This window comes from Devosia sp. A369 (assembly GCF_054489345.1).
This window is the reverse complement of record NZ_JBTMWV010000004.1, coordinates 56,027-112,013: the sequence shown is the minus strand read 5'-3', so window position 1 is coordinate 112,013 and position 55,987 is coordinate 56,027. Positions and strand designations below refer to the sequence as shown.

The 55,987-nt window shown below is 64.0% G+C and carries 52 protein-coding genes (2 of these 52 cut by a window edge); 21 read left to right on the top strand and 31 right to left on the bottom strand.

The window, feature by feature from the left end; genetic code table 11:
- On the top strand, positions 1-258 hold the 3' portion of the coding sequence (locus ACX3OZ_RS07190; RefSeq protein ID WP_459096349.1) for a DUF6958 family protein. It extends 42 nt beyond the left edge of the window; only the last 258 of its 300 coding nucleotides appear in the window; its start codon lies off the left edge, out of view; its stop codon occupies positions 256-258.
- 67 nt (positions 259-325) lie between these two features.
- Here the strand turns inward: ACX3OZ_RS07190 and ACX3OZ_RS07185 are convergent, their stop codons facing one another.
- Positions 326-892: an LOG family protein gene (locus ACX3OZ_RS07185; protein WP_459096348.1), complete on the bottom strand. Its 567-nt coding sequence runs from the start codon at positions 890-892 to the stop codon at positions 326-328.
- Entirely contained in the window at positions 889-2,385 is a 1,497-nt protein-coding gene (locus ACX3OZ_RS07180; protein ID WP_459096347.1) for a helicase HerA-like domain-containing protein, read from the bottom strand. The genes ACX3OZ_RS07185 and ACX3OZ_RS07180 overlap by 4 nt, the downstream gene beginning before the upstream one ends.
- A gap of 131 nt (positions 2,386-2,516) precedes the next feature.
- Between ACX3OZ_RS07180 and ACX3OZ_RS07175 the strand changes: the two genes are divergently transcribed.
- Positions 2,517-3,791, top strand: a complete 1,275-nt coding sequence (locus ACX3OZ_RS07175; RefSeq protein WP_459096346.1) for a TIGR03808 family TAT-translocated repetitive protein — start codon at positions 2,517-2,519, stop codon at positions 3,789-3,791.
- A 137-nt stretch (positions 3,792-3,928) separates the two neighbouring features.
- On the opposite strand, the gene ACX3OZ_RS07170 is transcribed toward ACX3OZ_RS07175, so the two are convergent.
- From ACX3OZ_RS07170 to ACX3OZ_RS07160, 3 genes are all read right to left on the bottom strand, one after another.
- Positions 3,929-4,969: a GSU2403 family nucleotidyltransferase fold protein gene (locus tag ACX3OZ_RS07170; RefSeq protein WP_459104173.1), complete on the bottom strand. Its 1,041-nt coding sequence runs from the start codon at positions 4,967-4,969 to the stop codon at positions 3,929-3,931.
- A gap of 112 nt (positions 4,970-5,081) precedes the next feature.
- Entirely contained in the window at positions 5,082-6,080 is a 999-nt protein-coding gene (locus ACX3OZ_RS07165; RefSeq protein ID WP_459104172.1) for an asparaginase, read from the bottom strand.
- A gap of 205 nt (positions 6,081-6,285) precedes the next feature.
- Positions 6,286-6,624, bottom strand: a complete 339-nt coding sequence (locus tag ACX3OZ_RS07160) for an SH3 domain-containing protein (RefSeq protein WP_459096343.1) — start codon at positions 6,622-6,624, stop codon at positions 6,286-6,288.
- A 143-nt stretch (positions 6,625-6,767) separates the two neighbouring features.
- Between ACX3OZ_RS07160 and ACX3OZ_RS07155 the strand changes: the two genes are divergently transcribed.
- On the top strand, positions 6,768-7,625 hold the full coding sequence (locus tag ACX3OZ_RS07155; protein ID WP_459096342.1) for an NAD-dependent epimerase/dehydratase family protein: 858 nt from the start codon (positions 6,768-6,770) through the stop codon (positions 7,623-7,625).
- 226 nt (positions 7,626-7,851) lie between these two features.
- On the opposite strand, the gene ACX3OZ_RS07150 is transcribed toward ACX3OZ_RS07155, so the two are convergent.
- From ACX3OZ_RS07150 to ACX3OZ_RS07110, 9 genes are all read right to left on the bottom strand, one after another.
- Positions 7,852-9,513: a urocanate hydratase gene (locus ACX3OZ_RS07150; RefSeq protein WP_459104171.1), complete on the bottom strand. Its 1,662-nt coding sequence runs from the start codon at positions 9,511-9,513 to the stop codon at positions 7,852-7,854.
- A gap of 76 nt (positions 9,514-9,589) precedes the next feature.
- Positions 9,590-10,690, bottom strand: coding sequence for a DUF917 domain-containing protein (locus tag ACX3OZ_RS07145; protein WP_459096340.1), 1,101 nt, complete (start codon positions 10,688-10,690; stop codon positions 9,590-9,592).
- The gene (locus ACX3OZ_RS07140) at positions 10,690-11,943 is read right to left on the bottom strand and encodes a Zn-dependent hydrolase (protein ID WP_459104170.1); all 1,254 of its coding nucleotides are present in this window, start codon (positions 11,941-11,943) and stop codon (positions 10,690-10,692) included. Before ACX3OZ_RS07140 ends, ACX3OZ_RS07145 begins: the two co-directional genes overlap by 1 nt.
- Before the next feature lie 160 nt (positions 11,944-12,103).
- Positions 12,104-13,462, bottom strand: a complete 1,359-nt coding sequence (locus ACX3OZ_RS07135; protein ID WP_459104169.1) for a dihydroorotase — start codon at positions 13,460-13,462, stop codon at positions 12,104-12,106.
- 174 nt (positions 13,463-13,636) lie between these two features.
- On the bottom strand, positions 13,637-14,389 hold the full coding sequence (locus ACX3OZ_RS07130) for an ABC transporter permease (RefSeq protein ID WP_459104168.1): 753 nt from the start codon (positions 14,387-14,389) through the stop codon (positions 13,637-13,639).
- Positions 14,386-15,321, bottom strand: a complete 936-nt coding sequence (locus ACX3OZ_RS07125; RefSeq protein WP_459104167.1) for an ABC transporter ATP-binding protein — start codon at positions 15,319-15,321, stop codon at positions 14,386-14,388. Before ACX3OZ_RS07125 ends, ACX3OZ_RS07130 begins: the two co-directional genes overlap by 4 nt.
- Positions 15,318-16,511 carry an ABC transporter permease gene (locus ACX3OZ_RS07120; protein WP_459104166.1) on the bottom strand — a complete coding sequence of 398 codons (1,194 nt, stop codon included), beginning with the start codon at positions 16,509-16,511 and terminating at the stop codon, positions 15,318-15,320. The genes ACX3OZ_RS07125 and ACX3OZ_RS07120 overlap by 4 nt, the downstream gene beginning before the upstream one ends.
- 247 nt (positions 16,512-16,758) lie before the next feature.
- Complete coding sequence (gene osmF, locus ACX3OZ_RS07115) at positions 16,759-17,670, bottom strand: glycine betaine ABC transporter substrate-binding protein OsmF (RefSeq protein ID WP_459096334.1); 912 nt, start codon at positions 17,668-17,670, stop codon at positions 16,759-16,761.
- A 95-nt stretch (positions 17,671-17,765) separates the two neighbouring features.
- Positions 17,766-19,325 carry an aromatic amino acid lyase gene (locus ACX3OZ_RS07110; RefSeq protein ID WP_459096333.1) on the bottom strand — a complete coding sequence of 520 codons (1,560 nt, stop codon included), beginning with the start codon at positions 19,323-19,325 and terminating at the stop codon, positions 17,766-17,768.
- Between the two features lie 104 nt (positions 19,326-19,429).
- On the opposite strand from ACX3OZ_RS07110, the gene ACX3OZ_RS07105 reads away from it, so the two are divergent.
- Positions 19,430-20,563, top strand: coding sequence for a LysR family transcriptional regulator (locus ACX3OZ_RS07105; protein ID WP_459104165.1), 1,134 nt, complete (start codon positions 19,430-19,432; stop codon positions 20,561-20,563).
- 73 nt (positions 20,564-20,636) lie between these two features.
- Complete coding sequence (locus ACX3OZ_RS07100; RefSeq protein ID WP_459096331.1) at positions 20,637-21,902, top strand: DUF3422 family protein; 1,266 nt, start codon at positions 20,637-20,639, stop codon at positions 21,900-21,902.
- A 3-nt stretch (positions 21,903-21,905) separates the two neighbouring features.
- On the opposite strand, the gene rhaM is transcribed toward ACX3OZ_RS07100, so the two are convergent.
- The 7 genes from rhaM to ACX3OZ_RS07065 all read right to left on the bottom strand — a co-directional run bounded on the left by rhaM (position 21,906) and on the right by ACX3OZ_RS07065 (position 28,216).
- Positions 21,906-22,238, bottom strand: a complete 333-nt coding sequence (gene rhaM, locus ACX3OZ_RS07095) for an L-rhamnose mutarotase (RefSeq protein WP_459096330.1) — start codon at positions 22,236-22,238, stop codon at positions 21,906-21,908.
- Positions 22,235-23,227 (bottom strand): ABC transporter permease, encoded by a 993-nt coding sequence (locus ACX3OZ_RS07090; protein ID WP_459104164.1) that lies wholly within the window; start codon positions 23,225-23,227, stop codon positions 22,235-22,237. The genes rhaM and ACX3OZ_RS07090 overlap by 4 nt, the downstream gene beginning before the upstream one ends.
- Positions 23,224-23,628 (bottom strand): endonuclease domain-containing protein, encoded by a 405-nt coding sequence (locus tag ACX3OZ_RS07085; protein WP_459096328.1) that lies wholly within the window; start codon positions 23,626-23,628, stop codon positions 23,224-23,226. The genes ACX3OZ_RS07090 and ACX3OZ_RS07085 overlap by 4 nt, the downstream gene beginning before the upstream one ends.
- Positions 23,629-23,741: 113 nt before the next feature.
- On the bottom strand, positions 23,742-24,716 hold the full coding sequence (locus tag ACX3OZ_RS07080; RefSeq protein ID WP_459096327.1) for an ABC transporter permease: 975 nt from the start codon (positions 24,714-24,716) through the stop codon (positions 23,742-23,744).
- Positions 24,713-26,218 carry a sugar ABC transporter ATP-binding protein gene (locus ACX3OZ_RS07075; RefSeq protein ID WP_459096326.1) on the bottom strand — a complete coding sequence of 502 codons (1,506 nt, stop codon included), beginning with the start codon at positions 26,216-26,218 and terminating at the stop codon, positions 24,713-24,715. Before ACX3OZ_RS07075 ends, ACX3OZ_RS07080 begins: the two co-directional genes overlap by 4 nt.
- A gap of 170 nt (positions 26,219-26,388) precedes the next feature.
- Positions 26,389-27,375 carry a rhamnose ABC transporter substrate-binding protein gene (gene rhaS, locus ACX3OZ_RS07070; protein WP_459096325.1) on the bottom strand — a complete coding sequence of 329 codons (987 nt, stop codon included), beginning with the start codon at positions 27,373-27,375 and terminating at the stop codon, positions 26,389-26,391.
- Positions 27,376-27,415: 40 nt separating this feature from the next.
- Positions 27,416-28,216 (bottom strand): DeoR/GlpR family DNA-binding transcription regulator, encoded by an 801-nt coding sequence (locus tag ACX3OZ_RS07065; RefSeq protein ID WP_459096324.1) that lies wholly within the window; start codon positions 28,214-28,216, stop codon positions 27,416-27,418.
- 184 nt (positions 28,217-28,400) lie between these two features.
- Here ACX3OZ_RS07065 and ACX3OZ_RS07060 point away from each other — a divergent pair, with 184 nt between their 5' ends.
- Both ACX3OZ_RS07060 and rhaI read left to right on the top strand, forming a co-directional pair.
- A complete protein-coding gene (locus ACX3OZ_RS07060; RefSeq protein ID WP_459096323.1) occupies positions 28,401-30,500 on the top strand; it encodes a bifunctional rhamnulose-1-phosphate aldolase/short-chain dehydrogenase in 2,100 nt (699 codons plus the stop codon).
- A gap of 129 nt (positions 30,501-30,629) precedes the next feature.
- Positions 30,630-31,919, top strand: coding sequence for an L-rhamnose catabolism isomerase (gene rhaI / locus ACX3OZ_RS07055; RefSeq protein ID WP_459096322.1), 1,290 nt, complete (start codon positions 30,630-30,632; stop codon positions 31,917-31,919).
- 155 nt (positions 31,920-32,074) lie between these two features.
- On the opposite strand, the gene ACX3OZ_RS07050 is transcribed toward rhaI, so the two are convergent.
- Complete coding sequence (locus ACX3OZ_RS07050; protein WP_459104163.1) at positions 32,075-33,571, bottom strand: CoA-acylating methylmalonate-semialdehyde dehydrogenase; 1,497 nt, start codon at positions 33,569-33,571, stop codon at positions 32,075-32,077.
- Positions 33,572-33,666: 95 nt separating this feature from the next.
- Here ACX3OZ_RS07050 and ACX3OZ_RS07045 point away from each other — a divergent pair, with 95 nt between their 5' ends.
- Both ACX3OZ_RS07045 and ybaK read left to right on the top strand, forming a co-directional pair.
- Positions 33,667-34,545 carry a LysR family transcriptional regulator gene (locus ACX3OZ_RS07045; protein ID WP_459104162.1) on the top strand — a complete coding sequence of 293 codons (879 nt, stop codon included), beginning with the start codon at positions 33,667-33,669 and terminating at the stop codon, positions 34,543-34,545.
- A gap of 207 nt (positions 34,546-34,752) precedes the next feature.
- Positions 34,753-35,226, top strand: a complete 474-nt coding sequence (gene ybaK, locus ACX3OZ_RS07040; RefSeq protein WP_459104161.1) for a Cys-tRNA(Pro) deacylase — start codon at positions 34,753-34,755, stop codon at positions 35,224-35,226.
- A gap of 65 nt (positions 35,227-35,291) precedes the next feature.
- Here ybaK and ACX3OZ_RS07035 read toward each other — a convergent pair whose 3' ends face one another.
- From ACX3OZ_RS07035 to ACX3OZ_RS07020, 4 genes are all read right to left on the bottom strand, one after another.
- Complete coding sequence (locus ACX3OZ_RS07035; RefSeq protein ID WP_459096318.1) at positions 35,292-35,438, bottom strand: DUF1127 domain-containing protein; 147 nt, start codon at positions 35,436-35,438, stop codon at positions 35,292-35,294.
- Positions 35,439-35,713: 275 nt separating this feature from the next.
- Positions 35,714-35,833 (bottom strand): cytochrome bd-I oxidase subunit CydX, encoded by a 120-nt coding sequence (gene cydX, locus ACX3OZ_RS07030; RefSeq protein WP_459096317.1) that lies wholly within the window; start codon positions 35,831-35,833, stop codon positions 35,714-35,716.
- Between the two features lie 9 nt (positions 35,834-35,842).
- Positions 35,843-36,991, bottom strand: coding sequence for a cytochrome d ubiquinol oxidase subunit II (gene cydB, locus ACX3OZ_RS07025; protein WP_459104160.1), 1,149 nt, complete (start codon positions 36,989-36,991; stop codon positions 35,843-35,845).
- Positions 36,988-38,595, bottom strand: a complete 1,608-nt coding sequence (locus ACX3OZ_RS07020) for a cytochrome ubiquinol oxidase subunit I (protein ID WP_459104159.1) — start codon at positions 38,593-38,595, stop codon at positions 36,988-36,990. Before ACX3OZ_RS07020 ends, cydB begins: the two co-directional genes overlap by 4 nt.
- Before the next feature lie 128 nt (positions 38,596-38,723).
- On the opposite strand from ACX3OZ_RS07020, the gene cydD reads away from it, so the two are divergent.
- Together cydD and cydC are read left to right on the top strand one after the other, a co-directional pair.
- Positions 38,724-40,457: a thiol reductant ABC exporter subunit CydD gene (cydD, locus tag ACX3OZ_RS07015; RefSeq protein WP_459104158.1), complete on the top strand. Its 1,734-nt coding sequence runs from the start codon at positions 38,724-38,726 to the stop codon at positions 40,455-40,457.
- Complete coding sequence (gene cydC, locus ACX3OZ_RS07010; protein ID WP_459104157.1) at positions 40,454-42,103, top strand: thiol reductant ABC exporter subunit CydC; 1,650 nt, start codon at positions 40,454-40,456, stop codon at positions 42,101-42,103. Before cydD ends, cydC begins: the two co-directional genes overlap by 4 nt.
- Before the next feature lie 5 nt (positions 42,104-42,108).
- On the opposite strand, the gene ACX3OZ_RS07005 is transcribed toward cydC, so the two are convergent.
- Positions 42,109-42,828: a Crp/Fnr family transcriptional regulator gene (locus ACX3OZ_RS07005; protein ID WP_459104156.1), complete on the bottom strand. Its 720-nt coding sequence runs from the start codon at positions 42,826-42,828 to the stop codon at positions 42,109-42,111.
- 166 nt (positions 42,829-42,994) lie between these two features.
- Here ACX3OZ_RS07005 and ACX3OZ_RS07000 point away from each other — a divergent pair, with 166 nt between their 5' ends.
- Genes ACX3OZ_RS07000 through ACX3OZ_RS06990 form a run of 3 tightly spaced genes read left to right on the top strand, consistent with a single transcriptional unit; the run spans position 42,995 to position 45,862 of the window.
- Positions 42,995-45,253 (top strand): heavy metal translocating P-type ATPase, encoded by a 2,259-nt coding sequence (locus ACX3OZ_RS07000; RefSeq protein ID WP_459104155.1) that lies wholly within the window; start codon positions 42,995-42,997, stop codon positions 45,251-45,253.
- Entirely contained in the window at positions 45,250-45,660 is a 411-nt protein-coding gene (gene cueR / locus ACX3OZ_RS06995; protein WP_459104154.1) for a Cu(I)-responsive transcriptional regulator, read from the top strand. Before ACX3OZ_RS07000 ends, cueR begins: the two co-directional genes overlap by 4 nt.
- 1 nt (position 45,661) lies before the next feature.
- A complete protein-coding gene (locus tag ACX3OZ_RS06990) occupies positions 45,662-45,862 on the top strand; it encodes a heavy-metal-associated domain-containing protein (protein ID WP_459104153.1) in 201 nt (66 codons plus the stop codon).
- Between the two features lie 104 nt (positions 45,863-45,966).
- Here the strand turns inward: ACX3OZ_RS06990 and ACX3OZ_RS06985 are convergent, their stop codons facing one another.
- From ACX3OZ_RS06985 to ACX3OZ_RS06975, 3 genes are all read right to left on the bottom strand, one after another.
- The gene (locus tag ACX3OZ_RS06985) at positions 45,967-46,914 is read right to left on the bottom strand and encodes a substrate-binding domain-containing protein (protein ID WP_459096308.1); all 948 of its coding nucleotides are present in this window, start codon (positions 46,912-46,914) and stop codon (positions 45,967-45,969) included.
- 76 nt (positions 46,915-46,990) lie between these two features.
- Positions 46,991-48,010 carry an ABC transporter permease gene (locus ACX3OZ_RS06980; RefSeq protein WP_459096307.1) on the bottom strand — a complete coding sequence of 340 codons (1,020 nt, stop codon included), beginning with the start codon at positions 48,008-48,010 and terminating at the stop codon, positions 46,991-46,993.
- On the bottom strand, positions 47,991-49,532 hold the full coding sequence (locus tag ACX3OZ_RS06975; protein WP_459104152.1) for a sugar ABC transporter ATP-binding protein: 1,542 nt from the start codon (positions 49,530-49,532) through the stop codon (positions 47,991-47,993). Before ACX3OZ_RS06975 ends, ACX3OZ_RS06980 begins: the two co-directional genes overlap by 20 nt.
- A gap of 195 nt (positions 49,533-49,727) precedes the next feature.
- On the opposite strand from ACX3OZ_RS06975, the gene ACX3OZ_RS06970 reads away from it, so the two are divergent.
- Positions 49,728-50,753 (top strand): LacI family DNA-binding transcriptional regulator, encoded by a 1,026-nt coding sequence (locus ACX3OZ_RS06970; protein ID WP_459104151.1) that lies wholly within the window; start codon positions 49,728-49,730, stop codon positions 50,751-50,753.
- 2 nt (positions 50,754-50,755) lie between these two features.
- On the opposite strand, the gene copM is transcribed toward ACX3OZ_RS06970, so the two are convergent.
- The gene (gene copM / locus ACX3OZ_RS06965; protein WP_459104150.1) at positions 50,756-51,106 is read right to left on the bottom strand and encodes a CopM family metallochaperone; all 351 of its coding nucleotides are present in this window, start codon (positions 51,104-51,106) and stop codon (positions 50,756-50,758) included.
- Positions 51,107-51,264: 158 nt separating this feature from the next.
- Between copM and cobF the strand changes: the two genes are divergently transcribed.
- The 6 genes from cobF to cbiE all read left to right on the top strand — a co-directional run.
- The gene (gene cobF / locus ACX3OZ_RS06960; RefSeq protein WP_459104149.1) at positions 51,265-51,993 is read left to right on the top strand and encodes a precorrin-6A synthase (deacetylating); all 729 of its coding nucleotides are present in this window, start codon (positions 51,265-51,267) and stop codon (positions 51,991-51,993) included.
- A 70-nt stretch (positions 51,994-52,063) separates the two neighbouring features.
- On the top strand, positions 52,064-53,248 hold the full coding sequence (gene cobG / locus ACX3OZ_RS06955; protein ID WP_459104148.1) for a precorrin-3B synthase: 1,185 nt from the start codon (positions 52,064-52,066) through the stop codon (positions 53,246-53,248).
- Positions 53,249-53,250: 2 nt separating this feature from the next.
- Positions 53,251-53,883 (top strand): precorrin-8X methylmutase, encoded by a 633-nt coding sequence (locus ACX3OZ_RS06950; RefSeq protein WP_459104147.1) that lies wholly within the window; start codon positions 53,251-53,253, stop codon positions 53,881-53,883.
- Positions 53,880-54,602, top strand: a complete 723-nt coding sequence (locus ACX3OZ_RS06945; RefSeq protein WP_459104146.1) for a precorrin-2 C(20)-methyltransferase — start codon at positions 53,880-53,882, stop codon at positions 54,600-54,602. Before ACX3OZ_RS06950 ends, ACX3OZ_RS06945 begins: the two co-directional genes overlap by 4 nt.
- The gene (locus ACX3OZ_RS06940; RefSeq protein WP_459096299.1) at positions 54,599-55,360 is read left to right on the top strand and encodes a precorrin-3B C(17)-methyltransferase; all 762 of its coding nucleotides are present in this window, start codon (positions 54,599-54,601) and stop codon (positions 55,358-55,360) included. Before ACX3OZ_RS06945 ends, ACX3OZ_RS06940 begins: the two co-directional genes overlap by 4 nt.
- A protein-coding gene (gene cbiE / locus ACX3OZ_RS06935; protein ID WP_459104145.1) for a precorrin-6y C5,15-methyltransferase (decarboxylating) subunit CbiE crosses the window boundary here: on the top strand, positions 55,357-55,987 show its 5' portion. It continues 575 nt past the right edge of the window; 631 of the gene's 1,206 nt are visible here — the first part of the coding sequence; it begins with the start codon at positions 55,357-55,359; its stop codon lies off the right edge, out of view. The genes ACX3OZ_RS06940 and cbiE overlap by 4 nt, the downstream gene beginning before the upstream one ends.

Sequence of the window (55,987 nt, the reverse complement as noted above, 5' to 3'; positions counted from 1 at the left end):
GTTTCCCCGGACCATAAGGTGCGGGTCGATGCCGCCAAGTTCATGGCAATGAAGGAAGCAGTGCTCGCCGTGCTGCCCAGCGAAGCGCCAGGAATCACCCCGGCCGAGCTGCGTGAGCGCATCACACCGATCCTGTCGCAGACCCATTTTCCTGGCGGCGAAAAGGCCGGCTGGTGGATGAAGGGCGTGCAGCTCGACCTGGAATTCAAGGGTGTCATCGCCCGCAGCACCAAGCCCGTCAGACTCTACAAGATTTAGCCAGCAGGCTGACGGTTTGCTGCCAGCATGCTGGTGGTTTTCTTGCGGTTTTCTTGCAGATTTCTGGCTATCGCGCTTCGCTGATCAGGCGGCTGAGCCGGGCCCACAAATCTTCGATGGTATCGGCGAATTGCACGGCGCGTTCGTAGCCGCGCAGACCGGGCGACAGCACGTCGGCGGCATAGCCACGGATCACTTCATAGGCGCGATGCCGATTGAGCATGATCACCGGAATGGTGCGCCCCTGCGCCTTTGCCGAACCCCAGGCGCCGAACAAGGACGTCGCCGAAGCCAGCGAGCCGGGCAGCGCCACAAAGGCCTCGGCCAGTTCGGCGATGCGGGCCGAGCGTTCGGCACTGGTGGAGAGCACTTCCATGGTGACGCCGGCCAAAGCGGGCGGCAGCACGATGGCGCAATCGGCGATGATCTGCACATGGCCGCCGGCGGCGCGGGCAGCGGTGATCAGCGGCACCGGGATGACGTCATTTTCCGCGAGGCAGATGATGCGGGCGCCGCGCTTGGCGAAATAGGTGCCGGCCTGGCTCATGATCGAGGCGCGCTCGGGATTTCCCGGCCCCCGGTCCGAGGCAAAGACGGCGATGACGTGTCCGGTGGCGGCGCCTTCCATGCTCATCGTCCCCGCTTCAAGCCGCCGAGGATGCCGCGCACCAGCGCGCTCCCCAACTGGTTGGCGACAGTGCGGGCCAGTGAGTTCATCGCCGCCTCGGTCGGGGTCTGGCGGGTCGAGGCGCGCGGGCGCGGCGCGGGACGGTCGTCAGCATAGCTGCGCTCGCGCTTGAGGCGTTCGTCATCCTGTTGCGCGCGTTCTTCGGCCAGCTGCTTGTCCCGGGTGCGGCGGCCCAACACCTCAAAGGCGGAATCGCGGTCGATGGGATTGTCGTAGAGGCCGGCGACCGGCGAATTGGCGATGATCGATTCGCGTTCGGCCGGACTGATCGGCCCGACCTGTGCCGAGGGTGGCCGGATCAATGTGCGGCCAACCATCGAGGGAATGCCCTTGGCCTCAAGCACCGAGACCAGCGCCTCGCCAATGCCCAATTGAGTGATGACTTCGGCGGTCGAAAACGCCGGATTGGGGCGGAAGGTATCGGCGGCGACCCTGACCGCCTTCTGCTCGCGCGGGGTATAGGCGCGCAGGGCGTGCTGCACGCGATTGGACAATTGCGCCAGCACCGACTCGGGAATATCGACCGGGTTCTGGGTGACGAAATAGACGCCGACGCCCTTGGAGCGCACCAGCCTGACCACCTGCTCCACCTTGTCGATCAGCACCTTTGGCGCGTCATCGAACAGCAGATGGGCTTCGTCAAAAAAGAACACCAGCTTGGGCTTGTCGACGTCGCCGACTTCGGGGAGCTCCTCGAACAGCTCGCTCAGCATCCAGAGCAGGAAGGTGGCGTAAAGCCGGGGCGCGCGCATCAATTCGTCGGCGGCCAGAATCGAGATGAAGCCACGCCCGTCGCGATCAGTGCGCATCAGATCGGCGATTTCGAGCGCGCGTTCACCGAAGAAATTCTCCGCGCCCTGCTGTTCCAGCACCAGCAAAGCCCGCTGGATGGCGCCAATGGAGGCGGTGGTGACATTGCCGTAGCGGGTGGAGATTTCCTTGGCCCGCTCTTGCAGATTGACCAGCAGCGCCCGCAAATCCTTGAGATCGAGCAGCAGCAGACCTTCGTCGTCGGCCACCTTGAAAGCGATGTTGAGCACGCCTTCCTGAGTGTCATTCAGCTCCAGCATGCGGCTGAGCAGCAGCGCGCCCATTTCCGAAATGGTGGCGCGAATCGGATGCCCCTGCTTGCCGAACAGGTCCCAGAAAATCACCGGGAACACGTCATCCTTGAAATCGGTGAAGCCGATTTCTTCGGCCCGCTGGGTCTGCCAGCCTTGCGCCGCGCCCATCTTGCCGACGCCGCTGAGGTCGCCCTTGATGTCAGCGGCAAATACCGGCACCCCGGCGGCGGAAAATCCCTCGGCCAAAACCTGCAGCGTCACCGTCTTGCCGGTGCCGGTCGCCCCGGTCACCAGACCATGGCGATTGCCATATTTGAGCGCGAGATATTCGGGCTGCGTGCTGGTCCCGAGAAAGATCTTGTCGTCAACGAGCATCGGTGCCGCCGTTCTTTTGAGTTGCAGTCTTATAGCCGCCCGCCTCGCGCCGGGACAACTCGTAACTCTGTTTTCCATTGCTGATGGCGAGAGCGGCCTGCGAGCGGCATGATGGGCCAAAGAGGAAAGCCATGCTCGTCCATCGCCGCCGTATCCTTGCCGCACTTGCCGTTCTGGCCGCCACGCCCGTCGCCGCCCGCGCCCAAGCGGTGCTGGATGCGGCAACGCTCGGCGTGATCGGCGATAGCGGACAGAATCAGGGTGCCGCCCTGCAGGTTGCGCTCGATCAGGCCGCCGCCAGTGGCCAGGTGCTGCAATTGCCGTCCGGCAGCATCGCGGTGCGTGGCCTCGATTTCCCGGCCAATCTGGTGGTTCAGGGGGTTCCCGGGCGCACTGAGTTGACGCTGCTGCCCGATGGCAGAGGGCTAGCCGTGCAGGATCGGGCTGCGCTGGTGTTGCGCGATATCGGTTTTTCCGGCGGGCTCAGCATCAGCGCCAGTGATGACATCACGCTGGAGCGCTGCCGCTTTCGCGATGCCGCGATCGGCCTCAGTATCAGCGACGCCAGCGTCACCATTCGCGACTGCCAGTTCACCGAACTGGGCGATGCCGCTATTCACGCCATGGACAGCCGGGGGCTGGTCATCAACGGCAATCGCATCGATGGCTGCGGCAATGCCGGCATTCGCATCTGGCGCAGCGCCAACGGCGCGGACGGCTCCATCGTCACCGGCAACCGCATTGCCAAGATCGGCTGGGCTGGCGGCGGCAATGGCCAGAATGGCAATGGCATCAATATCTTCAAGGCCGACGAGGTGATCGTCGCCGACAACCACATCGCCGACTGCGCCTTCAGTGCCGTGCGGCTCAATGCCACCAACAACACTCAGGTCAGCGGCAATATTTGCCTGCGCTCGGGCGAGGTGGCGATTTTTTCCGAATTCGGCTTTTCCGGCTCGGTGATTGCCAACAACATCATCGACGGCGCCGCCACCGGCATTTCCATCACCAATCTGGATAGCGGCGGGCAGCTCGCGGTGTGTTCGGGCAATATCGTGCGCAACATCACGCCGGTTTCGGCGGTGAACCCGGACACAACGCCCATCGGCATTTTTGCCGAAGCGGAAACCGCCATCACCGGCAATGCGGTGCACAATGTGCCCGGCGTCGGCATTGCGGCCGGCTACGGGCCGTATCTGCGCAATGTGCTGATCTCGGGCAATGTGGTGGCGGAGAGCGATATCGGCATTGGGGTCAGCGTGGTGGACGGCGCCGGGGCGGTGACGCTCAGCGGCAATCATGTCGCCGCGCGGCTGCACAAGATCGTCGGGCTGGCGTGGACAGAGGTGGTGGAGCCGGATCTGCTGGGGAATGGTGAGCGGTATGGGAATGTGGTGGTGAATTAGGGGGGCGCCGTTGCTGTTCCCAATGGGCCGTCACCCTCGGGCTTGACCCGAGGGGGTTCCACTCGTTTTGCGCATGGAAGTATAGATCCCTCGGGTCGAGCCCGAGGGTGACGATCGGGGGTGGGAGGGGGAAAAAGCTAAAGCTGCGCTTGGAAAAGATGGGCAGCATCAGCAACGACGTCCTTGGGCAGCATGCGCAAGGCATCTGACTGGACCGGCAGATGCGGGAAGTGCTCAGCCACGATCGCACCAACCGCTTGCGCCTGTTCCGCATCCCGGCGTTTTTTGAGCGGGTCCCGGTCGACACGCTGGGAAATCCAGTGCTTGTGAATCGTCCATACACGCGGGTCAGTCGCAACAATCCGAAGCGGATAACCGCGTTCATCCAGCGCGACGGCCTCGAATGACGGCGCGTTCTCCAGCCAGACCAAGCCCTCAATTTCCGATGCCGTAAGGTCATCGGCCTCGCCCTGCTGGCTTTGGCTGGCGTCGGGCGCCCAAGGCGGATTGCGCATCGGCTTGATCAAATCGACCATGTAGCCTTGCGCATTTTCTGCGCGGTAGGGCTGCCGGCTTTTCTCAAAGCTCTTGTCGACATTGCGCAGCACCGCCATCAGCGATCGCTCCGACACATCGTCCGAAACGATAAAGCGAAGTCCACCCCTGCTGTCGAACAGCAGGTCGATATCGCCGGTGGTCGTCAACTCGGTATCGACCATCACACCGGCGACCGCCTCATAGGCAAACAGGGCATGCGTGCCCACAACGCGCAGCCCCGCCCCCAACGCGCCAATTCGGTCCAGAGCGCGCATAATCCTGGCACTGATCATGGGGACCCGACCCAGCCGAAGCGCCCGGTTGATGGCGGCCTGTCGATCCATCGCGGCGTCAATCGTGGCAAACCGCTGTTTAGCCTCGTCGCGGCCGCGCTCGAAATCCGCCTTGAGCGCTTCGGTCGTCTCGGATCGCACGCCCAACGACCGTTGTTTTCGGGTGCCGGCCTTCTCGTAATAGCTGCGCAACAGATATTCGACGCCGTTCACAGTGTGCCACACCATGGAGCCGCGCGACGCGTCAAGCCGCTCCCGCGCATCGCGCCACGTGGAAAAGCGTTGCTGCGTGTTGATGAGTTCGCGCCGCTGCTCGTTATCTAACTCGTTTATTTTCAATGAGTTCATCAATTTTGGCGACCTCATTCAAAATCTATTGCAACATAAATTATGCATATATCACAATAGCTTCAACACAAATAATCAAAAACCGCAAAACTGTTGCAAACATTCAGAGCGGCTACCCGACGCTGCGCAATTCGCCCACTTCGGCGCCGCGGACGCTTTTGATGGGTTGGTGGGCCAGGGTTTGTAGCAAAGCACGCTGTTCGTCGTTCGGGTCGGCCAGCTTGAGCAGCATGCCGGCCAGCATGGCTTGGGAGGCAGCGATGTTGCCGTCGTCGCATTTGAGGGCGTAGCCCCAGCCCTTGTCGCGGATGGCGCCGCATTGCACGCCTTCGGCGCCAACTTTTTGCATCAGCCGGCCCTTGAAGGCTTCCATCAGCATCGTATCGGCGTGGCCGGTGCCGGCAACCAGATGGGGATGGCTGGTGGCGGCGTCAAACAGGCGTTGGGAAGCGGTGCCTAGCTCGGGGGCAAGGCCCTGCCCTGTTGCCATGCGGGCAAAGCCAAAGGCGAAGGCGCGCAAGGGGGCGGCGAAGGTGGGGATGGAGCAGCCGTCGGTGCCGCATTTGCCTTCGGTCAATTGTTCGCCGATCACCGCTTCAACGGCGGCGCGCACCGCACGCTGCACTTCGTGCTCGCGGCTGACATAGCCGGCGGTGGGCACACCCATGGCGAGCGCGACGCTGAGCATGCCGGAATGCTTGCCCGAGCAATTATTGTGCAGCGGGCTGGGCGGATTGCCCGAGGCGCGCAGCGCTTCGCGGGCCGCGGCATTGGTGGGGACATGGGCGCCGCATTCGAGATCGGCGGCGGAGAGGCCGATGCGGGTCAGCAACCCATTGGCGGTGGCGACATGGTCGGCTTCGCCATGGTGGGAGGCGCAGGCCAGGGCCAGCTCTTCGGCGGTGTGGTGGAATTTGTCATCGGCGTGGCGGGCAAAAATCGGCAGCGCCTGCATGGATTTGATGGCCGAGCGGGGGAAGATCGGCCGCTCGATATCGCCTTGCGCGGCGATGATCGTGCCCGCCGCGTCCATCACCACATAGGCGCCACGGTGGCGGTTTTCGACCCAATTGCCGCGAATGGTTTCGGCAAGAATGGGATTGGCATCCATAGTAAAAAACTCCGGTCCAGGCTGTGTTCACGAACAGCGCAGGACCGGAAAAGTCAACAGAGCATGGGAAGTCAGGAGGCAGGCACGAAGTCGATTTTTCTCGCATCGGCGAGGGTGGCGGCCCGGTCGGGCTGCAGTTGCGATCTGCGGCGATGGTGAAACCGCAGACTGGCCGGGTCGCCGCCGTCGCCGACGGCGGGCGGGATCAGCGATCCCGATGGCGGATGGCGGTCAGAAACTTGGAATTGACCCAGCCGGTGGTGTTGCGGGCGCTGACCAGGCACCAATCGGCGCTGGCTTTGACCTCGATGCAGCGTTCGACCCAGACCTGGGCGCCGGGGCGGATGGCGCCGACCTGTTGGGAATAGGAGGCGGGCCATTTACGGACATTGAGCTGGTCCCAGCGGGCGACGCCGCTCACCTTGGCCGGCTGCTCGACGTGATAGCCGGCAGCCATGGCGGGCTGCACGGCGAAGGCGCCGGCGGCGACCATCACGAGGCCGCAGAGCGAGGCGATCAATAGTTTTTCCTGGTGCTTGTTCATTTTGCTGTCCCCTGGAGAGCGTCATCCTTGGGAACACAATGACCGGGCTGGCTTGAACCGACCGTGATAGCTGCGTTCAGAAACCGTTCATGTTGGCAGCGCCGCGGTTCGCGCTTAATCTGGCGGGCAAAAGGGAGGCCCCAATGGCCAAAATTCTGGTGACCGGCGGCAGCGGCAAGCTCGGGCGTGCGGTGCTGCGCGATCTGGTGGCGCATGGCTATGAGGTGCTCAATCTCGACCAGCAGGCGCTGAGCGAGCCGATCTGCCCCAGCGTGCGCATCGATCTGAGTAATTTCGGCGAGGTGGCGGCGGCAGTGCTGGGCGGGATCGACGAGCGCCAGGGGCCGTTCGACGCGGTGGTGCATCTGGCGGCGATTCCGGCGCCGGGATTGGCGGCCAATGCGCGGATTTTCGCCAATAATGTGCCGACGACCTATAATGTGTTCGAGGCCTGCCGGCTGGCGGGGATCAAGAATGTCGTGTTTGCCTCAAGCGAGACGGTGCTCGGGCTGCCGTTCGATACGCCGCCGCCCTATGCGCCGGTGGATGAGGAATATTATCCGCGCCCGGAAAGCGCCTATTCGCTGGGCAAGCTGCTGGATGAAACCATGGCGGCGCAGTTCTGCCGCTGGGACCCGGAATTGCGCATTGTCGGGCTGCGGTTTTCCAATGTGATGAACCCGGAGGACTATGCCGCCTTCCCCAAATTCGACGCCGATCCGATGACGCGGAAGTGGAATTTATGGGGCTATATCGATGCCCGCGACGGCGCGCAGGCGGTGCGGCGGGCGGTGCAGGCCGATTTCACCGGGTTCGAGGCGTTCATCATCGCCAATGCGGATACGGTGATGAGCCGGTCGAATATGTCACTGCTGGCGGAAGTGTTTCCCGAGGTACCGGTCAAGGGGCACCTCACCACCAATGGCACGCTGCTGAGCATCGAGAAGGCCAAGCGGATGCTGGGATATTCGCCGCAGTTTAGCTGGAAGGGGGAGGTTTGAGGGGGACTCGATCGCATATGGATCGGGGGACCGGTTCCATTAGTCCCACTGCGCGTGGGCTCCCTCGCCCCTGAGGGGAGAGGGCGGGGCGAGGGGTTCAATGCCGGTGCAGGCACTGTGTCCCAACGCGACGCTGAACCCCTCACCCGACCCTTCGGCTCGACCTCTCCCCTCAGGGGAGAGGTGACTTCGGCTCCACTCCAGAGGCTGGGGTACTCCGATCTCCCTACCCCACCGGGATGTAGCCGATGCCCTTAGCTGCGATTTCATCGAGGCTGTCCTCGTAGCCGGCGTCGGCGTAGCGCATGACGCCGAGGGCGGTGTCGTTGGTGAGGGCGTGGTCGAGGCGTTCGTCGCCTTCGGCCGTGCCATCGGCGATGATGGTGACGCCGGCGGAGGTCATGTAGCCGGCATAGCCGCCGCCGCCGGAGTGGACCACCACCAGATCGGCCATCGATGAGCACAGCAGCATGGCGTCGAGCAGGGGCCAGTCGGCGATGGCGTCGGAGCCGTCCTTCATGTTCTCGGTCATGATATTGGGGTGGGCCATGGCGCCGGCATCGAGATGGTCGCGGCTGAAGGCGACCGGACCGCTGAGGGTGCCATCGGCCACCATGGCGTTGACGGCACGGGCCAAAGCGGTGCGCTCGCCATGGCCGAGCCAGGCAATGCGGGCCGGCAGGCCCTCGAAGGGCACATGCTGGCGGGCCAGCGCGATCCAATTGGTGACGATCTTGTTGTCGGGGAACATTTCCAGCAGTCTGTCGTCGATCCTGGCGATATCGGCCGGGTCGCCGGACAGCGCCATCCAGCGGAATGGGCCGATGGCGCGGGCGAAGAGCGGGCGCAGATAGGCTTCGGTGAAGATCGGGATATCGAAGGCATTGTCGACGCCGCCGGCCTGGGCTTGGGTGCGGATCAGATTGCCATTGTCGAAGACTTCGCTGCCGGCCTGCTGGAAGGCCAGCATGGCGCGGACGTGGTCGGCGATGGAAGCGCGGCTGGCGGCCATCAGCTGGGCCGGGCCTTCGACGCGCAGGCGCTTGACCTCGGCCAGCGACATGCCCTTGGGGACGTAGCCATAGACCAAATCATGCGCCGAGGTCTGATCGGTGACGATATCGGGGACGATGCCGCGACGGGCGATTTCGGGGTAGATTTCGGCGGCATTGCCGACCAGGCCAATGGAGGTCGCGCGCTTTTCGGCCACGGCCTTGTCGATCATCGCCAGAGCGGTATCGAGGTCGGGGGCGATGGCTTCTAGATAGCCGATGTCCTGGCGCATCTTGGCGCGGTCGGCGTCGATATCGACGCAGAGGATGGCGGCACCGGCCATGCGCCCGGCCAGCGGCTGGGCCCCGCCCATGCCACCGAGTCCGGCAGTGAGAATGAAGCGCCCGGCCAGCGAACCGTTGAAACGGTTTTCGGCGATGCGCATGAAAATCTCATAGGTGCCCTGAATGACGCCCTGGCTGCCGATATATTGCCAGGCGCCGGCGGTCAGCCCGCCCCAGCAGATCAGGCCCTTCTGCTCCAGCTCGTAGAACACTTCGGCCTTGGCCCATTGGCCGATGATGTTGCAATTGGCCATGATGACCAGCGGCGCTTTGGCATGGGTCTTGAGCAGGCCGATGGGCTTGCCGGACTGGATGATCAGGGTTTGATCCTCGTCCATGCGCAGCAGGGTTTCCACGATGGCCTTGTGGCTGGCCCAATTGCGCGCGGCTTTGCCCAAGGCAGCGTAGACCACGAGGTTGTCAGGGTCTTCGCCGACGCTGAGCACGTTTTCGAGGAGGCGCAACAAGGCTTCCTGCCGCCAGCCCTTGGCGCGGAGCTCGGGGCCGCCGGGGATCGGGAAATTGGGGTGGCGCGGGTTGGGTGTGGGCATGATGCAATCTTTCCGTGAGCAGTCCAAAAACCCGGTGTCATCCCGGCCTTGAGCCGGGATGACATCGAGCGTGGCGTTAGTTTCCAGCGCCATCCAGCGCATATTTCGCCAATTCGATGCCCATGCGGGTTTCGACGAAGGGGTAGACGGTGGGATCGAGGACGCTCGAACTCAAGGGGATGATGGCTTTGGGGACGTGGAGGACGAAGATTTCGAGGCCGATGGAGAGTTCGCCCACGGAGAGGGGGTGGCCGGTGGCGTCGAGGGTGGTCAGGACGTCGGGGAAGGTGGCGAGGCGGGTGCCGCCAGCATCGTCGACGGCCATATATTCGTTCATCACGTGGAGCGTGGTGGCGCTGTCGCCGGACCCAAGAGTGATGCGGCCGATGTCGAAGGCTTCCTTGGTGTAAACCACGTCCATGGCGGTGATCTTGCCCTGGGTGAGAATGTTGCCGCCGGTGGTGGCGACGATAGCGTCGATCACCTTGCCGGGGCCTTTGGCCTCGGCGGCGATGATGGCTTCGCCGAGCTTGAGGGCTAGGGAAATGCCGCCCAGCGCCGCGTGCTTCTTCACATAACTGGCAGGTAGCGGATTGCGGCAGGAGGCGATGAAGCCGCCCGACATATCGGCGGCGGTGCGCAGGATGGGCGAGATTTTGGCCGTGGCGCCGCGCGTGACCAGCTCGATATAGCGGTTTTCATCGCGGTTGCCGCCGACAGCAGTCTGGATCATCTGTTCGGGTGAGCCGGCCATGCCGATGGAGCCCATGTCGCCAGTCGGATGGGCGCGGATATCGCCCACGGCGTCGACCACTTTGGTGCCGAGGATGGCGGAGGGGAGCCAGCCGTTGAGGGTGGAGGATTTGCCGTTCTGGCCGATCATCAAGCCGCTGAGCTTTTCACCCAGCGCGTCCTGCAGCAATTGCACGGCTTTGACATAATCGACGCCCTGCATTTCCCAGGGCGTGGTCGAGGCCGGCGCGCCGATGGCTGCGGCGGTGGCCACCCAGTCGTTCTCGTCCAGTTCCTCGATGCTGACCAGTTCGGGCTTGCCGATGCTGACGGCCGCCATGCCGAGCATGCGGCCATGATCGGCCCAGCCGCCGCCACCGGCCGCATAGACGGAGCCACCGCGCACGGCGGGTTCGACATCTTTTTCGGTCAGAATACGGCCCATCAGAATTCCCCTTGTAGCTTGGTGTCGAGCGCCCGCACGGCGCCCAGCAGGACGGCGGCGCCGAGCGCGATATCTTCATTGGTGGCGAATTCGTCGGGCGCGTGGCTGCGGCCATCGAGGCAGGGTACGAAAATCATCGCCGCCTTGGTGACGCGCGCCATCCAGGCGGTGTCATGCCCTGCCCCCGAGGCCATGCGGCGATGTTTGGCTCCGGCGCTGTTACAGGCGGCGTCGAGAATATCGAGCAGATCGGCGTCGCAGGGGGTGGGATGATTGTCGGAGACGAGGCGCGGGGTGCTGACCTTTACGCCGGTCTTTTCGGAAATCGCCGCGATGCCGTTGGTCAGTTCTTCGATGAAGCGCTCCATGTCGTCGCGCAGTTCGGCACGGGCATCGATCAGCATGCGGACGCGGGCCGGCACGACATTGGCGGCATTGGGGGTCATTTCGAATTCGCCGACGGTGGCGGCGAAATGGGCCTCGCCGCTGGCCAGCGCCTTGCCCAATTCCTCGACGCCCAGCGCAATCCAGGCGGCGGTGGTCAGTGCATCCTGACGCGCCCCCATCGGAGTGGTGCCGGCGTGATCGGAACGGCCGTCGACGATGATTTCGATGCGGGTGATGCCGGCGATGGCGGTGACCACGCCGATATCGAGCTGTTCACTCTGCAGCACCGGGCCCTGCTCGATATGCAGTTCGAGGAAGGCCTTGATGTCGTCGCGCTGGGCGAGGCGATGCGCGTCGCCGCCGACCTGGGCGATGCCCTGCTCCAGGCTCAGGCCGTCATGGCTGCGGGTGAGCCACTCGGCTGGGCGGGTGCCGCTAATGCCGCGACTGCCAATGCAGGAGACGCCGAAAATGGAGACTTCCTCAGCGAGGAAATCGACAATTTCGAGCGTATGATCGAGCACGATATTCTGGTCATGCAGGGCGCGCGCCACTTCGAGCGCGGCGATGACGCCAGCAATGCCGTCAAAGCGGCCGCCATCGGGCACCGTATCGGAATGCGAGCCGAGCATGATGGTGCCAAGCTGCGGGCGCTTGCCGGGGATGGTGCCGATCAGATTGCCGGCGGGGTCGATATGGGTCACGGCACCGGCGGCCTGCATGGCGTGGGTCAGCCAGGCACGGCCTTCGAGGAACATCGGGGTGAAGGCGCGGCGGGTATAGGGGTGGCCCGGCTCGGTGATGGCGGCGAGTGTGTCGATATCGGTGGCGATACGGTCGGCGCGGATGGGGGAATTGGGGATCATGGGCTTGGAGCAATCCAAAAACGCGGTGTCATCCCGGCCTTGAGCCGGGATCCATCCCCAGATCTCAAGATGGGCCCCGGCTCAAGGCCGGGGTGACATTGTGGTTGGGGTGTCGGCTGAGCGAAGCTAGGCTGCGGGGTTGAATTGGGCGACAGGTCCATCATGTCCGCACCTCCGGCCGCACGAAGCGCCCTGCCCCGGGTTCGGCGACAGTGGTGCCGTCGAAGACCTGCTGGCCGCGCAGATAAGTCAGCCCGACGGTCCAGGGCAATTCGATGCCGTTATAGGGCGACCAGCCGACGACATTGTGGCCGCTGGCCGCGGCGTTGTAGCGGGTCGGGCGCGGGAACAGCACGGTGATGTCGGCATCCTTGCCGGGGGTCAGCGCGCCTTTGACGTGGTCGAGGCGGAAGTGCTTGGCGGGGTTTTCGGCCATCAGCTTGGCGGCCCAGGTCAGGGGAATGTCGCGCTTGAGCGCGCCCATGACGAAGAGCGGCACCATGACCTCAAGGCCCGGCACGCCGGAGGCATTGGCCAGCATGTCGGGATTGGTCTTGCGGTTTTCCGACCAGCTGACATGGTCGGTGGAGACCAAAGTGACATTGCCGGCGCGGACGTGGTCCCACAGCGCTTCGACTTCGGCGCGGGGGCGGATCGGGGGATTGATCTTGGCCTTGCCGCCGAGGCGGGCGACGTCGTTTTCTTCGTCCAGCGTCAGATAGTGGATGCAGGCTTCGATGGTGGCGGCAAAGCCTTGGTCGCGGTAGCTGCGGGCGATCTGGTAGCCACGCGCCAGCGAGCAATGCACGACATGGGCCGGGCAGCCGGTCTGGGCGCCGGTCTCGTAGATTTGAAGGCTGGCCAGCAATTCGGTCAGTGGCGGGCGGCTGAGACCGTGGGCGCGGTAATCGGTGATGCCGGCTTGCTTGACCTTGGCCATGGCGGCGCGGACCATTTCGTCGTCTTCATTGTGCACGCCAGCGGTGAGGCCGGTTTTGGCGACGGCGGCGAAGCATTCTTCCAGCAAGGCCGGCGGAATACGCGGGAAGCGAACGGGATCGGTGCCGAAGGTGGAGAATTTGAAGGCGGCAACGCCGGCCTCGGCCTGTTCGGCGATGCGGGCGGGGCCTTCTTCGGGGTTGATGGTGCCGTAAAGGGCGAAATCGACACGGGCTTGTGGGGTGGCATGGGCCACCTTGATGCGAACGGCTTCGGCGGAGCAGACCAGATTGCCCTCGTCATAGGGCATGTCGACGATGGTGTTGACGCCGCCGGCCGCTGCTGAGCGGGTCGACCAGATGAAGTCTTCCTGGTTCTTCTGACTCAGGGAATGGACCTGGGCATCGATGGCGCCGGGCAGGATCAGGGCGTTGCCGAGGTCGTGGCGCTCATGGGCCTGCGGGGCGACGCCTTCGCCGACATGCACGACTTTGCCGGCGCGCACGGCGACATAGCCATTTTCAACAATGGTATCGGGCAGCACCACGGTGCCGGACAGGACGAGATCGAAATCGGACACGCTAGTTCTCCAAAGCCACCGCGCCTCCCCTCTCCCCTTGAGGGAGAGGGTGGATCGGCAAAGCCGAGACGGGTGAGGGGTTGATCCCGCAATCGCAAGAGCAGAAGGGACCCCTCATCCGCCCCTTCGGGGCACCTTCTCCCTCAAGGGGAGAAGGGAAGACAGAAAGAGCGCTCACGCGGTGGCCCTCCCCAATTGGCCGGTGCGGGCCATCAGCCAGCGTTCGAGGGCGGCCAGGGCGTCGTAGATCAGGACGGCGAGAACGCCGACGATCAGGCCGCCTTGCAGGACGAAGGCGGTGTTGCTCGAGAGCAGTCCGGCGATGATGACTTCGCCCAGGGTGCGGGCGGCGACGGTGGAGCCGATGGTGGCGGTGGCGAGGGAAATCACCACCGAGAGGCGGATGCCGGCGAGGATGACGGGGAGCGCCAGTGGCAGTTCGACTTTGATGAGGCGCTGCCAGCCGGTCATGCCGACACCCTTGGCGGCGTCGGTGACGGTGGGGGGCAGATTGGTCAGGCCGGTCAGGGTGTTTTCAAAGATCGGCAGCAGGCCGTAGAGGAACAACGCCACCAAGGTCGGGGCGGTGCCGAAGCCGAGGACGGGGACGGCCAGCGCGAGGACCGCGACCGGGGGGAAGGTTTGACCGATATTGGCAAGGCTGCGAGACAGCGGCAGGAATTCGGCGCCGAAGGGGCGGGTGACGATGATGGCGAGGCCGACGGCGATGATGGTGGAAGCGACGGTGGCGGCCAGCACGATGGCGAGGTGGTTGATTGTGATGTCGAGCAGGCTGCCCTGATTATAGATCGCCGGCTGGGTGGATTTGGCGAACAGGGCAAAGAAGCCGCTGAACAGCTCGGGCTTGAGCAGCAGCAGGATCAGCACCGCGAACACGAGCAGCCGGATGAGATTGCCGATCTTCATTGCGGGCGCGCCGCCAGGCGGGACAGACCGGCCAAAGTGACCTGGCCGATGATTTGCCCGTCGCGCTGCACTGGCAAGGCCGGACGGCCGGACCACAGCAGTTCGGCATAGGCGTCGCGCAGGGATTTTTCGGCGGCGATCGGTTCACCATCGACACTGCCGGGCTCGATATGGTCGGCGACACTGGATAGCGATAGCAGGCGGAATGGGCGTTCGCTGCTGCCGATCAGTTCGGCCACAAAAGGGGTGGCCGGATGGGCGATGATTTCGGCGGGGCTGGCGCATTGCAGCAGCTTGCCCTTGTCCATCACCGCGATGGTGTCGCCGAGATGGATGGCTTCTTCCATGTCGTGGGTGACCAGCACCACGGTGGTGCCGAAGCGGCGCTGGATGACCAGCAGATCCTCCTGCGCCTTGGCGCGGATCACCGGATCAAGCGCGCCATAGGGCTCATCCATCAGCAGGATTTTGGGCTCGGCCGCCAAGGCGCGAGCGACGCCGACGCGCTGTTGCTGGCCGCCGGAGAGTTCATGCGGCAGGCGATCGCGGAATTCGGCGGGGTCGAGCTGGAACAGGGTCAGCAGCTCGTCGACACGGTCGGCGATCTTGGCTTTGTCCCAGCCGAGCAGTTTGGGCACGGTGGCGACGTTCTGGCCGACGGTGCGGTGTGGGAACAGGCCATTGCCCTGAATGGCGTAGCCGATGCGGCGGCGCAGTTCATAGGCGGGAATGGAGGCGATATCCTCGCCGTCGATGCGGATGTGGCCGGACGTGGGTTCGACCAGCTTGTTGATCATCCGCATCAGCGTGGTCTTGCCGGAGCCGGAGGTGCCGACAATGGTGCAGATGCTGCGCGGCTGGATGATGAGGGACACGTGGTCCACCACCACGGTGCCGCTATAATCCTTGGTGATGTCGTCGATTTCGATCATGGACGGCGTCCCCCGCGCGAAGTCAGTTCAACCAGGGCGTCGAGCACCACGGCGGCGGCAAAGGCCAGCGCCACGGTCGGTACGGCGCCAAGCAACACCAGATCCATCGCCGTCTGGCCGATGCCCTGGAACACGAAAACCCCGAAACCGCCGCCGCCAATCAGCGCCGCGATGGTGGCGAGGCCGATATTCTGCACCAGCACGATGCGGATGCCGGTGAGGATCACCGGGAAGGCCAGTGGCAGCTCGACGCCCATGAGGCGCTGGCGGCCGGTCATGCCCATGCCCTTGGCAGCATCGACGGCAGCGGGCGAGACGCTTTGCAGGCCGACCACGGTGTTGGAAACGATGGGCAGCAGCGAATAGCCGAACAGCGCCACCATGGCCGGGGCCACGCCGATGCCCGAAATGCCGATGGCCGAGGCGCCGGGAATGTTGGCGGCGACCCAGGCCAGCGGCGCGATCAGCAGGCCGAACAGCGCGATGGAGGGGATGGTCTGGACGATGTTGAGGATGTTGAGCACCCCGGCGCGCAGGGGTTTCACCTTGTAGCAGAGGATGCCCACCGGCACGCCGACCAGCATGGCAATCGCCACCGAGCCAAAGGCCAGCGCCAGATGGGTGCGGCCCTCGGCCCAGAAGGCCGGTGCGCGGGTGGCATATTCCTTGAGGATGGAGAGGTCGTTCCAGGCGCCGCTCCAGAGCAGGCCGGCGATGGATAGGGCGACGGCGAGCAAGATGCCGATGCGCACCAGCGGGGCGAAGTGCAGTCGGGTCAACGCGTCGGTGACCAAGAGGGCAAAGGCGAAGAGCAGCAGCCAGAAGCCGGCGCCGGGTGAGACACGCGCAAAAGTGTTGTCGGGCGGCGTCAGATAGCTGGCCGACCAGCCGATGGCGAGCAGCAGCACGGCCACAACGACGAAGCCGGCGAGCAGCTTGGCCAGGACCGGTAGGCGCAAGAGGGCGACGAGGAATCCGGCGAGCAGGATGGCGAGCAGGAAGCCGGAGGGAAGGCTGGGGAGCGCGTCGAGTAGCGAACGGGGTTCGCCGAGCACGATGCGGTTGGCGCGGAACAGGGCGAAGGGCAGCGCGGCGCCGGCGGCGGCGATCAGCGCGATCAGCACGCCCAGCTTATCGAGCGCCAGCCAGGCGGGTCGGCTCGCGATGGGGGTGGTTTCGGCGATGCTCATGCGGACTCCGCAATGTGACCGGTGGCTGGGGGACGAAAGCCCCTCACCCTAGCCCTCTCCCCGGCGGGGAGAGGGGATCGTTCGGTTCGTGAGGCAACATGGTGCCACAAGCTGGATGGGCCCCCTCGCCCCTTCGGGGAGAGGGTTGGGGTGAGGGGGCGATGTCCTCGACAAATGCCGAAACTCTGAACCCCTCACCCGACCCTTCGGGTCGACCTCTCCCCTCAGGGGCGAGGTGAGCAGGCGGCTACTTCAGGAAACCGCCCTGGGTGAGGTAGTCGGTGGCGACGGCGGCAGCGGCTTCGCCGCCGACCTGGACGCGGCCGTTGAGTTCCTGCAGGACCTCGAGCGACAGGCCTTCAAAGACGGGCTTCAGCAGCTCTTCGATCTGCGGGTATTCGGTCAGCACGGCTTCGCGGATGATCGGCGCGGGCTGGTACACCGGCTGCACGCCCTTGTCGTCTTCGAGCACCTTGAGGCCCGAGGGGGCGATGCCACCATCGGTGCCGTAGACCATGGCGGCGTTGACGCCGTTGGTCTGCTGGGCGGCGGCGGCAATGGTGGCGGCGGTGTCACCACCCGACAGGGTGATCAACTGGTCGGGCTTGAGCGCGAAGCCATAGACTTCCTGGAACTTGGGCAGGGCCGCCGGCGAGTTGACGAACTCGGCCGAGGCCGCGAGCTTGACTTCGCCACCACCGGCAACCCAGGCGCCGAACTCGCTGAAGGTGTTGAGGCTGTTGGCCTCGGCCACATCGTTGCGGATGGCGACAGCCCAGGTGTTGTTGGCGGGCGACGGGGTCAGCCAGACGATCTTGTTGGCGTCGTAATCGAGCTTCTTGGCTTCGTCATAGGCCGAGGCGGCGTTGTTCCACAGCGGGTCATCGGCCTTGTCGAAGAAGAAGGCGGCGTTGCCGGTATATTCCGGGTAAATGTCGATTTCGCCAGCGGTAATGGCTTCGCGCACGATGGGCGTGCCGCCGAGCTGGATGCGATCGGTGACCGCAATGTCGTTGGCTTCCAGAACCTGCTTGATGATGTTGCCCAGAACGCCACCTTCGGTATCGATCTTGGACGACACGACGACCTGCGCGTTGGCAGCGGTCATCGAAATGGCGAGCGCGGCGACGGCGCTGAGAAGTGTGGATTTAAGGCGCATTGGTTTCTCCTTTTATATCCGGGGTTAGTCCACTCGCGTGGTCCCGGCTTGTCCCTAACCTAGCCTGTTGTCAAAATTGGGCGAGGGTGCTGGTGCTACTGCACCGGGCCCAGCGCGAAAAACTCGTCCAATTCCATGATCGTTGAGTGGGATATTAATTCGTCCATCAGCGCATCGGACCGAAGCGCTGCTTCCACCGCTTCGACTTCCGTCGAGAGCGCGCGGTCGGAAACGTAGTAGGCGGCGTGACGGCGTACCAGGCTATAGATGATGCCCGGTACATTCCCCGGGCGATCCCCGGAAATATCCATGGCCTGCGCGGCCAGCATGGCTTCGAGTGCGGCGAGCCGGTTGAGCGCCAGCACCTGCCGCTCCAGCCGTTCGACCACCAGCGGCAAAAACGCCGCTTCGTCTTCAATGCCGCCGGCCACCACCATGGACATCGGCGAAATCGGGTTGGTCATGCTCAGCACCCGGGCGAACAGCTCACCGGCCAGCTTGATGATCGGCCCAAAGCCGGTGGCGATGGCGCCCGGCGCCACCAGATTGACCGGCAGATCGCGGCGCCCGCCATTGCCCAGCAGCACGCAGCGATTGAAGGAATTGCGCGCGACATGGGCCAGCCCGAGCTGGGCGGTCTGCAGGAACACGGTGACATCGAGCGGCAGCGAACCGCCGGAGGTCAGCACATTGCCGCCCGCGACCACCGGATTGTCGTCGGTGCGGCCGGTCGCGGCCAACAGGGTCTTGCCGGCCACCACCAGCGTATCGAAGCCGGTGGCAAACACCTGGCTCATCATGCGCAGCGAGAGCGGGTCCTGAATATGGGTGGCGTTGGGCCAGTCCCAGCCCTTGGCATTGAAATAGAGCCAGGCGCCCATCCCGGCTTCGCGCTCGGTGCCGACATGGGCCACGGCCTTCCACGGATCGCGCGAGGCGCCCAGCGCCCCGGCCGTGGTCAGCCCGGTGGCCAGCATGACGCGCATGAGCCCTGCCGCATCGCGGATGGCGGCGGCAGCAGCGGCATAGCCGACGGCATTGGTGGAAATCGAGGCGAGGCTATCGCGCGGCTTCAGGCGGAAGGCTTTCAGCCCGGCCGCTGCCAGGGCCTCGGCGGCGGGCTGGCGCTTGCCGTCAAAGGTGGCCTCGCCGGCGCCGGTGAGCACTGCGCCGATCTGACCCATCAGCCCGATATCAGCACAGCCGATGGAGCCGGTGCGGCGCACCAGAGGCACGACATCGGCCGAGAGCAGATCCAGAAAGGCGTCGACCAGCTCGGGGGTGCAGCCGACCCGGCCGGTCAGCGCCATATTGACGCGAATGGCCATGGCAGTGCGCACGATCTCGCTGGAAAAGGCGTCGCCGGTGCCGAAATGATGCGCCCGCACCAGGCCCATATTGAATTCGTCCCACTGCTCGGGCGTCCACTCGACGTCCTTCATGGCGCCGACGCCGGTGGTCGAGCCATAAACCGGCTGGCCCTTGGCGATGGTGGCCTCGACCACGGCCCGCGCTTCGGCGACGCGCTGCATGGCTGCCGGATCGGCCGTCAGCTCGGCGCGCCGCGCGCCGATCCGTGCCAGATCGGAGAAGCTCAACGGCTTGCCGCTGAGGCTGATGGGAGCGGCTCGCAGTGTTATCGCCAGATCGTTCATGGAGGTCACGCTATTGGATAGTTTCGAACTATGGGATATCCCAAATATTGAACAGGCTATGCGCTTTTTCTGTGCATCGACCAAGCCTGCTTGAATGGTGAGCAATGGACACGGCAAGCTTGATCGCGATGGACCGGGTGCTGCAGCTGCGCAGCGTGCGGGCCGCGGCGCGCTCGCTGGGCCGACCGGCATCCACCATCGCTGCATCCATAGCGCGGTTTGAGGCCGAAATCTCGGTCGGCATGGTGGAGCGCGCCGGCTCGGCTATCGTCGCCAGCCTCGAAGCGGTGCGGCTCGAACCTGAAATCGCCGCCATGGCCGAGCTGGCGCGCAGCATCTCGCCCAGCCACGCCATCAAGCTCGAAGCGCTGGACCGGTTTGCCCAGATCGCCAATCTGGGCAGCATCCGCCGGGCGGCACGCTCGATGAATCTGGGCCAGCCGCAGCTGTCACGCCAACTGGCCCTGCTCGAAACCCGCCTCGGCGTGCCCCTGTTGCAGCGCGGCAGCGGCGGCTCGACGCTCACCGCGGACGGCATGCGCATTGCGGCGACGACCGGGCAATTGCTGGCCGGCTGGCACCGCCTGTCGCGCGCCGCCGAGGAGCGTTTCCGCAAAAGTGCCGCCACCGCCCGGCTCGGTTCGGTCATTCCGCTCGGCTATGAAAGCGAGATTGCCCGGATGCTGGCCAATCTGGCGGCGCGCTGGCTGGCCGAGCGACCGCGTGCGCCGCTGTTTGTCAGTTCCACCACCGCCGACGATTTGCTGGCCGGGCTCAAATCGGGGCTGTTCGATGTGGCGTTTCTCGATACCGAGCAATTGCCGGCCGATCTTGACGGCAAAATCGTCGGGCATACGCCGCTGGCCATTGTCGGGGTGCCGGAGGGGCAGTCCAGCATTGCAGAGGCGCTGTTGTCGGCACCGCTCGCCGTTCCCAGCCCGCGCAGTGGGCTGCGCCAACGCATCAACCGCATTCTCGACGATCATCTCAGCGACACCGAGCGCGGCGCGCTGAGCATGATCGAGATTGATTCCATCCCGGTCATTCTCAATCTGGTGCTGCATCACGGCTTTGTCTCGGTGCTGCCGCGCGCCTCGGTGAGCCGCATTCGCAGCGATCTGCGTCAGCTGCCGCTGGCGGCGGAATACGACATGAATTTCTGGTTGTGCTGGCCGCGCGGCAGCGACACCATCGCCCAGGCCATCCTGGCCAGTATCGACCAAAGTTCTGCGCCGTAACGCCTCATTGCCAAATCCGGCTTGGCGGCGCCACATCGTCGGACCACCCTGCCGGGCGGAATCGGAGCACGCCATGGCCGCAGCCCTTCTCGCCGACCACCCCTATCGCGCCGCGATCATGGCCGAAGTCCATGCAAGGCCGGTCGAAATCATCGACGATTATTGCCGATTGCGTCGGCTGGTCGTGGTGATGCCGGCCAAGGCCGGGGCGATGATGGGGATCTTTGCCCAGTTCACCGCATTCTGCGCCAGCCACGGTTTCGACGTGCCGGATACGAGCAGCCGGCAGCATAGTTTCAACACGCCGACCGCCCATGTCACCTGGGAATTCCACACCGAATTCGTCACCGTCACCTGGCGCTCGGCGCTGGATGATGCGGAAAACTGGCCGAGTGATATCGGGCTGGAAACGCTGGGCGATGGCCAGTTGATCGGGGCGATGCGGCTTGACGTGATCGCCGACCAGACCATTCCCGACCGCATGGTGCCGGGCTTCAATCTGGCCAGCCTGTGCCTGGCCGATGTGGAAAACGGCAAGGCCCAGCTCGCCACCGACTTCGTGCCCGATGCGGATCGCTACACCCGCTTCGAGCTGGCGGCCGGTGGGCTGTCGATCTTGCGCCGGTCGATCATCGTCCGCCGGATTCTCGAAATCGAGACCTATCGCACCATGGCGCTGCTCGGCCTGCCGCTGGCCCGCGCCTCCAATCAGGAATTGCGCACCGTCGAGATCGATCTGACCGAGCTTATGGAAGGGCTGTCGGAGGCCACCACTGCCGAAACCGTGCAGGCGGCGCTGGGGCGGCTGCATGCGCTGTCGGTGCGTTCGGGGCAGCTGTCGGAGCGGCTAGGCTATCGTTTCGCGGCGGGGCACGCCTATGGCGATGTGCTGCGCATGCGGCTGGCCGGCATCCGCGAAAACTCCACCACGCGCGGCTCCACCCTCACCCATTATATCGGCAACCGGGTCGATCCCGGGCTGGCGACCTGTGCGGCGATGGAAAAGCGACTAGCCGTGCTGTCGGACAAGATCGAGCGCGCCATCGGCATGCTGAATGTGCGGATCGGCGTCGACATGCAGGTGCAGAACGCCGCCGTGCTCGACAGCATTGCCCGCACTGGCCGCAGCCAGTTCCTGCTACAGCGCACGGTGGAGGGCCTGTCGACCATCGCCATCAGCTATTATCTGCTGGGCATTGTCGGCTATGCGCTGGCCGGACCGCTGGAGATGCTGCATGCCGACAAGACCATGTCGCTGTCGATCGCCGCGCCGTTTGTGCTGCTGTTCGTCTGGCTGATGGTGCGGTCGATCCGGAAATCGCACGCGCCCAAGGCGTAGGGCTCACTTCATCCAGAACATTGGCGTGAGGTCGGTCGAGAGCGGCTCGTTCTGGTCGTTGGTGGCCATGACGTCGGCCATATGGGCCCACCAGCGCTGCATGATGGCGGTGGCGGGGAGCTCGGCCATGCTGTGGTCGCGGCGGCGCCAGAGGACGCCGAAGAGGATGTTGGTCTCGGGGTCGAGGTGGATGGAATAGTCCTTCACCCCGGCGTCGTGCAGCAGCGTCACCAGCTCGGGGAAGATCGCGTCGTGGCGCTTTTTGTATTCGGCCGCCATGCCGGGATTGAGCTGCATCTTGAAGGCGTGCTTTTCGTAGTCGCCATCGGTGATCATGCGCGCTGCCTCCACATGCGGAACAGGATTGGCAGCGCGATCACCACGATCAGCAGCGAGCCGGTGAAGATGGTCATGACGATGCCGGGCACGTTGAGCAGGCCGAGCCCGAAGGTGACGAGGCCGACGATCAGCGCCGCCAGCACCACGCCGAGGATCGAGCCGGCGCCACCCAGAATGGAGACGCCGCCCAGCACCACCATGGTGATGGCTTCCAGTTCGAAGCCTTCGGCAATGGAGGGGCGGGTCGAGCCCAGTCGGGCCGTCAGCAAGACGGCGGCAAGGCCGCTCATCAGGCCTGTGAGGCAGAACAGGATGAACTTGACCCGCTCGACGCGCACGCCCGAGAAGCGCGCCGCGACGTCATTATTGCCGATGGCGAAGATGCGGCGGCCGAAATTGGTGCGGTGCAGCAGCACGTAATAGATCACCGCGCAAACCAGAAACAGCACCAGCTCGAAGGGGATCACCCACCAGACATAGCCCTGTCCCAGCCAGGAAAAGCTCATGGGATAGCCTTTGAAGCTCTGGTCGCCGAGCACGATGAAGGCGATGCCGCGAAACAGGCTCATGGTGCCGATGGTGACGACGATGGAGGGGAGTTTCAGCCCGGTGACCAGAAAGCCGTTGAACGCCCCGCACAGAATGCCGACGCCGACACCCACCGCGATCAGCACCGGAGTATCGGCGCCAAACTGGAGCGCCAGCCCCATCATGGTCGAGGCCAGCGCGATGATGGCGGCCACCGACAGATCGATTTCGCCGGAGATGATCAGCAGCGCCATGGCCAGCGCAATCAGCGCCTTTTCGGTGAAATTGAAGGTGAGATCGGAGAGCGAATAGGCGTTGAGGAAATAGGGCGAGGCGAAGGAATTCAGGATGAAAATCGCCACGGCCACCAGCACGAGCAGGCTTTCCCAGCTCATCACGGCGGATTTGAGCGGATTGTCGAGGCGGTCGGGGAGGCTGCGATGGGTGATGTCGGTCATGGCAAAATGTCTTCCGATCCACCGGCCAGACTTCCCTCCCCCTTGTGGGGAGGGAGTGAGGGTGGGGGTGGGCTAAGCGCGGAGAGAATGATCGTCGTCACACCGTCGATGTTGTGCATGACGTCACTATTGGCGACGCGGAGGACGCGATAGCCTTCGGCGGCGATGAAAGCATCGCGACGGGCATCGTAGTGCAACGCCGCATCTACTCCATGCGTGTCGCCATCGACCTCGATGACCAGTCGGCGCGCATGGCAGACGAAATCGGCATAATATGGCCCGAGCGGGACTTGCCGGCGGAAGTGGAAGCCGAGCGGGCGGAGGTCGCGGAGCGCGTTCCAGAGCTTGGCTTCCGGCGCTGGCATGCGCTTGCGGAGTTCCCTGGCGCGCTCAATGCCCAAACCGACCCCCACCCTTGATCCCTCCCCACAAGGGGGAGGGAGACGCTGGCTTCGCCTTCCGTGTCTAATCACAGCATGGATTTCGCGCGAAACAAAGTGAGGCGCAGCTTTCATCATGCCCCTGCCCGCTTCAGGATCACGCGCCCCTTGCGGCGTTCGCCGCGGGCGTTGAGGACGACGGCGAGCAGGATGGCGGTGCCGGAGATGGCCATTTGCCAGAAGGGGGAGATGTTGATCACCGGCAGGGCGTTGTTGATGACGCCGAGGAACAGCGCGCCCAGAAGCACGCCGGTGACGGTGCCGATGCCGCCGGCAATGGAGACACCGCCGATGACGCAGGCGGCGATGATGGTCAGCTCATAGCCGCCGGCCACTTCGACCGAGGCGATGACGTAACGCGAAATCCAGAGATAGCCGCAGAGGCCCGAGACGGCGCCGGCGATGGTGAAGGCGTAGAATTTGGTGCGGCCGACATTGATGCCGGTATAGACCGAGGCGGTGGGATTGACGCCGATGGCGTAGAGCGAGCGGCCCAGCGGGGTGCGGGTCATCACCAGCCAGAACAGCAGCGCCACAACGATGGCGAACCAGCTCAGCAGTGGCAGGCCGAGGAAGGAACCGCGCTGCAACTGGATGAAATCGGGGCTCATCTGCGCCGCGTTGACCCAGGCGCCGCCGGAAATCACGAAGACCAGGCCCCGGAAAATGGTCAGGGTGCCCAAGGTGACGACGATGGGTGGGATGTTGAGTTTCCACACCAGAATGCCGTTGAACGCGCCGAGCATCCCGCCGGTGACGACGCAGCCGGCGATCAGCAGCGGGATCGGGATGCCAGGGAAAGCCGCGTTGGTCATGGCGACGATCATTCCGGTCAGAGCGAGATTGGAGGCCATGGACAGGTCGATGGAGCGGGTCAGGATGACCGCCATCTGGCCCAGCGCCAGCATCATCAATATGGAGCTGTCGTTGAAAATGGTCAGCAGATTGCCGGGCTGGGCGAAGCGCGGAAAGCGGGCGGTGACCAGCACCAGCACCAGCAGGATCGCCAGACCCAGCCAGATTTCGCGGTGTTTGCTGAGGGTCTTCATGCGGTGTGCTCCCCGCTGATGCCGGCGGCGAGGCGCACCAGCGTTTCGGGCTTGAGATTGCTGTTCTCGATTGTGTCGATCACCCTGCCCTCGCGCATCACCACGATGCGGTCGCTCATGCCGATGATTTCGGGCAGCTCGGACGAGACCATGATGACGCTGAGCCCCTGCGCCACCAGTTCGCCCATGAACTCATGCACGGCGGCCTTGGAGCCAATATCGATGCCCTTGGTCGGCTCATCGAGAATGATGACTTTGGGGAGGGTGGCCAGCCATTTGGCGATCACCACTTTTTGCTGATTGCCGCCCGACAGCGTCGACACATCCTGGCTGAGCGAGGAGGCGCGCAGGTCGAGGCGTTCGGTATAGGTCCGGGCCAAGGCGAATTCCTCGGCCATGCGCAAGAAACCGGATTTGCTGGTCTTGGTCAGCGAGGGCAGCGAGACGTTCTTGAAAATCGGTTCGCCGGTGATGACGCCCTGTTTGCCGCGTTCCTCAGGCACATAGACGATACCGGCCTCGACCGCGTCGGCGGGGGATTTGGGGGCGATGGGCTGGCCATTGAGGATCAGCGTGCCGCTGGAGGGTTTGGTCATGCCGAAGACGGCCTGCATCACCTCGGAGCGGCCGGCGCCGACCAGGCCGTAAAAGCCCAGAATTTCGCCTTTGCGCACGGCGAAGTTGATGTCGTCGAATTCGGTTGGGTGGCTCAGCCCCTTGGCTTCGAGCACCACCGCGCCGATGCTGGCATTGCGCGGCGGGAAAATGTCGTTGACGGCGCGGCCAACCATCAGTTGGACGATTTCGCTCTGGCTAGTGTCCTTGATGAAACCCTTGCCGACCTGCTCGCCATCGCGGAACACGGTGTAGCGGTCGGCGATGCGGTAGATTTCGTCGAATTTGTGGGAGATGAACAGGATCGCCTTGCCGTCCTGCTTGAGCAGGTCGATGAGCACATAGAGCTCCTCGATTTCCTTCTGGCTCAGCGCGGCGGTCGGCTCGTCCATGATGACGACGCGCGCCTCGATGGAGAGCGCCCGGGCTACGGCCACCAGATGCTTTTTGGCGATGCCCAGCTCCTTGAGCTTGATGCCGGCATCGACGCCAGCGGCCATGGCATCGAGGGTTTCCTGCGCCTCGGCGCGCATCTTGCGCCAGTCGATCAGGCCAAGCCGGTTGGTCGGGGCGTGACCGAGATAGATGTTTTCGGCCACCGTCAGCTCGTCGAACAGCACGGTTTCCTGATGGATGGCGGTAATGCCGACAGCGGAGGCGGAATGGGCGGTGGGCAGGCTAACCAATTGCCCGGCCATGCGGATTTCGCCGGAATCGGGCTGGTAGATGCCAGTCATGGTCTTGACCAGGGTGGACTTGCCGGCGCCGTTTTCGCCGATCAGCGCGGTGACCTGGCCGGGATAGAGTTCCAGCGCCACATCATGCAGGGCCCGCACGCCGGGGAAGCTCTTGGAGATGGCTGTGAGGGTGAGGATGGGCTCGGTCATGGGGGATGCGGTCTCTGGAAGAGGGGACGGGAGCGCGATCTGTCCCCTCTCCCCTCAGGGGAGAGGGTTAGGGTGAGGGGTGAATGCCCTTCGGCTCGAGCCGCAGCGCTTCACCCCTCACCCGACGCTTCGCGTCGACCTCTCCCCTGAGGGGCGAGGTGACATAGAGATCAATAGATCTTGGAGAATTCTTCGATGTTGGTCTTGTCGAAGGTGAAGGGTGCGGCCATGGCGCCGGAGTTGGTGTCGTCGAGGGTCAGATCGCCCATGCGGCCCATCGAAAGGGTGGCGCCGGGAGCAGCTTCGCCGCCCTTGACCAGGTCATTGGCCAGCATCACGGCCGAGTAGCCCAGGTCGATCGGGTTCCACAGGGCCACGGCCTGCGAAGCACCATTGTCGATGAACTGCTTGAACTCGGAGGGCAGCGCCAGGCCCGTGACGTTGATCTTGCCGATCAGGTTCTGGTCGGTGACCACCTGGGCCGCCGCCACGACGCCGACGGTGGTCGGGGCAATGATGGCCTTGAGGTCGGGATAGGAGGCGATCAGGCCCTTGGCTTCGTCGGTCGACTTCACCGAGTCATCGTCGCCATAGACCACGGCCACCAGATTGATGTTGGAGAACTTGGCCGGGATGGCGGCCTTGGCGGCTTCGATCCAGGCATTCTGGTTGGTCGCGGTGGAAGCAGCCGACAGGATGGCGACGTCGCCACCCTCGGGCAGATAATCGGCGGCCAGCTTGATGATGGTTTCGCCGATAAGGTCGATATCGGACGGGTTGAGGTGGAGCTGGCGGCCTTCAGGCGCAACGCCCGAGTCCCAGCTGATCACCTTGATGCCACGTTCCATGGCCTTCTGCAGGGCCGGCACCAATGCGTCGGGGTCGTTGGCGGAGATGGCGATGGCATCGACCTGCTGGGCGATCAGCGCATTGATCACTTCGATCTGGGCTTCGGCAGTGGCGGCGGTGGGGCCGGTATAGATGACTTCGACGTCACCCAGTTCAGCGGCAGCTTCCTGGGCGCCCTTGTTGGCGGCGTCGAAGAAGCCGTTGCCGAGCGACTTCACCACCAGCGCGATGCGCGTCTGGGCATAGGCCGGAGCGGCGAGCAGCACGGCAACGGCCGTGGTGGTGGCCAAAAGCTTCAAGAGTTTCATGCGTTGATCCCTCCCTGGGATGGTCTGGTCTTGGTTTTCCTCAAGCCACCGTTGCCTGCCGGTCGCCTAGTGTTTCCGCCACAATGAGCCGCACGCCTGCCGTTTCCAGCATTTGGCGGTCTTCGTCGCGGATGCCGCTATCGGTGATGACAGCGGTTATGCGGTCGAGCCCACACAGGATCAGGCTCGAACGTCCCGAAAACTTGGAAGAATCGGCCAAGACGATCAGCTCGTCGGCCTGGTCGATCAGGCACAGCTCGGATTGCACGACCATTGGGTCGGCCTCCATCAAGCCGTGTGCGCCGATGCCTTGGCAGCCGATAAACATGCGCTTGGCATAGAAATGCGAGGCCACCACGCCGCCAAAGGGCGACAGGATGACATTCTGCTCGCGGTAGATCGTGCCGCCGGGAATGACGACGGAATTGCGCGAATTGTGAATGAGGAATTCGGCGATGCCGAAGCTGTTGGTGAACACCGACAGCCGGCGATGGGTGAGATGATGCACCATCTGATAGGTGGTGGAGCCGCCATTTATGATGATCGGTTCGCCATCATTGCACAGCTCGGCGGCGGCGCGGGCGATGGCACGTTTCTGCGCGATGTTGAGGGTTTCATTGACCGAGAAGGGGCGGCCCATCAGCGACGCCTGTTCCGGCGGGTTGACCGCCTCGGCGCCACCGCGCACCCGGCGCACTTCGCCGCGCACATGCAGCGCGGCAATATCGCGGCGAATGGTGGCTTCGGACGATCCGGTGACCTCGCACAGCTCGGCAACCGTCACCACGGGCCGGGTCTGCACGGCGGCGATGATCACTCTCTGGCGTTCAGTTTCGTGCAAGGCAGCTATCTCCCTGACGCAGGTCTCACACCAATTCCAATCACTGTCAATCATCACACCGTCAAATTTGCGACAAGCAAGCGCGTTATGCTTGATCATGATCGTTTGTGATTGACAGTGATGATTGGCCGTGGCCATCTCCGGTCCATCTATCTGGCCACCACTACCCTCTGGGAGGAGTCTCATGTCCACCACCGCGCCCAAGCGCCTCGCGAACCTCTGGGACGACGCCAAAGCCGCCGCGATGAGCGAGCCGGAACGCCTCGTTTATCGGTCCAACCTGCTCGGCAGCGACAAGCGGGTCACCAATTTCGGTGGCGGCAACACCTCCTCCAAGATCATGCAGAAAGACCCGCTGACCGGCGAAACGGTGGAAGTGTTGTGGGTCAAGGGCTCGGGCGGCGACAATGCGTCCATCAAGCTCGATGGGTTTTCGACGCTGTATATGGAGAAGCTCCGGGGCCTGAAGGGCCTCTATCGCGGCGTGGAATTCGAGGACGAGATGGTGGGCTATCTGCCCCACGCCACGTTCAACCTCAATCCGCGCGCTGCATCCATCGATACGCCGCTGCATGCCTATGTGAACCGGCCGTTTGTCGACCACATGCACCCGGACGCCATCATCGCCATTGCGGCGTCGAGCAATTCCAAAGAACTGACCCAGCAGATTTTTGGCGACTCCATTGGCTGGCTGCCATGGAAGAAGCCGGGCTTTGAGCTGGGGCTGTGGCTGGGCAAGTTCTGCGAGGAAAACCCCAAGGCCAAGGGGCTGATCCTCGAGTCGCATGGGCTGTTCACCTGGGGCGACACGCCCAAGGAATGCTACGAAACCACCATTGCGGTGATCAATCAGGCCATCGAGTGGTTTGAGCAGCAGACGGCGGGCAAGGTGATTTTCGGTGGAGAAGCGGTGCAGGCTCTGCCGGCCGAGCAGCGCCGGGCCATTGCCGCCAAGCTGATGCCGAAGATTCGTGGGCTGATTTCGGAAGACAGCCATAAGCTGGGGCATTTCGATGACAGCCCGGCTGTGCTGGAATTCGTCAATTCGAAAAACCTCCGCCCGCTGGCGGCGCTGGGCACCTCCTGCCCCGACCATTTTTTGCGCACCAAAATCCGGCCGCTGGTGATCGAGTTCGATCCGGCCAAGCCCGATGTGGATGCGGTGGTTGCCAAGATTCCCGAGGACATCGCCGCCTATCGCGTCGACTACCAGGCCTATTACGATCGCTGCAAGCACGACAATTCCCCTGCCGTGCGCGACCCCAATGCGGTGGTGTATCTGATGCCGGGCGTCGGCATGTTCACCTTCGCCAAGGACAAGGCGACGGCGCGGATTTCGGGCGAGTTCTATGTCAACGCCATCAATGTGATGCGCGGCGCGTCGACGGTGTCCACCTATGTCGGCCTGCCCGAGCAGGAAGCCTTCGATATCGAATATTGGCTGCTTGAAGAGGCCAAGCTGGCGCGGATGCCCAAGCCGAAAGCGCTGGCCGGGCAGATTGCGCTGGTCACCGGCGGCGCTGGCGGCATCGGCAAGGCGACTGCGGTGCGGCTGCTGCGCGAAGGCGCCTGCGTGGTGCTGGCCGATATCGACGAGAGGGCGCTGGCCGCGGCCAATGAGGAATTGGGCAAAGTGTTCGGGGCGGACTTCGTGCGCCCGGCTATCATCAATGTGACCAAGGAAGACGCGGTGATCGGCGGGTTTGCCGATGCGGTGGTGGAGTTTGGCGGGCTGGATATTCTGGTGTCCAATGCCGGGCTGGCCTCGTCGGCGCCGATCGAGGAGACGACGCTGGAGCTGTGGAACAAGAACATGGACATTCTGTCCACCGGCTATTTCCTGGTCAGCCGCGAAGCCTTCCGGCTGTTCCGGGCGCAGAAGATCGGCGGCAATGTGGTGTTCGTGGCGTCCAAGAATGGGCTGGCCGCGTCACCCAATGCGGCGGCCTATTGCACGGCCAAGGCGGCGGAAATTCATCTGGCGCGGTGCCTGGCGCTTGAGGGTGCGGGCGAGCAGATCCGCGTCAATGTGGTCAATCCCGACGCGGTGCTGCGCGGCAGCAAAATCTGGGCCGGCGAATGGCTCGAGCAGCGCGCATCGACCTACAAGACCGACAAGGATGGTCTGGAAGAAATGTATCGCGAGCGCTCGCTGCTGAAGCGCAGCGTGTTTCCCGAGGATATTGCGGAGGCGATCTACTTTTTCGCCTCGGACGCCTCGGCGAAGTCGACGGGCAATATCATCAATGTCGACGCGGGCAACGCCCAGTCGTTTACGCGGTAAAGAGGGGCACGGGTCAACCACACCACGATGTCACCCCGGCCTTGAGCCGGGGCCCATCCTGAGATCTCAAGATGGATCCCGGCTCAAGGCCGGGATGACACCGAGTTGGGTGCGGCCGTGGAGGAAAAAATGACTGAACACATCATCAATCCAGACATCATCGCCGCCGACAATGCCAAGCGGGAGGCGGATCTTCGGGCTGATTATGACAGTCTGGGCGAGCGGCTGGATCGGCGCGGGATCTCCATTGCGGCGATCAAGGCGAAGATTGCCGAGTTTTCCATTGCCGTGCCCTCCTGGGGCGTTGGCACCGGGGGCACTCGCTTTGCTCGGTTTCCGGGGCCGGGCGAGCCGCGCGATATCTTTGACAAGATCGAAGACTGCGCCGTCATCTCGCAGCTGACGCAGGCGACCAATACGATTTCGCTGCATATTCCCTGGGACAAGGCCGATCCCAATCGGCTGAAGCAGGCGGCGAGCCGGTTCAATCTCGGCTATGACGCGATGAACTCCAATACCTTCTCGGATGCCAAGGGGCAGTTGCAGAGCTATAAATTCGGTTCGCTCTCGGCAGCCGATGCGGCGACGCGGCAGCAGGCGATCGAGCATAACCTCGAATGCATCGAGATCGGCAAGACCATCGGCTCCAAGGCGTTGACGGTGTGGGTCGGCGACGGCTCAAACTTCCCCGGCCAGGTCAATTTCACCCGGCAGTTCGAGCATTATCTGGAGTCGATGAAGGCGGTTTATGCCGCCCTGCCCGATGACTGGCGCATCTATACCGAACACAAGATGTATGAGCCGGCCTTCTATTCGACGGTGGTGCAGGATTGGGGCACCAATTATTTGATCGCCAAGGAACTGGGCGACAAGGCGTTTTGCCTGGTCGATCTTGGGCACCATGCGCCCAACGTCAATATCGAGATGATCGTCGCCCGCCTGGCCCAGTTCGGCAAGCTCGGCGGCTTCCATTTCAACGACAGCAAATATGGCGACGACGATCTGGATGCCGGTTCGATTGATCCGTACCGGCTGTTCCTTGTGTTCAACGAGCTGGTGGATATCGAGCGCAATGACGCTGATTTCCGGCCGGCGCATATGCTGGACCAGAACCACAATGTCACCGATCCGATTGAATCGCTGATGCTGTCGGCGTCGGATGTGCAGCGGGCTTATGCGCAGGCGTTGCTGGTGGATCGGGTGGGGCTCACCGAGGCGCAGAATAACAATGATGCGCTGGCTGGGACGCAGGCGCTGCGCGTGGCCTATCGCACCGATGTCGAGCCGATCCTGGCGATGGCGCGGCTGGAAAAGGGCGGCGCGATTGATTTGCTGGGGGCCTATCGCGCTTCGGGCTATCGCCAGCAGGTGGCGGCAATCCGCCCGGCTGTCGAAGGCGGCACCGGCGGCATTATCTGAGTTTCACGCCCCTCCCCGCGTGGAAAAAGGCAAAGGCCCGTGGAGTGATCCACGGGCCTTTGTCGTCTCAGTCGTGTGTGGAGAAGGCCCCCTCACCCGGCGCTGCGCGCCGACCTCTCCCCCAGAGGGAGAGGTGAAAAGGGGGGCGAAGCCCCTTACTTCATGGTGGGGAACTGGAATTCGGCGCCGTCCTTGATGCCGGAGGGCCAGCGGGTGGTGACGGTCTTGACCTTGGTCCAGAATTGCATCGAATCCGTGCCGTACTGATTGAGGTCGCCGAAGGCGCTGGCCTTCCAGCCGCCGAAGCTGTGATAGGCGACTGGCACCGGCACCGGTACGTTAACGCCGACCATGCCGACATTGACCCGAGCCGCGAAATCGCGCGCCGCATCGCCGTCGCGGGTGAAGATCGCCACGCCATTGCCGTAGGGATTGTTGGAGGGCAGCGCGAGGGCTTCCTCGTAGTTCTTGGCGCGGACCACCGAGAGCACCGGGCCGAAGATTTCTTCGGTGTAGATGTCCATGTCGGTGGTGACGTTGTCGAACAGGCATGGACCGACGAAATAGCCGCCTTCATAGCCCTGCAGCGAGAAGTCGCGGCCATCGACCACCAGCGTGGCACCCTGCTCGACGCCCTTGTCGACCAGGCCGAGCACGCGCTGCTTGGCGGCGGCGGTGATCAGCGGGCCCATTTCGGAGGCGCGGTCGGTGGCGGGGCCAACCTTGAGCGCTTCGATGCGCGGACGCAGGGCGGCGATGATCTTGTCGGCGGTATCGTCGCCCACCGGCACGGCGACCGAAACGGCCATGCAGCGTTCGCCGGCGGCGCCATAGCCCGAGCCCATCAGGGCGTCGGCGGCCTTTTCCATGTCCGCGTCGGGCATGATGATCATGTGGTTCTTGGCGCCGCCAAAGGCCTGCACGCGCTTACCGTGAGCGGCAGCGGTGGCATAGACATAGCGGGCAATCGGGGTGGAGCCGACAAAGGACACGGCCGAGATGGCTTCGTGTTCGAGAATGCCGTCGACGGTGGCCTTGCCGCCATGCACCACGTTGAGAATGCCCTTGGGCAGGCCGGCTTCGATGGCCAGTTCGGCCAACCGCACCGGCACGGAGGGATCGCGCTCGGAGGGCTTGAGGATGAAGGCATTGCCCGCCGCGATGGCCGGCGACAGCATCCACAGCGGGATCATCGCCGGGAAATTAAACGGGGTGATGCCGGCGCCGATGCCGATCGGCTGGCGCATGGAATACATATCGATGCCCGGGCCAGCGCCTTCGGTGAAGGCACCCTTGAGCAGGTGCGGCGCACCGGCGACGAATTCGCTGACTTCGAGTCCGCGCATCACATCGCCCTTGGCATCTTCAAAGGTCTTGCCGTGCTCGAGGCTGAGCAGTTCGGCCAGCTCGTCCATATGCTGGTTGAGCAGCGCGACATAATTGAAGAACACCCGGGCGCGGCGCTGCGGATTGGTCGTGGCCCAGCCCGGCTGCGCGGCAGCGGCCGAAGCCACCGCAGCTTCCAGATCGGCCTGGGTGGCCAGCGCCACGCGAGCCTGCACTTCACCGGTCGCCGGATTGAAGACATCCTGGAATTCGGCGCTGTTGCCGGTGGTCTGCTTGCCGTCGATGAAATGGCCAATGGTGCGCATGGCGGTCTCCCTTGTTTGCTGCTCCTTCTTCGCGCTATATTTTACGCATCGCAACGCGATAGATTTGGTATCCGTTGTGCGGAAATTATAGCCCGATGAATTGGGATGACGTTCGCATCTTTCTCGCCGTGGCCCGGAGCGGGCAGATTTTGGGCGCGGCGAAGTCGCTGGGGCTCAATCACGCGACGGTGGCAAGACGGCTGACGGCGCTGGAACAGGCGCTGGGCAGCAAGCTGTTCACCCGGCGCACCAATGGCTCGGAACTGTCGGGCGAAGGCGAGCGCTTTCTCATGCATGCCGAGCGGATGGAAAGCGCCATGCTGGCCGCCCATGAATCGGTCGGGGGCGACAGCCTGATCGACGGCACGGTGCGGGTCGGGGCGCCGGATGGATTTGGCGTGGCGTTTCTGGCGCCCCGGCTCGGCGAACTCACCGAGCGGCATCGGGGGCTGCGGGTGGAACTGGTGCCGGTGCCGCGGGCCTTCTCGCTATCGCGCCGCGAGGCCGATATCGCGGTGACGCTGGAGCGGCCGCGCGAGGGCCGGCTGGTGGCGCGCAAGCTCACCGATTATCGGCTCGGGCTTTATGCGGCGCCGGACTATCTGGCGAAACATGGCACGCCGGTGACGAGCGACGACCTCGCGGGGCATCGCCTCGTCGGCTACGTGGAAGACCTGCTTTATACCGCCTCGCTCGACTATACCGGCGAGTTCCTCAAGAGCTGGCGCTCAAGCCTCGCCGTCTCCTCTGCGATGGGCCAGACCGAGGCGGTGCGGGCTGGGGCGGGGATCGGGATTTTGCACAGCTTCATGGCCATCGGCGATCCCGACCTGGTGCCGGTGCTGCCCGAGCAGAGGCTGACCCGCAGCTATTGGACGGTGATGCATGAGGATTTGCGCGCGGTGCGGCGCGTGGCGCTGGTGGCGGAGTTTTTGAGCGAGGTGGTGATGCGGGATCGGGCGATGTTTGGGTAGGTCGCTTGTCCCTTGAGACGCACTCCAATCTCGGTGTCATCCCGGCCTTGAGCCGGGATCCTTCTTGAGATCTATGGCCTTGGCAGGATCTCAGGATGGGCCCCGGCTCAAGGCCGGGGTGACATCGGGGTTGGGGTGAGGCTGGTGCGCCCGGGAAGCCGGGCGAAGCCCCCTTGCCTCTTGTGTTTGCTGCGCTAGAAATAGCGCATGTCCAAGACCACTCCCGCCACGCTGGCGTTGACCAAAGCTGGTGTGCCGTTTGCCACCGCGACCTATGAATATGATCCCGCTGCCGACCGGGTCGGCTTGCAGGCGGCGGAGGCGATGGGGGTGTTGCCGTCCATCGTGCTCAAGACGCTGATGGCCGAGGTCGATGGCAAGCCGGTTTGCGTCGTTGTGCCGTCGGACGAAGAAGTGAACATGAAAAAGCTGGCGGCGGCGTTTGGCGGCAAGTCGGCGCAGATGATGAAGCCGGCCGATGCCGAGCGCCTGACCGGCTACAAGGTCGGCGGCATCAGCCCTTTCGGCCAGAAGAAACTGGTGCTGACGGCAATCGAGGAACTGGCGACGCTGGAGGACGAGATATTTCTCAATGGCGGCCAGCGTGGGCTGCAGATCCGGATGAAGCCCGATGATCTGGTGACGGCGCTTGGCGGCAAGGCGGCAGACCTGATCCGCTAGGCCCCAGACAGACAAAAGGCGCCCGAGTGGACGCCTTCATCTAAGTCAGCAGTATTCGGTCGCTATTAGCGGACCAGAGCGCCGCGAGCGATGTTCTTGATGTCGCCCTTGGTGATGCCGAGGTCGTTCAGCTGACGGGCGTCGAGAGCGTTGAGCTCGCGCATCGTGCGCTGATACTGAGCAAACTGTGCGATTTTCTGGCGGATGTTCATTTTCGGTTCCCCTTCGTTTTGATGACCTATATCTAGAGCCATCCAGTCGTGATTAGAAGATAGGCTTTGTGCACATCCGTTATGCACTGGGCGCAAGCGGTCGCCACAAATTGCCCGAAATCACCACCATACCGAAGATTGATGCAGCGCAGTAACCGCGCACTACTACCCCATCAACTACTTGAAATATAATGAAAAAAAGGACACCGCTAGCGCGGCGTCCGTCTTAATCAATTTTTGACCATCTGGTCAGCAGCTATGCGCCTCACGCTGGTTCAGTTTTGTGCATTCTCGCCAGCTTCATGACGATCCTGCCGCATTTCGAACCACATGGCGTTGAGAATGGCGAAGCTGCAGGCCAAGCCGAGGCCCAAAATCCACGAGAAATACCACATGTCAGCCTCCTAATAGGCGTTGGGGTTCTTTTCGAGCGACTGCGTGCTGACCGTCCCGCGCATCACCCGGAACACCCAGGCGGTGTAGAGGATGATGATGGGCAGGAAGAAGGCGGTCACCAGCAGCATGATGAACAGGGTCAGGTGGCTGGAGCTGGCGTCCCACAGCGTCAGCCCGGAATTGGGCACGGTGGAGGATGGCAGCAGGAAGGGGAACAGCGACAGCCCCGCCGTGGCGACGATGCCGAAGATGGCGACGCTGGAGGCCAGCAGCGTTGGAAGCCGCAGGCGCGCCTGCAAACCGACCACCGCCCCGAGCAACCCGGCAAAGCCCAGCACCGGCGCGGCCACCATCCAGGGATAGAGCCCGTAATTGGTCAGCCAGCCACCACGCGTCAGTTCCACCGTCTTGGCCAGCGGATTGATGGCGGCCTGGCCGTCCACCAGGCTGGTGATGGCATAGCCGTCGATGCCGAAGGCAATCCAGACGCCGCCCAGCGCGAACAGCACCAGGGTCAGCAGCCCGGCGATAATGCCATAGCTGCGGGCTCGCTCGGCCAGTGGGCCGGTGGTGCGACCGGCGATCACTGCCGCGCCCTGGGTGACGATCATGCCGAGGCTGACCAGCCCGCAGAGCAAGGCAAAGGGGGTGAGCAGCTGGAAGAAATTGCCGGTGTAGAAGGCGCGCATCGTATTATCGAGGTGGAAGGGGGCGCCGAGCAGCACATTGCCCACCGCCACGCCGAAAATCAGCGAGGGCACCGCGCCACCCACGAATAGCGCCCAATCCCAGGTGGCGCGCCAGCGCTTGTCCTTGATCTTGCTGCGGAACTTGAAGCCGACCGGGCGCAGGATCAGCGCCAGGAGGATGACGATCATCGCCAGGTAGAAGCCGGAAAAGCTCACCGCATAGAGCGGCGGGAAGGCGGCGAAGATGGCCCCGCCCCCCAGCACCAGCCACACCTGATTGCCCTCCCAGGTGGGACCGACCAGATTGAGCAGCACCCGCCGCTCGGCATCAGTCTTGGCGGCGAAGGGCAGCAGGGCCCCGACGCCGAGGTCACGTCCACCCATGATGGCAAAGCCCATCAGCAGCACGCCGAGCAGGGCCCACCAGATCAGCCGCAGGGTTTCATAGTCGAGTGGAATGGTGCTCACGATCCAAGCTCCTTATTGGCGGGCGTCGCTGGCAGCGCGTCGATGACAAAATCCTCGTCGTCGCCCTCATCAGTGGCGGCAAACAGTTGGTCCTGCGGCCCGGCCTTGATGATCTTGACCATCAGCATGATCATGATGACGAAAAGGATCGAATAGAGCGTGACAAAGAAGCTCAGCGAGATGACCAGGTCCCAGAAGTGCAGGCCCGAGGCGGCATAGAAGGTGGGTAAGACGCCTTCCACCACCCAGGGCTGTCGGCCATATTCGGCGATGAACCAGCCGGCCTCGATGGCCAGCCAGGGCAGCGGCAAGGTGCAAAGTCCGATCCACAGCATCGGCCTATTGGTATCGAGCCAGCCGCGCGAGGCGCGATAGAACCACACCGAAAAGAAGGCGATGAAGAAGAAGCCGATGCCCACCATCAGGCGGAAGCTCCAGAACAGCGGCCAGACATCGGGCACTGTATCGAGCGCCGCCTGAGCGATTTCCTCGCCGGTGGCATTGCCGACATCCTCGCGATATTTCTTCAGCAACAGGCCATAACCCAGATCGGCCCAGTGCTCGTCGAACGTGGCGCGGGCGGCGGTGTTGCCGGCATCGGCGCGGACTTCCTGCAGTGCGTCATAGGCCACCATGCCCGACTGGATGCGCACCGCGGCGTGCTCGACCAGCTCGGTAATGCCGGGCAGCTCCATATCCAGCGAGCGGGTGGTGATCAGGCCAAGCAGCCAGGGCAATTGCACCTGGAAGGCCGGCTCGCCCGGCACATTGCTGGGAATGGCGAACAGGGTCAGCGCCGCCGGGGCCGGCTCGGTGTGATACATCGCCTCCATGGCGGCGATCTTCATCTTCTGATGTTCGGTCGCCACATAGCCGCTCTCGTCGCCGAGCACGACCACCGACAAAGCCGAGGCCAGACCGAAGCTGGCGGCGACGACCATCGAGCGCTTGGCCAGTTCAACATGCTTGCCCTGCAGCAGGAACAGGCAGGAAATGGCGAAGATGAACACCGCGCCGCAGACATAGCCGGCGCTGACGGTATGAACGAATTTGGCTTGTGCCACCGGATTGAAGATCACCGCGATGAAGTCGGTGATTTCCATGCGCATGGTGTCGGGATTGAATTTGGCGCCGACCGGATTTTGCATCCAGCCATTGGCGATCAAAATCCACAGCGCCGAGAAATTGGCCCCCAGCGCCATCAGCCAGGTGACCGCCAGATGGCCCACCTTGCTCAGCCGGTCCCAGCCGAAGAAGAACAGCCCGATAAAGGTGGCTTCGAGGAAGAAGGCCATCAGCCCTTCAATGGCCAGCGGCGCGCCGAACACGTCGCCCACATAATGGCTGTAATAGCTCCAGTTCATGCCGAACTGGAATTCCATGACGATGCCGGTAGCGACGCCCATGGCGAAATTGACGCCGAATAGCGTGCCCCAGAACAGGGTCGCCTTGCGCCAGATATCGCGCCCGGTCATCACGTAAACGCTTTCCATGATGGCCATCATCACGGACAGGCCAATGGTAAGCGGCACGAAAATGAAGTGATACATGGCGGTGGCGGCGAATTGCCACCGCGAGAGTTCGACAACGGTCATGTCGATCATGAGCTACTGCCCTTCTGTCTGGCAGCGCCCGAGTCGGCGCCGTCACTGCGCACTCTATGCGCTCCGAGTCTCCCCATGCCTTGATTCAGATCAAGGGCTCGGTCTCAACTCACTCTATGCTGCAATTCATGACCTTGTCCGATATCGACCGCCGCAACGGCAAAACCCTCTCCGCCCTGCGCCGGCATAGCGGCATCTGGCTCAGTCTGGCCATTGCCGCGCCACTGCTCGGCGGGGCCCTGCTGGTCTGGCAGGCGTGGACGCTGGCGAGCGTGCTGGGCGGGGCCATCGAAAGCGGTGCGCCGATCGAGACGCTGGTTCCGGGCATCGTGCTTATCCTCTGCTTGTTGCTGACCCGCGCCGCCCTCGCCGCCATTGGCGAGCGGGCCGGCACGGCCGGGTCCGAGGCGATCAAGTCCGCCGTTCGCGCCACGCTTTATTCGCATCTGCTGGCGCGGTCGCCGCGCGCGGCGGAACAACCGCAATCAGGGGCGGCGGCATCGGCCATCATCGATCAGGTGGAGGCGTTTGACGGCTTCTTTGCGCAGTATCTGCCGGCGATGATCCAGGCGAGCCTGCTGCCGATCGCCTTTGGCGCCATCATCCTGCCACTGGATTGGCTGGCGGGGCTGCTGTTCCTCATTTCGGCGCCGCTGATTCCGGTATTCATGGCGCTGGCCGGCTGGGGCGCGCAAATTGCCACCAACAAGCAAGCGCGCGCTTTGTCGCTGCTCACCGGACGGTTTGCCGACCGGCTGCGCGGACTGCTGACGCTGAAACTGTTCGGCCGCGCTGAAGCGGAAACGGCGGGTATTGTCGCCGCCAGCGACGAATTACGCCGCCGGACGCTGCGGGTGCTGCGCATCGCGTTTCTGTCGTCGGCGGTGCTGGAGTTTTTCGCGGCGCTGGGCGTGGCCGGCGTGGCGCTGTATGTCGGGCTGACCTTCATTGACTATCTCAAGCTGCGGTCATCGCCGCTCACCCTGCAACTGGGGCTGTTCCTGCTGCTGATGGCGCCGGAGGTGTACAATCCGCTGCGCCTGCTCGCCGCGCACTATCATGACCGCGCCGCTGCCAAGGCGGCTATTGGGGAAATTGAGGCCCAGCTCGGAGCGCTGCCCCCTGCCCCGGTGCCGCTTGTCGATGCACCGCGTTCAGCGACCAGTGGCGCGCTGGGACTGAGGCTCAGCAACCTCACTTTGCGGACGCCCGACGAGGCCCGCGTCACCCTGGCCGATACTGACCTCACCATCGCCCCAGGCGAACACATCGCCATTCTTGGCCCCAGCGGCATTGGCAAATCGACGCTGTTGGAGGCGATTGCCGGGCTGCGGAAATATGAGGGCGGCATTGTGCTCGACCAGCGCCCACTCGCTGATTGGGCCGAGGCAGAATTGCGCGGGCGAATGACCATGCTGGGGCAGAAGCCGCGCATTTTTGCCGGCAGCATTGCCGACAATATCGCCCTTGCCCGGCCAGATGCCTCACCCAGCGAAATCCAGCGCGCCGCCGAGCGGGCGCTCGTCACCCCGTTTGCCGATGTGTTGCCCGAGGGGCTGGCCACCCGGATTGGCGAGGGTGGGCTGGGACTCTCCGGTGGGCAGGCGCAGCGGATCGCCTTGGCGCGGATTTATCTGCGGGATGCTGGGCTGATCCTGCTGGATGAACCCACCGCCCATCTCGACGCAGCGCTCAAACAGGAGGTGCTGGACGCGCTCAAGCTTTATGCGCGGGGTCGGACGCTGATCATCGCCACCCACTCGCTGGCGGTCGCCGCGCGGATGGACAAGGCGTGGCGCATTGCCGGCGAGAGCCTGCTGCCGATGCCCCTGCCCGCTCATAAGGGGAAGACTGTCGCATGAAATCGCTCCTCGCCTTTCGCAGACTGTTCCTCACCCAGGCCAAGGGGTTTTCGCTGGCGCTGCTGCTGTCGCTCATAGCGCTGGCAGCGGGCGTGGCCCTGCTCGGCACCTCGGGCTGGTTCATCACCGCCGCCGCGCTGACCACGGCGGGGCTGGCGTTCAATCTGTTCGTGCCCTCGGCACTGGTGCGCGGCTTCTCATTCATCCGCATTCTGGCCCGCTATGGGGAGCGACTGGCCGGCCATGACGCCACGCTGCGGCTATTGGCCGATTTGCGCGGCTGGCTGTTTGGCCGGCTGTTTCCGCGTCTGCCGCTGGCCGACCGCAGCCTGCGCCATGGCGATCTGGTCAGCCGGCTCACCGCCGATGTCGACGCGCTCGACACCGCGTTTCTGGTCGCCATCGGGCCGATTGCCGCCGCACTGGTGATTGGCGGGGCGCTGACCGGCTTGCTGGCCTGGCTGCTGCCCAGCGCCGCGCTGGTTTATGGGCTGTGTTTCGGGCTGGCGGGGCTGGCGGTGCCCTCGGGTCTGGTGCTGATCAGCCGTGGGGCTGGGCGCGAGCTGGTCAGCCGCGCCGCCGATGCCCGGGCCAGCGTGCTCGATGGCATTGAGGGCCATGCCGATTTGACGCTGTTCGGCGTGCTCGGCACGGCGCAGGTCGGGTTTACCGACGCGGCGCAGCGTCTCTCCGCTGCCAAGGGGCGGCTGTCCACCCTGACCGTGCTCGCCGGCTTTGCCGTGCAGGCGCTGGCGGCGCTGGCGCTGGTCGGCGCGCTATGGTTTGGGATGCAGAGTTTTACTGCTGGGACGGTCGAAGGCCCGGTGCTTGCCGGTCTGCTATTGGCCATCGCCGGGAGTTTCGAGGCGACCAGCCTCATCGTGCGCAGTGTCGGCAAGCTGACCACCGCCATGGCCGCCGCCGAGCGGCTCACCGCCATCGCCGACAGTCCGCTGCCAATCGCCGATCCGGTCAGTCCGGTGGCGCTGCCCGCTGACACCACGCTCAGCCTGCGTGACGTCACCTTCAGCTATGGTGGCCCGCCGGTGTTGAACGATCTGGACCTTACGGTGGTACCGGGCGAACACATCGCCATCATTGGCCCCAGCGGTATCGGCAAATCCAGCCTGCTCACCCTGATGCTGCGCCTCGCCGAGCCGCAATTGGGCAGCATCAGCCTCGGCGGCGTCGCGCTGCCGGCGCTGCGTCAGGCCGATATCCATGCCAGCATGGCGCTGCTCAGCCAGGACAGCCCGCTGTTCAATGACAGTATCCGCGCCAATCTGCTGATCGGCAGCCCGGAGGCGGACGATGCAAAGCTGTGGTCGGCGCTGGCTGACGCCGGCATTGAGGCTTTCGTCCGTGGCCTGCCAAATGGGCTGGGTAGTCTCATCGGGGAAGGCGGGCGCAGTGTTTCGGTGGGACAGGCGCGGCGGCTGTGTCTGGCGCGGGTGCTACTGTCGCCGGCGCGAATTCTGCTGCTGGATGAACCCACCACCGGACTCGACCGGGCGGCGGAAGTGGCGTTCTTCGAGACGCTGCATAGCGCAGCGCAGGGGCGCAGTGTGATCGTGGTCACTCATGCAGCGATCCCGGAAGGCAGTGTGGATCGGGTGCTGACGCTGCGGAATGGGATGCTGGAATAATGCCGCTACCCGCAGCGCACCCTTAGCCGGGCCATATCTGGCACAGAGACGTGGCGGTAGTTCTCGACCTCGATGACGCCATCGGCCTTGAGCTTGCTCATCTGGCGGCTCACGGTTTCGATGGTCAGGCCTAGGAAATCGCCGATGTCGGCGCGGCTCAGTGGCAGGTCGAAGGTCATCACCGTCGCCGCAGCCGGCTCGGTGTGGCTGGCGATCAGATAGAGAAAGCTGGCCACCTTCTCGGCGGCGCTCTTGCGGCCCAGCGTCACCATCCAGTCGCGCGCCTCATCGAGTTCGCGCAATGTCTGCAGCATCAGCCGGTGTTTCAGCGCCGGATTGTCGCGCACCAGCGCTTCCATGGCCGATTTCGGCACGAGGCAGAGATCGACATCGGACGCCGCCTCCGCCGTCACCCGACTTTCGCGGGCAAATAGCCGCCCCAGCAGATCGGGCGCAAATTGCAGCCCCACCACCTGCTGGCGGCCATCCTCCAGCACCTTGGAGAGCTTCACCACGCCGCGCAGCACAATACCGTAGCTGGAGATCGGCTCGGCATCGGCCAGCAGCAGTTCCCCCGGCGCGCGTTGCACGCGGCGCGAGTGACGCACCAGGGCGGCGCGCTGGACGGGAGTCAGGGCGCCGCAAATGCCCTGATGACGGGATTCGCAGCTCTGACAGAGCAGAGCAAGATCGGGTTTGGGGATGTCGATGTGGACGGGCTGCATGGCATAACGTCTCCTGACACCGCCAACATAGGCCCGCGCTATCAAGGCTTTAAGCCGCGCAACTGTCGCAGTGCCAACCTGCCGCATGTGCGGGACACAATCGCACATGAGCCCCTTGACCTTACCATAATGGGAAGCTTTATATACTGCAGGACGAGGTGAAAACATGACTGAACACGTCCATAGCAAACCGCTTTCCATCGATATCGCCGGCATGACCTGTGCCTCCTGCGTGGCACGCGTGGAAAAGGCCCTGCTCAAGGTGCCGAGCGTCACCGCTGCATCGGTTAATCTCGCCACCGAGCGCGCCACGGTGCAGCTTGGCGATGCCGAGCAGCTCGATGCCGTACTCAAGGCCATCGAAAAGGCCGGCTATCAGGGCAGCCAGACGCCCGAGATGCATCACCACGACCATGGCGGGCACCAGCATCACGACGAGGACGCGGCCGTGCTGCGTCGCGACGTGCTGATTGCGGGCCTCTTCACCTTGCCCATCTTCATCATCGAAATGGGCGGCCATCTCTACATGCCGTTCCATATGTGGGTGATGTCGCTGGTGTCGACGCAGACGCTCAATGTCGCGTTCTTCATCGCCACCACCATTGTGCTGTTCGGGCCCGGCTGGCGCTTCTTCAAGATCGGCATTCCGGCGCTGCTGCGCGGTGCGCCCGAGATGAACTCGCTGGTGGCGCTTGGCGCCGGCGCGGCTTGGCTGTTCTCAACGGTGGTGACCTTTGCGCCGGACCTGGTGCCGAGCGAAACGCGCTTCGTCTATTTCGAGGCGGCGGCGGTCATCGTCACGCTGATCCTGGTGGGCCGCTGGCTGGAAGCTCTGGCCAAGGGGCGTACGGGCGAAGCCATTCAGCGGCTGGTGCGTGAACAGGCCAAGACCGCCCGGGTGCAGCGTGATGGCGCCATCGTCGAACTGCCGATCGAACAGGTGGTGGCCGGCGATATCATCGTCGTCCGTCCCGGCGAGAAGATCGCCGTCGATGGCGAAATCGTCGACGGCAGTAGCCATATCGATGAATCGATGATTTCCGGCGAGCCCCTGCCCGTCTCCAAGACCGTGGGCGCGACCGTTATTGGCGGCACGCTCAACACGTCGGGCAGTTTCAGCTTCCGCGCCACCAAGGTGGGCGGCGACACCATGCTGGCGCAGATCATCCGCATGGTCGAAGAGGCCCAGGGCGGCAAGCTGCCGATCCAGGCCGTGGTCGACCGGATCACGCTGTGGTTCGTGCCCGCCGTCATTGCTCTGGCCATCGCCACCTTTGCCGTCTGGGCGATCTGGGGGCCGGACCCGGCCACCACATTCGGTCTGGTCAATGCGGTCGCCGTGCTGATCATCGCCTGCCCCTGTGCCATGGGCCTCGCCACGCCAACTTCGATTATGGTGGGCACTGGCCGCGCTGCCGAGATGGGTGTGCTGTTCCGCCAGAGTCAGGCGCTGCAGCAGCTGCGGGACGCCAAGGTCGTCGCCTTCGACAAGACCGGCACGCTGACGTCGGGCAAACCGACGCTGACCGATCTGATCCTCGCCAAGGGCTTTGAGCATGGTGACGTGCTGGCCGCCGTGGCGGCTGTGGAAGCCAAGTCCGAGCATCCTACGGGCGCTGCCATTGTGGCCGCTGCCGAGCAGCAGGGCCTGTCCCTGCCAGTGGTGGCGGACTTCCAGTCCTCGGCCGGCAATGGCGTCAGCGGCACGGTCAATGGCCGCGCGGTGCTGATCGGTTCGGCCCGCTATCTGGAAGGGATCGACCTCTCCGGCTTTGACGCCGATGCCGAGCGGCTGGCCAATGAGGGCAAGTCTCCAGTGTTTGTCGCCATCGATGGCAAGGCCGCCGCCACCATCGTGGTTGCCGACAGCATCAAGCCGACCAGCAAGGCCGTCATCGACGCATTGCACGCCATGGGTCTGAAGACGGCGATGATCTCGGGCGACAATCGGCGCACGGCCGAGGCGATTGCCCGCCAGCTCGGCATTGATGAGGTCCGCGCTGAGGTGTTGCCCGCCGACAAGGTGGCGACCATCAAGGGCCTGCGCCAGTTTGGTCCCGTCGCCTTTATCGGCGATGGCATCAATGACGCGCCGGCGCTGGCCGAAGCCGATATCGGCATCGCCGTCGGCACCGGCACCGATGCCGCCATCGAAAGCGCCGACGTGGTGCTGCTCGGCGGCGACCTCAAGGGCGTGCTCAACGCTCTCATCATCAGCCGGGCGACCCTCAAGAATATCTGGGAAAACCTGTTCTGGGCCTTTGGCTACAATACGCTGCTGATCCCGGTGGCGGCTGGCGTGCTGTACCCAAGCTTCGGCATCCTGCTCAGTCCGATGATCGGCGCCGGCGCCATGGCGCTCAGCTCGGTCTTCGTGGTGGGCAATGCGCAGCGCCTGCGCGGCGTGAAGGGAGTGAAATTGTGAATATCGGCGAAGCCTCCAGCGCCTCGGGCGTGTCGGCCAAGATGATCCGCTATTACGAATCCATCGGCCTGATCCGGCCGCCGCATCGCACCGACAGCAATTATCGCGTCTATGGCGAGGACGAAGTCCACGTGCTGCGCTTCGTCAAACGCGCCCGCACGCTGGGCTTCTCGGTGGAGGAAACCTCCACCCTGCTCGGGCTATGGCAGGACAAATCGCGCGCCAGTGGCGAGGTCAAGGAGATCGCGACCAGCCATATCACGGCGCTGCAAACCAAGATCGCCGAGTTGCAGGGGATGGTCAAAACCCTCAGCCATTTGGCCCATTGCTGCGGCGGCGACAACCGCCCTGACTGCCCCATCCTCGACGACCTCGCCGGCGAGCATCCCATTTCGAAAGGACACTAAGATGAGCGACAAGAACACTTTCACCGTCAACGACATGACCTGCGGGCATTGTGTGGGCACCGTGCGCAAGGCGCTGGAAACCGCGCTGCCGGGGGCCGATATCTCGGTCGATCTGGCGAGCCACAAGGTGGCATTCACCGGCGACAAGGCGGTCGGCGAAGCGGCAATCCGGGAGGCTGGGTATACGCCTGAGGCGGTGTGAGGCCCTCATCCGTCCTTCTTACCTTCTCCCTCAAGGGGAAAGGGAAGAAGAATCACAAAGGGCGCCCCGAGGGGCGCCCTTCGCATGTCCGCTCTGAGGAGGAATCAGAACGGGCTGTCGGGGAAGTAGTACATCGCAGCGTTGTCCTTGGTGATCAGTGGCGAACCCAGGATGTAGGTGCCGCCGACCGGGCCGTTGGAGGTGAAGTGGCTGACGGTAACGTCCATGGCCGTCGCGATCTGCGCCGGCGGATACAGCACGTCGACCGGCACCAGCTCGTTGCCGTCCATCACGCCCTTGACGATTTCCTTCATGCCGGCGCCGCCGACGATGAACATTTCCTTGTCGCGGCCTGCAGCCTTGACGGCTTCAACCACGCCCAGGGTGATGTCGTCGTCCTGTGCCCACACGCCCTTGATGTCGGGGAAGCGGCTCAGGAAGTCCTGCATCACTTCAAAACCGTCATCGCGGTTCCAGTTGGCGAACTTGTTGTCGAGCACGTTGATGCCCGAGCCTTCGATTTCGGCCATGAAGGCGTCGAAGCGTTCGGTGTCCAGCACGGTCGGAATGCCGCGCAGGATGACGATGTTGTCGCCTTCACCCAGACGGGTCTTCATATACTGCGCCGAAACCTGGCCCATTTCGGTGTTGTTGCCCGAAACATAAACGTCCTGGATCGACGGATCGGTCAGGCCACGGTCAACGACGGTGATGAAGGCACCGGTGTCGGCAACGGCGCGGACCGGCTCGGTCAGCGGCTCGGATTCGAACGGCAGCACCACGAGCGCCTGGATCTGGTGGACCGAAACCAGGTCTTCCAGATCGCTGGCCTGATCGGCCGGGCCGTCAGCGGTCACGATGATGATGTCGATATTCGGATTGGCGGCTTCGAGGCGCTTTTCAGCTTCCGCAGCGTGCCAGTTCAGGCCGCCCATGAAACCATGCGTCGCGGCCGGAATGGACACGCCGATCTTGATCTTTTCCTGCGCCACGGCCGTACCGACCAGTGCGCTGGTGGCCAACAGGCCAAGTGCGATTGCCTTCAAAGACATGATAGTCCTCCCTGCATGTGTGGCGCGTTTGACGCTGCGCCGGTGATCCCGCCTTTACGGCGTGGAATGACTGAAATTATTCGGCCGGCTTGCGGCGACCGCGCAGCGAACCGCGCTGCAGATAAACCGCGGCGATGATGATCACGCCCTGCACTGCCCCATTGAGGTAGTTGGAGATGATCTCGGTGAGATTGAGGATGTTGCCGATCGAGGTGAGGATCAGTGCGCCGATCACGGTGCCGCCGATGCGGCCAAAGCCGCCCTTGAGCATGGTGCCGCCGATGATCACCGCCGCAATGGCTTCCAATTCCCACAGCACGCCGGTGGCCGACGAGGCCGAGCCGAGGCGCGGCACATAGATGATGGTGGCCAGCGACACGCACATGCCCTGCAGGATGTAGGTCGCGGTCTTGACCCGGTCGACCTTGATCGCCGAATAGCGCGCCACATGCTCATTGCTGCCGATGGCCATGCAATAGCGGCCGAAGGCGGTGCGGTTCATCAGCACCCAGCCGAGAATGGCCACGGCGATGAATACCCACACCGGATAGGGAATGCGCAGGAAGCTCTCATAATAGACCGGGCGATAGATTTCGCGGGCGCCATTATTGAGCGACAGCGTGCCGCCATCGGCGAAATAGGTCACCAGCGAGCGATAAATGCCCATGGTGCCCAGCGTCACGATAAAGGCTTCGATCTTGCCCTTGGTGGTCAGGAACCCGTTGATGAAGCCGGCCCCGATGCCCAGGATCAGCGAACAGCCGATACCCAGCAGCACGGTCCAGATCGACGCGCCCATGGCCTCCACGGCGCTGTTCATGATGATGATCATGACGCCGGCGATGAAAGCCGCCATCGAGCCCACCGACAGGTCGATGCCGCCGGCGGTGATGACGAAAGTCGCCCCCACCGCGATGATGCCGATAAAGGCCGAGCGGGTGAGAATATTGGTGATATTGCCTTCGTTAAGGAAGGCCGGATTGAGCGAATAGCCCAGGATCACCAGCAGGATCAGCGCCAGCAGCGGTCCCGCGGTCTTGAGGTCGAGCCGGAAGCCTTTCCCCGGCTTGGCTGCCTCATGCGCTGATACGCTCATCGTCCCCATCCTGTTTGATGCCTGCGGCGTACCGCATGATTTCTGCTTCCACGATCTCGGCGCCTTCGAGCTTGCCGGCCAGCCGGCCATTGCGCATCACCAGCACGCGGTGACTGAGCCCGATGACCTCCTGCATCTCCGAAGAGATCAGGATGATCGACTTTCCCTCGGCGGCGAGCGCCGCGATGATGTGATAAATCTGCTGCTTGGTGCCGACATCGATGCCGCGCGTCGGCTCATCCATGATGATGATGTCCGGATCGGCTTCCATGGTCTTGCCCAACATCAGCTTCTGCTGATTGCCGCCCGAGAGCTGGCCCACCCGCACCGAGGCGTCGCGCGCCCGAATATCGAAGCGGCGCGTGGCGCGCTCCAGGGCCCGCTGTTCGCTCTTGCCGTCGAGAAAGCCATGTTTGAGGTGCTTTTTCAGCGTCAGCAGCGTCAAATTCGGCTGCAGGCCGACATTGAGCAGCAGGCCCCGGCCCTTGCGGTCCTTGGTCATATAGGCCAGCCCGGCATCGACCGATTTGGCGACATCGGTGAAATCGACCGGCAGGCCGTCGACTTCCACCGCGCCGGCGGTCTTGGCCGTCAGCCCGACAATCGCCTCGGCCACGGCCGTACGGCCCGAGCCGATCAAGCCGGCAAAGCCAAGGATTTCGCCCTTGCGCAAGTCGAACGACATCTCCTTGACGCCCGGCGCCTGCAACCCGCGCACCGACAGCACCACGGGCGCATCGACATCGGGCTCATGCTTGGGCGGATAGAGATTGGACAGCTCGCGCCCGACCATCATCTGGGCGATGGAATCCGGCGTCAGCGCCTCGGTGCCGATCGTGGCGATCAACTGGCCATCGCGCAGCACGGTGACGCGCTGGGCGAGGTCCATGATTTCGTCGAGCTTGTGCGAAATGAAGATCACCGCGACGCCGCGCGCCGTCAGCCGGCGGATCTGCTCGAACAGGGTTTCGGTTTCGCCCACCGACAGCACCGCCGTCGGTTCGTCCATGATCAGCACGCGCGCATCGCGGCTGATCGCCTTGGCGATTTCCACCATCTGCTTGTCGGCCACCGACAGCGTATTGATCCGCGCGTCGGGATCAACCCGCACATGCAGCGTTTCCATGACGTCCACGGCGCGCCGGCGCATTTCCCTGAGGTCGAGGAAACCGTATTTCTTGAGTTCGCGACCGAGGAAGATCGAGTCCGCCACGGTCAGATGTTCGGCCAGGTTCAGTTCCTGATGGATCAGCACGATGCCCATGGCCTCGGCTTCGCCATTGGGCGGCAGCACGGCGGCCTGGCCATCATAAGTGATCGAGCCGGAGGTCGGCTGCTCGATACCCGAGAGAATTTTGATGAGGGTGGATTTGCCCGCGCCATTCTCGCCGATAATGGCGTGAACCTCGCCCGGCTTGATGTCGAAATCGACACTGAAAAGCACCGGGATTTCGCCAAACGACTTGGAAATCCTGTTGGCTGACAGGATGGCCGGCGTCGACGTGCCTTCGGCACTGCTCATGTCTGAAACCCCTCCCCGGCGCATGACAGGTTGGCCCTGTTCAGCGTCCACTACTCAGCGATGTAAAGGTTTTCATAAATGATGTAAAGGTTTACATAGACGGAAAATGGGCTAAGCCTAATGAGAAGTCTGGCGCAGGTCGCGCCATCTGCTAAGGCAGCAGGCGCAGACGCCGCAGGGTGGTCGGGGCGAAGAGTGAAGCACCAGAAACTGGCGACAATTGAGGACGTTGCGGCGATCGCCGGCGTATCCATCGCCACGGTCAGCCGCGCTATCAACGAGCCGACCAAGGTCGCCGACGCCACCCGCCGCCGCGTCACCGAGGCCGTTGCCCGCACCGGCTACACCACCAATGCCATGGCCCGTTCGCTGCGCATGCGCCGCAGCAACATGATTCTGATTCTGGCGCCCGATGTGGGCGACCCGAATTTCTCCAATATCCTGGTCGGCCTTGAAACCGAGGCCAGCAAGCGCGGCTATGGCGTGCTGATCGGCAATACCCAGAACGATGCCACGCGCGAGACCGACTATCTGCGCTTCATCAGCTCCAACCAGGCCGATGGCTTGATCCTGTTCACCGGCCACCTGCCCTATGGTTTCGGCAGTGAGGGTGGCGAGTCCCGCCTGCCGCCGATGGTCGCGGTCAACGAACCGGTCAGCAATAATGACGTGCCGTTTGTCGGCGTCGACAATTTCGAGGGCGCCCGCGTCGCTACCGAGCATCTGATTTCCCAGGGCCATCGCCGCATCGCCTTTATCGGCCATTCGACCAGCAAAGCCGTGAACCAGCTCCGCGAGCGCGGCTATCTTGCGGCGCTGCAGGGCCATGGCATCAGCATCGACCCGCTGCTCATTCTGGATGGCGACGGCACCACCGAATCGGGCCGGCAGGCCGCCGAGCACATGTTTGTCCGCGACGTGCTGCCGACCGCGTTTTTCTGCGTCAACGACGCCACGGCACTCGGCGTCATCATCGCGCTGAATGCCCGCCGCTACGACCTACCGCGCGAATTCTCGGTGATGGGCTTTGACGACATTTCCTTCGCCAGCTTTGTTAGCCCGTCGCTGACCACGATGAAGCAACCCCGCCTCAAGATCGGCGAGGAAGCCATGGACCTGCTGCTGGCCCTGCTGGCCGGCGAAACGCCGCGGCAAAGCGAAGTGCTACTGCGCGCCGAGCTGATCGTGCGCAACTCGGTCAGTCGCATCGGGCGGGACTGACGCTACAGCCTCTTCTGGGCCAGCCATGCCTGCATCCAGGCAATCTCTTCCTCCTGCGTCGCAATCACCGCTTCGGCCAGCGCCCGCACTTCGGGGTCGGTGCCGTGTTCGAGCACGATCCGAGCCATATCCACAGCGCCTTGATGATGCGGAATCATGCCGCGCAGGAAATCGGCATCGGCGTCACCGGTGAACTCCATTTCCATGGCAGCGTGCATGCTGGCATTGGCCTGCTTATAAGCCGTGGTCGCCGCGCTATCGGTGGCCATGGCGCCGTGGCCGGCATGGTCCTGCGCCAGCGTCGGCAAGGCAAAAGCGGCCAGCAGGGCGGTAGCAATGATCAGCGTCTTCATCGGAAACTCCTCTCGGTTGATCCCGCTGCTGTGCGGGATTCCCCAATGGGAAGGTCAAGTGCTAGACGGCGTGCGCCGCAAATTGTGACTACTGGTCTTGACACAGGTCGCCCGAGCCAGTGCTTGTCAACGCGCCAGCGCTCGGGCAAGGAAACCCCATGCAGACAATCCTCATCGTGGGCATCGGCACCGGCAATCCCGAGCATCTGACCGTGCAGGCCATCAATGCGCTCAACCGCGCCGATGTGCTGTTCATTCCCGACAAGGGCGCGGCCAAGGCCGATCTGGCCGAGCTGCGCCGCGACATCATCGCCCGCTACGTCACCAATCCAGCCAGCCGCGTGGTCGAATACGCTGTGCCCCGCCGCGACGCCGCCAATCCGGACTACACGGCTGGCGTCGATGAGTGGCACGCAGCGCTGGCTTTGCGCTTCGCCAGCCTGTTGCGCGATGTGCCGGCCGATGGCGCGGCGGCATTCCTGGTCTGGGGTGATCCCGGGCTTTATGATTCTACCATCCGCATTATCGATCGGTTGCGCCCGGATTTTGCCGTCGAAATCATTCCCGGCATCACTTCCATTCAGGCGCTCACCGCCGCCCATGGCATTGCCCTTAACCGCATTGGTGAGCCGGTCCACATCACCACCGGCCGCCGGCTCGGCGATGTCGCCGACGACACCATCGTCATGCTCGACGGCCAGACCGCTTTCACCGAAGCCGATCCCGAGCTCGACATCTTCTGGGGCGCCTATCTCGGGACGGCGGACGAGATCACCATCTCCGGCCGGCTGGACGACGTGCGCGAGCAGATCGTGGCCACAAGGCAGGCAGCGCGGGAGCAGCACGGCTGGATCATGGACATCTATTTGCTGCGCAAGCGGGGGTAGCGGCCCCTCCCCCCGCTTGCGCGACAAGCCGCCCATTCCCCCCGCCGCGCCAATCCGCTAAACCCTACTCATGTCCATCGCCTTGCCCCTTACCCATGTGCGCCGCGGCGCCTGTCCGTCGCTTGATGCTCCGATGCAGACCGGTGACGGCTTGCTGGCGCGCCTGCGCGTGGCCGGCGGCCGGATGACGCCCGCTGCGCTGGAAAAGCTCTCCAATATCGCTGGCGATTTCGGCAATGGCGCCATCGAGGTCACGGCGCGCGGCAATCTGCAGGTCCGCGGGCTGACCGCCGCCGGATCGCGGCCTTTCGCCCGGGCCATCGAAGCGTCAGTGAGCATCGAGCGCGGCCTCGTCGTTGAAACCCCGCCTTTGGCTGGCGACGACCCGCAGGAGCTTGCCGACCCGCGCCCGCTGGCCGCCACCATTCGCAGCGACTCGGCCGCTTTGACCGCGCGCTTGGGCCCGAAAGTCACCGTCATTGTCGATGGCAATGGCCAGCTCAATCTGGCCGGGCTCAAGGCCGATATCAGGCTGGTCGCCACCGCCACGGACAGTTGGGCCATTAGCGCCGGCAATTTCTGCTTCGGCACCACCAGCCAGCCGGCGCAGGCCGCCCATGTGGTGCTGGCGCTGCTGGCCGAACGCGGGCCCGAGGCGCGTGTCGCCGATTTGCCGCATATCCAGCTGCTCGCCGTGCTTGGGCATTTGTGCACAGACGCGCCGGCGCTGCCGCAACCGACCACGACACCCATTGGCCGGTTCAATCTTGCCAATACTGGCGCCATCGGGTTGGGCCTGCCGTTTGGCGCCGTGCCGTGGGATGCGCTCAGCGCGCTGGCGGCGATTGCGCCGCATCATGGTGTCAGCGAATTCCGCCTCGCACCGCACCACGCGCTGCTGGCCATCGGCGCGCGAGCGTCGCTGCTTGACGCGCTGGATGAGGATTTCATCATCCACCTGCAGGACCCGCGCCGTCGCATCAGTGCCTGTATCGGCAGCCTTGGCTGCGCTTCGGGCCATATTGCCGCTCGCAGCATTGCCGAGCGGCTGGCGCCGCTGCTTGACGATCACACCGACCTGCATGTCTCGGGCTGCGCCAAGGGTTGCGCCCATCCGCGCCGCGCCGCTTTGACGCTGGTCGGCCGCCCCGACGGTTACGGCCTTGTCATTGATGGGACGGCAGGCGATACGCCGATCACGCTGCTGCGCGCGGACCAGCTTGAGTCCGCCATCGGCCCCGCCGCGCAAGGATGACGATGACCGCATATGACTACATCAAGGATGGTGACGCGATTTATCGCCAGTCCTTCGCCATCATCCGCGCCGAGGCCGACCTCAGCGCCTTTTCGCCCGACGAGGCCGAGCTGGCGATCCGTATGATCCACGCCGCTGGCGCGGTCGAAGCGGCACAGCATTTCGAATTTGGCCCCGGCTTTGTGACGGCCGCCCGCAATGCGCTGGCGAAAGGCGCGCCGATTTTCTGCGATGCGGAAATGGTTGCCCGTGGTGTCACCGCGGCCCGCCTGCCGGCGCAGAATGAAGTGATCTGCACCCTGCGCGATCCAACCACGCCAACCCTTGCCGCCGAGCTGGGCAATACCCGCTCCGCCGCTGCGCTGAAACTGTGGCTGCCGCGCCTGGCCGGGTCGGTGGTCGCCATTGGCAATGCGCCGACGGCGCTGTTTTTCCTGCTCGAATTGCTGCGCGACGGCGCGCCAAAACCCGCCGCCATCATCGGCATGCCGGTGGGCTTTGTCGGTGCGGCCGAATCCAAGGCGGCGCTGGCGGAGCATTCCTATGGCGTGCCCTATGCCATCGTGCGCGGTCGCCTCGGCGGCTCAGCAATGACCGCCGCTGCGCTCAATGCATTGGCGAGGCCGGGCATATGAGCGGCACTCTGATTGGCGTCGGCACCGGCCCGGGTGACCCGGAACTGCTCACGCTCAAAGCGGTGCGCGCGATCGAAAGCGCCGACGTGGTCGCCTATTTTGCCAAGCAGGGCAATGCGAGCAATGCCCGCCGCATCGTGGCGGATTATCTCACCGGCCAGTTGGAAGAACCGCTGCTCTATCCGGTGACCACCGAGATCGACCGCAACCACGCTGACTACAAAGCCGCCACCAGCGCTTTCTACGCCGAAGCCGCCGCGCGCCTTGCCGTCCACCTCGATGCCGGACGCAAGGTCGCCGTGCTGAGCGAGGGCGATCCGCTGTTTTATGGCAGCTACATGCATCTGCATGTCCGCCTCTCCACGCGCTACACCACCGAGGTCATTCCCGGCATCACTGCCATGTCCGGCTGCTGGTCGGCCGCCGGCCTGCCACTAGTGCAGGGCGACGACATTTTATCGGTCTTGCCCGGCACGCTGGATGAAGCCGCATTGGCAGCCCGCCTCGACAGCCCCGATGGCGCGGTGATCATGAAGGTGGGCCGCAATCTACCAAAAATCCGCCGAGCCATTGCTGCCGCCGGTCGGCTCGACAGCGCCGTCTATGTCGAACGCGGCACCATGGAAAACGCCATGTCGATCCGCCTCGCCGACAAGCCCGACGATGTCGCGCCGTATTTTGCGCTGGTGCTGGTGCCCGGCTGGAGCACGCGGCCATGAGCGGGCGGCTCGTCGTCGTCGGCACCGGCCCCGGCAATCCGGATCAAACCACGCCCGAAGCGCTGGCCGCCATTGCATCCAGCCATGTGTTCTTCGGCTATGGGCCCTATCTCGACCGCCTCGAATTGCGCGACGACCAGCGCCGCGTCGCCTCGGATAACCGCGAGGAGCTGGCCCGCGCCAAGGATGCGCTACACACCGCCGCCTCGGGCGAAAAAGTCTGCGTCGTCTCCGGCGGCGATCCGGGGGTCTTTGCCATGGCCGCCGCGGTGCTCGAAGCCATCGAAGCCGGCCCCCCAGCCTGGCGCGCGGTTGATCTCGATATCGTCCCCGGCGTCACCGCCATGCTGGCCGTCGCCGCCCGCGCTGGTGCGCCGCTGGGGCATGATTTTTGTGCGATTTCACTGTCGGATAATCTGAAGCCCTGGACCGTGATTGAGCAGCGCCTGCGCGCCGTGGCCGGTGCCGGGCTGGTCATCGCGCTGTATAATCCGATTTCAAAAGCCCGCCCCTGGCAGTTGGGCACCGCCTTCGCCATTTTACGCGAAGTGCTGCCGTGGTCGACGCCGGTGATTTTTGGCCGCGCCGCCGGCCGTCCCGACGAAGCCATCACCATCATGAAGTTGGCGGACGCCGATCCCTCCCGCGCCGACATGGCCACCTGCGTCATCATCGGCTCGCCCGAAACCCGCATCATCGAGCGCCCCAACCTGCCGCCGCTGGTCTATTCGCCGCGCTCGCTAGGAAGCCAGCCGTGAGCTGGCTGTCGATTGTCGGTCTCGGCGAAGATGGCCTGCCCGGCCTGAGCGCCGCCGCACAAGCCGCCATCACCGAAGCCGAGTTCATCTTTGGGGGCGCACGCCATCTCAATCTGACCGCCGCCGCGATCACTGGTGAAGCACGCGTATGGCTCTCGCCGTTTTCGGACTCGGTGGATGCCATCGTCGCGCTGAAGGGGCAAAAAGTCTGCGTGTTGGCCTCGGGCGATCCGTTCCACTACGGCGTTGGCGCCACGCTCAGCCGCCATATTGACGCCAGCCAGATGCAGGTGTTTCCGCATCCCTCCGCCTTCAGCCTCGCCGCCGCTCGCCTGGGCTGGCCGTTGCAGGAGGTGGACACGCTGTCGTTGCATGGGCGGTCGCTGGATCTGATCCGCCCGCATCTGCACCCCGGCGCGCGCATTCTGGCGCTGACCTCGGACGAGAATGGGCCCGCCGCGCTGGCACAGCTGCTCACCGATTCCGGTTTCGGCATTTCCATTGTCACCGTGCTCGAAGCGCTGGGCGGCCCCAATGAGACGGTGCGCAGCCACGTCGCCATGAGCTTTGGCCTCCGTGATATCGACCCGCTCAATATCTGCGCCATCAGCGTTGTCGCCCTGCCCG

What these genes read in the sequence shown, in the direction of transcription:
- ACX3OZ_RS07185 (WP_459096348.1), bottom strand. Translation starts at nt 892, where the DNA reads ATGAGCATGGAAGGCGCCGCCACCGGACACGTCATCGCCGTCTTTGCC.
- ACX3OZ_RS07180 (WP_459096347.1), bottom strand. Translation starts at nt 2,385, where the DNA reads ATGCTCGTTGACGACAAGATCTTTCTCGGGACCAGCACGCAGCCCGAA.
- ACX3OZ_RS07175 (WP_459096346.1), top strand. Translation starts at nt 2,517, where the DNA reads ATGCTCGTCCATCGCCGCCGTATCCTTGCCGCACTTGCCGTTCTGGCC.
- ACX3OZ_RS07170 (WP_459104173.1), bottom strand. Translation starts at nt 4,969, where the DNA reads ATGAACTCATTGAAAATAAACGAGTTAGATAACGAGCAGCGGCGCGAA.
- ACX3OZ_RS07165 (WP_459104172.1), bottom strand. Translation starts at nt 6,080, where the DNA reads ATGGATGCCAATCCCATTCTTGCCGAAACCATTCGCGGCAATTGGGTC.
- ACX3OZ_RS07160 (WP_459096343.1), bottom strand. Translation starts at nt 6,624, where the DNA reads ATGAACAAGCACCAGGAAAAACTATTGATCGCCTCGCTCTGCGGCCTC.
- ACX3OZ_RS07155 (WP_459096342.1), top strand. Translation starts at nt 6,768, where the DNA reads ATGGCCAAAATTCTGGTGACCGGCGGCAGCGGCAAGCTCGGGCGTGCG.
- ACX3OZ_RS07150 (WP_459104171.1), bottom strand. Translation starts at nt 9,513, where the DNA reads ATGCCCACACCCAACCCGCGCCACCCCAATTTCCCGATCCCCGGCGGC.
- ACX3OZ_RS07145 (WP_459096340.1), bottom strand. Translation starts at nt 10,690, where the DNA reads ATGGGCCGTATTCTGACCGAAAAAGATGTCGAACCCGCCGTGCGCGGT.
- ACX3OZ_RS07140 (WP_459104170.1), bottom strand. Translation starts at nt 11,943, where the DNA reads ATGATCCCCAATTCCCCCATCCGCGCCGACCGTATCGCCACCGATATC.
- ACX3OZ_RS07130 (WP_459104168.1), bottom strand. Translation starts at nt 14,389, where the DNA reads ATGAAGATCGGCAATCTCATCCGGCTGCTCGTGTTCGCGGTGCTGATC.
- ACX3OZ_RS07125 (WP_459104167.1), bottom strand. Translation starts at nt 15,321, where the DNA reads ATGATCGAAATCGACGACATCACCAAGGATTATAGCGGCACCGTGGTG.
- ACX3OZ_RS07120 (WP_459104166.1), bottom strand. Translation starts at nt 16,511, where the DNA reads ATGAGCATCGCCGAAACCACCCCCATCGCGAGCCGACCCGCCTGGCTG.
- osmF (WP_459096334.1), bottom strand. Translation starts at nt 17,670, where the DNA reads ATGCGCCTTAAATCCACACTTCTCAGCGCCGTCGCCGCGCTCGCCATT.
- ACX3OZ_RS07110 (WP_459096333.1), bottom strand. Translation starts at nt 19,325, where the DNA reads ATGAACGATCTGGCGATAACACTGCGAGCCGCTCCCATCAGCCTCAGC.
- ACX3OZ_RS07105 (WP_459104165.1), top strand. Translation starts at nt 19,430, where the DNA reads ATGGACACGGCAAGCTTGATCGCGATGGACCGGGTGCTGCAGCTGCGC.
- ACX3OZ_RS07100 (WP_459096331.1), top strand. Translation starts at nt 20,637, where the DNA reads ATGGCCGCAGCCCTTCTCGCCGACCACCCCTATCGCGCCGCGATCATG.
- rhaM (WP_459096330.1), bottom strand. Translation starts at nt 22,238, where the DNA reads ATGATCACCGATGGCGACTACGAAAAGCACGCCTTCAAGATGCAGCTC.
- ACX3OZ_RS07090 (WP_459104164.1), bottom strand. Translation starts at nt 23,227, where the DNA reads ATGACCGACATCACCCATCGCAGCCTCCCCGACCGCCTCGACAATCCG.
- ACX3OZ_RS07080 (WP_459096327.1), bottom strand. Translation starts at nt 24,716, where the DNA reads ATGAAGACCCTCAGCAAACACCGCGAAATCTGGCTGGGTCTGGCGATC.
- ACX3OZ_RS07075 (WP_459096326.1), bottom strand. Translation starts at nt 26,218, where the DNA reads ATGACCGAGCCCATCCTCACCCTCACAGCCATCTCCAAGAGCTTCCCC.
- rhaS (WP_459096325.1), bottom strand. Translation starts at nt 27,375, where the DNA reads ATGAAACTCTTGAAGCTTTTGGCCACCACCACGGCCGTTGCCGTGCTG.
- ACX3OZ_RS07060 (WP_459096323.1), top strand. Translation starts at nt 28,401, where the DNA reads ATGTCCACCACCGCGCCCAAGCGCCTCGCGAACCTCTGGGACGACGCC.
- rhaI (WP_459096322.1), top strand. Translation starts at nt 30,630, where the DNA reads ATGACTGAACACATCATCAATCCAGACATCATCGCCGCCGACAATGCC.
- ACX3OZ_RS07050 (WP_459104163.1), bottom strand. Translation starts at nt 33,571, where the DNA reads ATGCGCACCATTGGCCATTTCATCGACGGCAAGCAGACCACCGGCAAC.
- ACX3OZ_RS07045 (WP_459104162.1), top strand. Translation starts at nt 33,667, where the DNA reads ATGAATTGGGATGACGTTCGCATCTTTCTCGCCGTGGCCCGGAGCGGG.
- ybaK (WP_459104161.1), top strand. Translation starts at nt 34,753, where the DNA reads ATGTCCAAGACCACTCCCGCCACGCTGGCGTTGACCAAAGCTGGTGTG.
- ACX3OZ_RS07035 (WP_459096318.1), bottom strand. Translation starts at nt 35,438, where the DNA reads ATGAACATCCGCCAGAAAATCGCACAGTTTGCTCAGTATCAGCGCACG.
- cydX (WP_459096317.1), bottom strand. Translation starts at nt 35,833, where the DNA reads ATGTGGTATTTCTCGTGGATTTTGGGCCTCGGCTTGGCCTGCAGCTTC.
- ACX3OZ_RS07020 (WP_459104159.1), bottom strand. Translation starts at nt 38,595, where the DNA reads ATGATCGACATGACCGTTGTCGAACTCTCGCGGTGGCAATTCGCCGCC.
- cydD (WP_459104158.1), top strand. Translation starts at nt 38,724, where the DNA reads ATGACCTTGTCCGATATCGACCGCCGCAACGGCAAAACCCTCTCCGCC.
- cydC (WP_459104157.1), top strand. Translation starts at nt 40,454, where the DNA reads ATGAAATCGCTCCTCGCCTTTCGCAGACTGTTCCTCACCCAGGCCAAG.
- ACX3OZ_RS07005 (WP_459104156.1), bottom strand. Translation starts at nt 42,828, where the DNA reads ATGCAGCCCGTCCACATCGACATCCCCAAACCCGATCTTGCTCTGCTC.
- ACX3OZ_RS07000 (WP_459104155.1), top strand. Translation starts at nt 42,995, where the DNA reads ATGACTGAACACGTCCATAGCAAACCGCTTTCCATCGATATCGCCGGC.
- ACX3OZ_RS06990 (WP_459104153.1), top strand. Translation starts at nt 45,662, where the DNA reads ATGAGCGACAAGAACACTTTCACCGTCAACGACATGACCTGCGGGCAT.
- ACX3OZ_RS06985 (WP_459096308.1), bottom strand. Translation starts at nt 46,914, where the DNA reads ATGTCTTTGAAGGCAATCGCACTTGGCCTGTTGGCCACCAGCGCACTG.
- ACX3OZ_RS06980 (WP_459096307.1), bottom strand. Translation starts at nt 48,010, where the DNA reads ATGAGCGTATCAGCGCATGAGGCAGCCAAGCCGGGGAAAGGCTTCCGG.
- ACX3OZ_RS06975 (WP_459104152.1), bottom strand. Translation starts at nt 49,532, where the DNA reads ATGAGCAGTGCCGAAGGCACGTCGACGCCGGCCATCCTGTCAGCCAAC.
- copM (WP_459104150.1), bottom strand. Translation starts at nt 51,106, where the DNA reads ATGAAGACGCTGATCATTGCTACCGCCCTGCTGGCCGCTTTTGCCTTG.
- cobF (WP_459104149.1), top strand. Translation starts at nt 51,265, where the DNA reads ATGCAGACAATCCTCATCGTGGGCATCGGCACCGGCAATCCCGAGCAT.
- cobG (WP_459104148.1), top strand. Translation starts at nt 52,064, where the DNA reads ATGTCCATCGCCTTGCCCCTTACCCATGTGCGCCGCGGCGCCTGTCCG.
- ACX3OZ_RS06950 (WP_459104147.1), top strand. Translation starts at nt 53,251, where the DNA reads ATGACCGCATATGACTACATCAAGGATGGTGACGCGATTTATCGCCAG.
- ACX3OZ_RS06945 (WP_459104146.1), top strand. Translation starts at nt 53,880, where the DNA reads ATGAGCGGCACTCTGATTGGCGTCGGCACCGGCCCGGGTGACCCGGAA.
- ACX3OZ_RS06940 (WP_459096299.1), top strand. Translation starts at nt 54,599, where the DNA reads ATGAGCGGGCGGCTCGTCGTCGTCGGCACCGGCCCCGGCAATCCGGAT.